We start from the raw sequence: 54599 nt of genomic DNA on the forward strand, positions 1-54599 counted from the left end.
AGTTTTACTTAATCCTTTACCATCAACTTTAAAATTAGCAAGTGTGTTATTGTCCACAAAAGAGACATCATCACCACTTACGTAAGTGAACCCATTAAAATTTTGACTATAAAAAGTTACAGGTGTATTAGTATTTGCACCTGCCTTCGTTACTTCTAATAGAGTAGGTACTTTTGGTTCTTCCGAAAATTCACTTCGAGGAACATGTTTTAAAATTTTGTTAGACCAAACAACAACGCTGTCTGATTTCGAAGTACTAACCGGAACAGCGTTTAGTTCTAACGGTTTTGCAAAATAGGTAGTACTTTGCGCTGACAAATTCAATGTGATAGCCAACAATGCAAGTAAAAAAGCTTTTTTCATTTTATTTTTTGTCTTTAATGATTAATTCAATATTTTCCTTTGATTCAGTAGTCACTTTTTGAATTGTAAAGTCACCATCTTTTAAGCTTAGCGTAACTTTGCAATTGGGGTTACTTGAATCAACCAGTGTAATACTGTCGGTTTGAAGCGGTTTTTTAAGACCTGCTATTTCGGCTTTTAACGCTTTGATTTTCTTTTTTAATTTCATGTTTTTAGATAAGATTTTATTCATAAGATGATTTTAATTGATCGTTGTCACCATTCCAATTACCACTAATAAAAGAGTCTTCGACTATTCCCATGCAGTAATCACCTCGTTCTTTTTCGGCTTCATTCTCGTTTGGTGCAACCTTAAAAACCAGTAATCCTCCAATTGGAATTATCCTGGCTTTTAAAATTAAGTTCGGGTGAGCATTCGGGTCTATTTTATGCGCATCAAATTGATCTTTTTCAACTTTTGCACCAAGCGTGTTGACAAGCTGATTAATATTGCCCTGAGGGATCATTTCATCTTTATGCCAAAAGCTAGCCCAAGAAGCCCAAAATTGAGCCTCTGTAGGTTGTAAACCAGTCTTAAACCAGTTTAATATTGTATTTATTGGAGTAGCCATTAAAGTGGTATTAGTACATAATAAAATTTCAAGTCCTGAGTATTGGCAACAATTTCTCGAAGGAAAATTTCAAAAGAAGTTGATTGTTCGTTTCCATAAGTCCAAAACACATCATTATCATCATTCCAAAACGCTGATCTTCCTCTAAGAGCACCTAATACCATATAGTTTGAAGTGCCTACGGAAGGGAAACTAACGGTCATTTTTGTGTCATTTACATTACCGGAACTTCCAACATTTCCAATATTGAAAACAGATTTGCGTAAAAATGGACTGCTTAAATCAATTTTGTTTTTAATGTATGCCGGTGATAGAATGTCAGTAACACTCCAATCGCTTTGAACGTTAACTTCTGCTCCTTCAGCAATTGTTGATAATTTTTGCTCAATAGGGGATAATTTGTTTTGCAAGTCATTTACTTGTTTTTCCAAATTATTCACAAGAGTTGTGAATGAATTAAATGTATTTTGAATTAACTTCGTTTCAAAAGGGCGTATAAAAGAACTCCAGAGCCAAGATATTTCAGCCGTTCCAAAAGTTGCATGTCGATAGGTATATACTGGCTTTTGAATAGTAATGTTTTCAAACTGGCGAATTATTTGTGTTTCAACAATGACAACAGTCGATGTCGGTGTAACGACCGCGGATTTAAACTCAAGCAGTTCTCCATCTATAAAAATGAAACCATCTTTTACTGTATTTCCAACAAGTTCACAACCTGAAATAATGGTGTAGTTACCCGCAATACTACCAAATGCGTTAAAAATTTTATATCCAGTCACAAGTTCTTGTAAACGCTCTGTTGTTAATGGATAACCTCCGGTTTGATTAAAATTTGAATTATTCATCTATTAATATGTTATAGCGTTTACCGCCTGCTTTGTAAAATTTTATATGAGCGTGTAATCCAAAAAAATCTGAATCATAAACTTCCTGAGGAACAAAAACAATAAAGTCTAATCCTGTACTTGCAGTCTCTGCCTCACTTCTGATCCAAATAATTTGACTTTCATTTTCTGTATGTAAGAATGCATTTTGCAATTCTACTTCTGTGTAGATATAAGTTACTTCATGAATATTTCCATCTCCAATCCGAATTCTTCTTTGTAAAGGGTCGAACTTATCATTTAGTGATTTTCTTAAATAACAAACTTGACCAGAATACTCGATTTTGAAAATATTTTCAATTCGCCAGTTAGACCATTTATAGTGTAGTGAACCAATGGGAGTAACTAATGCCTGAACATATTTTACTAGGTTTTGTTTTCTCAAAAATGTAGGTAGCAATAATATGCTTAGTCTATTGAAATCAATTTTAAACCACATACTCAATATTTTCAAATGTTACAACATCAAAGTATCCCGATACAGGAATTTTTGAGATAGAAAAAGGTTGTGGCAAATCATAATCATTTATGAGAGGATTAATCCATGCACTTTGAGCGCTTATAATTGTTGCGTCCAAGACACCTGCTACTTTCTGTAATTTGTCGACTAATGCTGATAATCTTAAATCACCATCAAACGGGAGTTCTTTCATATATTCTGATATGGCTTCAATAACAGGATAATTGGCATTTCTTATGCTCATACCGTTTTTATCCAATACCAACACATCTCTTTTAATTTGTATGTTTAAATACAATTTATCAGGTCTGTAATTGACAACTGTTGTAGACACGCCTGCCCATTTGATCTCCTTTATGTAAGCTTCAAAAGTTTCCTTTTGCTCTGGTCTTATTGGTGACAGTTTACCTGATGTTTCACCTGCAATTTTAATAATTACACGACTGTCATTTTCAGATTCTCCAACAGCTGCGTACTTAATTATTTTGGAAATTTCTATTTCTTCAGGCTTCGCCATTGAGTTATCAAAATAATCACGGTCTTTAACTAAATCGAAACCATCTTGATATTTTAATGCCATTGTACGATACCACGGTAATGTACCCGATTTTTGATTTGCTAATTTTTCGTCAACTTCCTTATTGTGAAGATCAAATAAGGCTTCCAAAGCCCAAATTGAAAAGGAAACAACATATACCAATAATCTAAAAATTGCGGTTTTACTTGTTGAATTTAAACCTTTAAGATTTTCGTCAGAGGCTATTTTATCCAACATTTCTTTTTGTATTACTTCTATTTGTCTTGCCATTTTTATATAACTATAAAGTCATTTCCAATTATCATTGCCCCAATTCCAGAAGGACGGACTAACAAGTTGTCTGAGCTGCCTGTAGCAACTATTTGTTGTTTATTTATAAAATAGTCAACCAATTCCTGAACTATTAAAGTGCTTTTTACGACTTCTATTTTTTGAGAAGGTTTAGTATTATCAGTTATTGAAATACCGTTTAAAACAGCCAATTCAATAACAGTTAAAACGTTCCCGTTTTCCTGTATCGCTATGTCAAACAGGTTTTGATTATGTTGAGCGATTGATTGCATTTTTTTTAAGTATTCGGTTTTCTTTTTTTAATTCGCTTATCTCAGCTTGTTGAAGTTTAATTTTCCTGTCTTTCAATTTCAATTCTTCTTCCAACATGGAAATTTTTCGACATAATATATTTTCAAATTCCTTATAACGGTCTTCATATCTCGTTTTCAGGTCGTCCAAAATTTGTTTGTAATGACTTGAAAGTTTTATGTCGTTATCAATTGAGGTAGTCTCAGCGGTGTTTTTTGCTTGAAGTATTTCGACTTTCAATCTTTCTATTTCCTGTTTGTTTTTGCTCCTTGCAAAAAGAAATGTAAAATATCCAGTACCTCCGATTACTGTAATTAATGTCGATATAATTGAAATTGTTTGATTCATTTAAACATCATTTAAAAACTGATTAAACCTCTTTTTAACACTTAAAAATTGCTGCGCATTCACTAATGTGGTTGTGTTCCCAGTTCCGCTTGTTGTAGTAACCAAAAAACTCATTTCTCCTATAGCAGTTAATAAATCAGAGATCAGCCCTTTTAAGGTTTCGTTTTCCTTTTTAAGTAAAAAGCCGGATTCACTTATTTTAAATTCGACTTCATTGATTTTAAGATCTAAACTTTCAATTTCTGAGTAAGCTTCAACATATAATCTTTTCAAGTCTTCATTTATAGGACTTACAAGGACTGAACTGCCAATAGCCGGAAATAGGAAAAACTTATTCTTGTTTCCATCAATTACTGATGATAATTGTACGTCGGCATATTTAATTTGATCATCCGACACTGTACAAGTTCCTTGTTTCTTGTCAACCGATATAACTTCGACAGGAAAAGTATCGACATCTCTTTTTTGAAGCTTTCTGAAAGCATCTTGAAGTTTTTTATCCATTACAAACGATTACCTATTGTTACTTTTCTTCTAGCTCCTCCAGTTCCAAAAGTGGTAACTACTTTTTTTATAAAGTAATTACCCTCACGATTTGGATGTTCACTATCGATAAATTTCGCCTTCATTCCTCTAGTTGCGAACGGAATTAAAAAACTCGTCACATCACCATCAAAACCATCATATTTTAGCTTTTCGATTTCAGCTTTTGCCATTTCCTCAAGCTTTTTCATGTCTGAAATTACAGATGTATGGTATTCTCTTTGTTCGCCATCAGGGTCGCCAACCTCTATACTTTGCCTTTTATTTTTGGCATCGATATATGTGTATTTAATTTTAATTTTCCTGTCTTCCTTGCTCTTAAACTCAAGGCTGTTTTCGACAAGATTAAAATTCAAATCATAAAGTACAGTTTGACCTATATTGGTAAGTTGTTGTAAACCACAATAGAGTTTGCCATCATCTGTAATAAAAACAGACATTAATAAATCCTTTTTTAGACTTTCTAAAACTTGAGCTCCATTAGCATTTCTTATAATCCACTTATCCAACTGAATACTTGGAATTCGATCAGCTAATTCGACTGGAGTATCTTTCACAACCTCTTGAAGAATTTCCTTCATTGTTGTTTTTTCCCATGTTCTGGTAATATTTTTTCGCCTGAGCAACCAAATGGCATCTTCGCAATGTATTTCTAGTGGGGTCTTAGGACTAATTTTCTTCACATAACCAGTAAACTCAACACCTGAATATTTACCTTCATAGCCTAAAGTAATTGTAACCGGATCACCAACTTTAATTGCATTTTCAGTGTATTTTTGCTCGCCATTTTGTTTTACTTTAAATCGAGTGGGGAGCTTAATAATGGCGGTATCACCCATATCTTCGACCGATTTTGTTATTTCAATATCATTTACAGCATTGAATATAAAATCGCCTATTTCAACCTTTCCTTCGAGTATAAACATTATGTCAATAGATTAATTTTGGTTTTGTCCTTTTCGTTTAAATCAGCGAAGAAATCAGTATCGCTAATTGCTTTAATTGAGTATTTCTGTAATCCGGATTCTCCTATCATTTCATCAAATTGGATATCTTCAATTACTAAACTTCTAATCCCGAAAAGCTCAAAAAAGGCATTTTCCTCGACTTGTAGCGCATCATTAATATCTACTAATTCATTTAACGATTTCACTTGATCAGAAGGATATAACTCCGGATCATATTTGTCGACACAAACACCTTTAATTGATATTACATAATCATCTGTATTGATATATTCTTTTACAGTTCCCTTTTTGTATTTTCCAACGGTGACAGTTTTTACAATTGTTTTTGTCAATCCTATTGAGACAAGAGGCTCGTTTGGTAACATAAATATTTGACCTTTATAGGAAAGTTTCAATTGCATGAAATACTTCGCTCCCAAAAGTTGTTTTGAGTTTATACTGCTCAAATCTGGTAAACTATACTTTTTTTTATTTTTTTTCCACCAAATGGGGAAATGAGGTCCAACATAGTCAACGGCAGCCCTTACAAGTATTTCTTTTATATTAAACTGAGCCATTAGTCTGTTTGCATTTGATTTACACTATTTACTGCTCGCAAAAGCATTTCTTGAACTTTTTCACCTAAACTTTCAATACCCTTTTCAGTGCTTTCAACAAAGATTTTAGTGTCGTCTTGAAGCTTTTGTATATTGATCGTTATGTGAGTCATCTTTGATCCTCCGGAAACAATCGTATCTTTTTTTGCTTTTGAATCCTGATCTTTTCGTGCTCCGGCAGCAAGACCTTTGTTTTTTGTCAGATAGTCGTCGTAAGCAGAGGTTCCTCCTTTTTTTTGAGCCCCCGCATTACTAAATCTGTCTTTTAAGGCTTGAAAATCTTTTTTTATTCCGTTGGTATCAACCTTAATTCCAACCTGACTAAATTCATTTTTTGCTTTTGATGCGCTATCAACCATTTTTTTATAACCGTCTGTAATAGCTCTTTTTCTGGCTTCAACATCTCCATTAATCTGAGCAATCATTTTTTGATTATCTGTTGAATCACCCATTCCCACAGCTTCCTTGAATTTATACCAGCCAAGTTTTATTTTATCGATTCCGATCATTAGGTTATTTACAACTGATGTAAATTGATATTTTGCCGAATCTGTGAATGTTTGCCAAAGAAATTTTGCTCCGTTCACAGTATGTTTCCAACTTTCGCCCCAACCACTAGTATATTTTGTGACCATCCCAATGACCATAATCAAAGCCATAATTCCCAATACAATCCAAGTAACCGGATTTACAAGCATTAAGGCATTAAAAATACCAATGGCATTGTTCCATAACCACCACGCTGCAGTTAATACCATAATTTCTCTGGCAAAAGGACTTAAAATATCAATTATAGTTGTCAGTCCTACAGTTAACCAATTAACAACAACCAAAACACCGATCATTACATTTCCAAAAATTCCCAGAGCATTACTTGCATCGTTTACTCCAAAAGCCACCCTTAAAAATTCACTTAATGCTATAACGACTGGTTTGATCATTTCAAAAAGTATTGAAAACCATTCGGAGATATAGGATAAATTGTCACTTAAAAAAGCTAAACCAAAACTCAGAATTGTAAGCGCTCCCGTAAATATTTCACCGGATTCGCCACCAACGGCTACTAAAAAAGTATTCCATTGATCGCCAAGATTTGATATTTTACCACCTAAAGTTTGGGATATAGCTTCCATCGATCCTGCGACGCCTTTCATTTGTCCGTATTGTAATAATGCGTCAGTAATGGCATCTGAATTATTTTTTACTTCTTTTGTTACTCCTTTAAAAGAGAGCTTAACCATATCTCCACTTTTAGACGCTTTAATACCAAACTCTTTTAAACGTTCAAATTCGCCTGTTTGAGCATCTAGCATTGCTTCAGTTAATTGATCAAAGCCTTTTCCTTGTGACGATGCTAAATCTCCCAGCTTTGTCAGTTCGTCTTGTGTGGGCAGAACACCCCGATTGACGAGCTTAACAAAAGATCCGGTTAACTCATTTAAGGCAAATGGAGTTTTCGCAGCAAAATCATTCAGCATTGTTAATGCCGCAGCTCCGACCTTATCAGATTGAAACGTATTGATTAAAACAGCATTAAATTTTTCATATTCACTCCGGGCTTCTATTACTTTGTTGGTAAATGACCAGACGGCAGTTAGAGCAAAAACACTGGCTATTACACTTTTTAGTTTTGTTAACGTGTTAGAAAGACTGGAGGAAGTAGCTTGAACCTGATTAAGGTTATTATTTAAACCTCGTACATTATTTGCAGTTTGCCCGACTGATGCTGCGATCTGATTAAGCGCATTACTTGCATAATTTTTTAAGTTTACAATAAATGTGTAGGCGTTCATAATTGGGATGATTCTTTTTCTTTTGTCCTTATATAATGCAGATTTTGAACTTCTTCACACCATGATTTATCATTTAGTTTATGAGGATTTCTGATGTGCATGTAGTACTTCAAATAGGCATCTAAGAGCCTAATGTCAATAAATATTACTCCTTCTGAATTAGTTCTTACCAATTCAAAAGATGAGGCATCATTTCTATCAATGACTGCCTCATCTAAAGCTTTTTTAGCGAAGCAACTTTTTTGTTTTGTAATTTTTCAATTGCTTGATATAGTGGCATTCTTACTGAAGCGTCATCTCTATCATTAAAAACTTCATCTTTTTCAAGACAGATTGCTTCAAACAGCTTTTCTTGCGTTACAAAAGCTTTCCCACTTGGGTTTTTCTTTTCTGCAATTTTGATATCATTACGTGTAATCATTCTAACTTTGCACTTAAAATCCCCAACAGTAATAATTGAATTATTTCCCTCTGATTTAATTTCGGGATCGTCATAATTGAAAAAGTCTTTAATCTCATTTCTCGCTGGTAAGAAATACTCGTCGTTAGTCTTGATTTCTTCATCTCCTCCAATGAATAAAACATTAATCAATTCTTCGCCAAAAGCAAGATTCCCATTGGACATTGCATTAAATGCACGTTTGTAATCTTTCATTTTAGGCTCTCTTAGATAAGCTGTTTTATCTTCAACTGGCAGCTCATAAACACCTCCGTATTTAGCTTTCCAATCGTTAATCTGTTTATCGTCAATGACGATTTTTGCATCTTTTGTGTTCATAGCTTTTGTTTGTTTAAAAAAAACCATTCTTTCGAAAAAGAATGGTTTTTGAATGTTTGAGTTTGTTTAATTTATTGTTGATGCTTAATATCCAAGAAAATGATAGGTAATTCTACAAGCATGTTTTGATCTCCCTGTTTCATTCCTTTTTTGTATTCTTTAACCTCACAACTTCTTAGTACATCTGTGACAGTTGCACCTCCGTCATTTGGTGTAAAACTCCAAATCACATCGAAGTTTAAGGCTAGAATATCATTGTTAGGGGCATCCTTGATCATTGCTTCAACCTCACTTTGCCATAAGACAATTTTACCTTCAAAGTCTTTATTACCTCTAACAATTTTATGACCTACAGTTCCACGACCACGTAAAACTGTTTTTTCTTGTTTAGCGGTGTATTCAATTTCATCAACACCTTCAATAATTCTGCCACCAACAGCGATAGAAATATCATTCCAAGAGTAATTTTTACTAGTATATTCTGCCATTATTCAAGTGTTGTTGTGAATCCTATGTTCACAGTTATGAAATCACTATAACCAACAGGCAATAACTGAAGCTGAACATCCATATTGTTGCTTGTTAAAACATCTTGATTTTCATCTATGAATGCCTTAACTCCTGACAGTTCTCCAGTTTCAACCATAAGACCTCCAATTTGGCGTTCTATAGAGTTTTGCCAACCTTTTAGAATTGCCGGATGTACAGTTCCTGATTCCGTTACCGGAATTTCATCCGAAAGCTCTTCTACAAGAGTGGTATAAGCGATTAAAATTGCTTTGTCCATTACTAAACCACGTGCAAGACTATTGAAATCGTCAGTCGATTTTGTTAATGTTTTATCTCCAGTGAAGAAAAATCCGGACTTATTTGCAAAGCTTCGTAAGAATGTATAATTCTTATTATCGATCGCATCCCAAGCGGTGTCTAATGTCGAAATTGGTTCGCCATTTGTAAAATATGCTGCGAAAGGTTCTACAGCTCCATCTTTGACACGGGAAATTTTTCTTTGAGCTGGAATGCTTGCCAGTCTCCCTAAAGCCAAACCTATTGATGCTTCCTTAGATCCATCATTGTTCGCAATTACAATTGAAACTTTATTGTAATCAGTTGTCGAATAATCCTTAAGGCTTGAAACGTCACCGTCAAATTTATTTCCTGAGATCAGAATACGTACTGGAAAATAACGATCACTAAAGTCCTGTGCTAATGCCTGAGCTTTAACAACAGCTAAATGAACATCACTATCAAGTCCGTTAGTAATTGTTTCAGTTGTTCCGGATTTCTTTAAAAGACCTAAGATTCTGATTTTTCCTTTTGCATCAGAAAGTAACTTCTTTGCATAATTTTCTGTTAAATCAGCCTGATTTTCTAGTGTGATTGTCGACGGAACTAACATGAACCAAAGTTCAGCGCCTTTTTTAGCTTCATCATAAAAGCCTTTAATCTGATTGTATGCAAAGGCGTTTGTTCCAGTTTCTGAAATACCCAAATTTTGAGCTTCTTCAAGCGAAAAAATTTGATAAGAATTTCCGATAGTAACTTTGTTTGATCCGGTTACAGTTGCACCAGTCAAAACGAATCCTGGTATTTTTTGTACATCAGATTGTAATTGCCCTAAACCGCTGTTAGAGATATTAAATTTTATATTTGGTAAACTCATACTATTTTAAAAAATTTAAGTGCTAAGCCAATTATAAAACCAACCAATAAAGCTACAAACAAATCAAAAAGGGTATAGCCTGTTTTGATGTCCGTTTTAGATTGATCGGCTTTTTCTTTTAACCGGTATTCCTTTTCGAGCTTACTTTTTATTTTCGCAGCAATTGCGAGACTATCGCACGTTGCGGTGATAACAATACCATCAGGAACAATTTCGATTTTAGCGGTAGCATTACCGTTTTTCTGAGTAAAGACTTTTGGCTTTTGAAGGTTATTTAAATCAGGTTTAAACGATAAGTCCGAAACAGGAATCTTTAAACTTGTCTCTGATTTTGGAGCGTAAACAATTGTGTCTTTGTAGCTCACAATGCTTTCTTTTGTCGTTTCGATTGTTGTGTCAACTTTTTGAGATTCCTGCCGTTTAGAACGACAGGAAGTCAAAAAACAAAAACAAACGAACGCTATTAACAGTGTTGTTTTATACATCTTTGTATTCTTTAATTGCATCAAAACTTGGACATGCTTTGTGAACATTTGGAAAATCTCTATGTCCTTGAATCTTTGCGAGTGGAAATTTTAATTTTAGTTCTTTTAATTTCTTTAAAAGAGTAGCTTTCTGCGCTAACGTTCTGTTATCCGTCGGAATGTTTTTTTGATCAACTCCTCCGATATAAGAAATATTAATAGATTGACTATTGAAGCCTTGAACACCGTTTGAAACTTGTTCAATGGGTAACAATTGGACTAATTCGCCATCAGGTTTAATAATAAAGTGATAGCCGGGCATTTTCCAGCCTAATTGATTTTTCCAATAGCTTTGAATTGCGCTAATGCTCGTATTTTGAGAAGTCGCTGTACAGTGCACGACTATAAACTTTATATTTCTGGGCATAATTATTTTTTAATATTTTGAGTTGCTGCTACCCCTGAAGGTGATGCTGGATCTTCGTCAGAATCTTCGTCGAGATCAACTTCTATTAAATTTGAATTTTTTACTGTTTTCACTTCTTTGTCTTCTAAAGTTTCTCCATGATTTGAAGCAAACTTTTTAACGTCAAAAAGAAAACCATCTGAAGTAAGATGTATTTTTTTCTTCTTAGGGTTTTCAATAAAGTGATTTTCGACTTTTTCAAGAAATGCTTCATCAATATGAGAAGCATTCGTTTGTATGTTTTTTTTAGGCATCTTAGTTTAAAATTGCTCCTAGATATTTAGGATTGGTTGCACGAATGTTTCCTACCAAAGCTCTTTGAGCAAAAGAGATTTCATCTGCCTGAGTTGCTGCCGTCGCCAAAGTTTCATAAACTTCAGTATCTCCAAAACATCTGAAAACTTCGTCGGAGCACCATGTAAATGAGCACATCTTATCACCAGCTTCTAAAACAGAACCAAAAGGTTTTTTAACTCCGGCAGATGTATAAATTGCATTTTTGTTGTAGCGATGAACTTTGAAACCATACATGGTATTCGTATTCAAAATTTCTTTATGCAGAGCTTTATCTTCTTTCTTAATTTTTGCCATGTGTTCGGCAGTTAGGCAGATATTTAGATTATCGTAAATATCTAATGCATTATAGAAAGCTTCTAAGTCAATAATTGCATCAAGGACAGATCCAGCACCAACGGTTTTTATTTTATTAAAAGAATTGTCTGAAGCTGGCGCCCATGCAAAAGCAGCTCTTAATCCAATGTTTTTTGCTAAAGCCGTTTTATGACGCACTAACACAGATTGACGTTTATTATAAGACAACTCAATTTCTTGAAGTTTTCTGTGTCTGGTTCTTTCTGTTGAATATGTTCTTAATAAAACCTCGTTTGGAATATCAGTGATAGTTGCCAACGGCAAATCATCTTCATTACCCGCAAAATAATCTTCATGAACACCCGGCTCAATACCTGCTTCAGCAAGATGCAATTTATTGTTTTCTACATGCTCTGATTTATCAGTAGATGCAAAAACAAAACTATTATTTGGGATTGGATTCTCTTGGATACCTGCTACCCATACTTCTTTTTGTAAACCTGCCATTTATATTTTTTTATATGATTATTATTTGTTTTTACTATTTAGCTTCAGGATGCCTCACTCCGGCAGCATAATCTTTTGCTAACTGTGTGTATTTTGCTGCATCTTCATCTCTGATTTTACCAAGTTTAACGGGATCATGTTTTTGCAGGTAATCAAATGATTCTTTTGAATCGCCCACAACACCAGTACCATTTTTAGCATTTAAAACGACTTCTTTGATTTTTGAATGATCTCCTGACTGAGTGTTTTGTGCTTCCTTGTCCGCAATAAGTTTACTAAGAATAACTTTTTGACCTGCTGGATCTTTTTCATAAGCGGATAGCTGAACAGCTTTTAATCCGTCAGGCAATAAACCTAATTCAATGACCTTTTCAATCAATTGAGTACCTTCTTCTTTTGCGGCATCAGAAATTTGCTTTTCAAGTTTAGCAACCTTATTGTCAGATGTCTCTTTGTCAAGTTTGATTTTCTTAATCTCGTTTAATAAAGATGATTCATCAGCATCATGACTTAATGATAATGCAAGCGCAATAGTTTTTAAATGTGACATATTTTCGTTTTTATTAGAATTTACTTTGTTTAATTTGACAGGGTCAAATCCATATTTAGAAAGCTTTAGGGCATCATCATTTCCGCCAATTGGAACGATCGAAATTTCTACGAGTTTAGATTTGGTTACAGTTGCATAAAGCTGACCTTCTAAAATCAGTTCAGGATCCATTGATGTCTCAATTACATCGGCATATATTGATGACATTCTCAAATAACCTCTTTGAACTTTCCCTGCTATTTTTTTTGCAAATGGATCTTCTTCGTCAAATTCAATTGTTGCTATTAACTCAGTTCCTTTTACAATTAAAGCAATACATCTTCCAACAACTTCGCTTCCTCTGCTTTCATCATCCTTATTTTCTCTTGTATGTATGTATAAAACAACTGGATTTCGCAAATACTGTTTATAGTCGATACCGCTTGTTAGAACCCTGAATTTATATTCATTTACATTTTCTGTATTAACTACAAAGTCGTGTGTCATTGGCAATAATTTTATGTATTTCTTAATGTTTGATGAGGCAAAATTGGAGCGTTTTTGAAGTAAAACAAAATAGCGAATCAATGGTTGTACAAAATCAAAACAACCATTGTATCAAAACTTTACAGCCATTGGAGAGTGAATTTTTATAGCCTTATTATATATCGAAATTTGCTCTATGACAGATCTAATTTTAAACAAAACAGGCGATTTAGATATTCAAAATGGGGATATCATGATTGGTTATTCTGACAACCAACATCAGGAGCATATTTTATTGGCAAACAAAGGAGATTTTAAAGAGTTTCCTGAATTAGGCGTTGGCATCAACAATATGTTGAATGAAGATGATTTTATGCCTTTTTTGATTGATGCTAAAAAGAATCTTGAGTATGACGGAATGAAAATTAATAATATAAAGTTTGAGGAAAACGGAAACCTAAACATTGATGGCTACTACAAATAAAACTAAGGGTAGAATGACCGCTGCCGAAAGTGATTACAAAAAAAGTCAAGCAAAAGACCTGTTTGTCAAAGGTTTTTCTTTGACAAACATTTCTGAAATACTTGGAGTGGGCGTAAAAACACTATCCAACTGGCGTGAATTACATGACTGGGATAATGAGAAAGAATTAAATAGTATTCGTCCAAGCGAAATCAAAAAACTGATTTTACAATACGTGCTAGATATCCGTGATGGTAAAAAGCCAGCTCATAAAGCGGATGATTTAGCAAAAATATCTGCTGCGTGGGATCGAATGGATGACGATCGAAAAAAAGCAGTTCATACAATGGAGAGCTTTGACGGTTTTAGTCAGTTTATGATTGTTTTGGCAGGAACAAATACAGGTAAAAAGCGAGATGAAATCCTAGAATTATTGCAAGCTATCAGAGTGTTTTTTGATAAGTACGTAAACGAACTTGTAAGCAATGACTAAGACAGAACTAAAAGAGGCATTAGAAAAGTACAATAGAGAGTCGAAAAGAATTCAGTTACTTTCTGCTCATTCTCTATTTAAAGAAACGAGTGCTGAGCAAGAAGCAAGAATTAAACACCTTTTAAAGCCTGAAAACTATCTAGAGTTTTTTGAATATTACTACGGTGTTAACTCCGGTTTAGCTTTGGCAGATGCACCATCTGCCAAATTTCATCTATCAAGCTATTTAGAACTGTTTAGAAACCCTTTAATCAAGCAACAACGTCGTTGGTTTCGTGGAGCTGCAAAATCTATTCATACCAATGTTGGAAACCTTACACATCTTAAAGAAAACAATGAAGTTAATTTTGGATTAATCATAGGACGTACACTTGATGCAGGAAAGTTGTTGCTTTCTGATGTTCAGATGCACCTAGAAAGTAATGAACGGTACATTAAAGATTTTGGTATGCAAATGCAATATGGCTCTTGGGCAGATGGACAATTTGAAACCAATGATAAAAAAATGTTTAAGGCTTTAGGTTTGAATCAACCTTTTAGGGGATTACGTAACAATGCAAGTCGACCGGACTTTGCTTCTATGGACGATTTGGAAGATAGAAAGCAAGCCAAAAACGTTGAGATAACGAAAGAAAACGTTCAAAAATTAACTGGTGATTTAGGGAAGGCAGGTCAAAAAGGTCGTTTTCGTCAGGTCATGGCAAACAATTATATTGTTAAAAACGGAATAGTCGATGGATACGCAGAAAAGAACAAGAAATCGCCAAACTTTAAGATTAGTACGGTAAATCTTTGTGATACCAATTTTAAACCAAGTTGGGGAGAAAGATACACGGTACAGGACTGTAAAGACATTGTAAACGACACCGATTACCACACAAGTCAAAGAGAAGATTTTAACAACCCTGTTGAAGAAGGAAAACGAATTAAAGCAGAATGGATTCGATATAAAAAAACTCATGGCAATCAAATTTTTAACGGTCTCATTGAATTTTGGGATTTGTCATATAAAGATGGTGGCGACTTTAAGGCAGGCGGAGTTGTGTCTTTAGAAAAAGGTAGAGCCCATGTTTTAGAAATATTTAATCAACAAATAGACCGACCTACAGCCATGAATATGCATTATGAGTGGCAACAAAAATACAATGCTAAAGGAATGTCTATTATATCTTATTACGACGCAACTGCTGCACAGGAAATTGTTTATGAAACTGATTGGCTTATTGCATGTGAAGAAAACAATGCCTGTGATATTCCAATTCCGGATCACGCTTCAGGAGATAAACATGATCGGATTGATGCTACATTAACGAGCACATTTATGAGAGGTTTAATCACATTTGATGAGCGGTTAAAAGACACCCTTGACATGGAAAAAGCTGTCGAACATATTACCGCTTTTGAAAAAGGTTGTAAAACTCCGGATGATATACTTGATGTACTCGAACAATGCGTAAGAAAAGGGAGATTACTTTTTGGCTATTCTCAAAAAGAGGAAAACACTACAAAACCACTAATAGGCAAAAGAAAAACTACAAGACGAGTATGACACCACGTAAAGAATTATTCATAAAAGTAAAAGAAGCATTGGCAAAACTGCCTGAGCTAGAATTGATCGATTTACAGCGAAAACAATTCGCTAATGGAAAAGAAAATTACCCGAGTTATTTCACTGCTGCTTTAATTGAAATAAAGTCAATTACATGGGCAATGATGGTCGAACAGAAGCAAGAAGGGAAATGTACTCTTGATGTTACTTTTTATTGTAAAGACGGATGGATGGATCAATATAACAATACCGCAGATCCTGAACATGGACTAATTGAAATTGATATTATTGACAAAATTGTCGAGATACTTCAGGAGTTTCAAGGGGATCAATTTAAACCATTGAATCTTATTAATGAAGAACCTGTAGAAGAGGGGGACGAAATCATGAGTTATAAATTATCATTTGAAACCTCAATTTATAGGTCTGTAAATCCAAAATATATCTTTAAAAAACTCAAAATAACTAAATAATGTTTTTAGAAAAAACCGAATTAAAAACCGTAGGTGTTGATCAGATCATTAATACAATTATCAACAATGATGATTCTATAGTCGTTGAAATTATTGACGAAAATATTGATTTGATGGCAAACTACTTATACCAATATTATGATACTGAGCTAATCTTTAAGGCTACAGGCGAAGAAAGAAGTAAAACGTTACTAAAGCATTTAAAGGGATTGGTTATTCATGATATATATATCCGTCGAACAAAAGACGTGAATGAAGCTGCGAAAGTTCGTGCTGATGAAGCGCTGCTTTGGCTCGAAAAGGTTGCCAGCGGAAAAATAAAACCAAAGCTTCCAATTAGAAATGAGGATACTGATGGAGATGGAGTACCAGATAAGCCAGCAACCTTCTTAAAACTTGGTAGCCGTAAAAATTATCCTAATGGCTGGTAGTTTAGAAGAATTGCAAATTTTATTGAATAAAGCGGCAAAGGAAATACCTGATAAAGCTTTAAGAATAATTGGCGTTGAAGGCATCAAGTTTATAAAGAAAAACTTTCGTGATCAAGGCTTTAACGATACAGGCGTCACGAAGTGGCAAAAAAGAAAAACCACCAACAAAGACGGTAGGGATTTAACGAGATACACAACCAATAGGCGTGGTAGTGCCGGAAGTGCAACCAAGTTTGGAATGAGAAATGCTGATAGAGCAATTTTAGTTGGACATGACACCGGAGGAGATAAACTAATAAACTCTTTTAAATACAATGTCATAAAAGCAAGTAACCAAGTACACTTTCAAACCAGTAAAAAATATGCTGCTCGTCATAACGAAGGTCTCGATGGAATGCCTAAACGTCAATTTATGGGAAAGTCAAGATATTTAGATAATCAAATAAGTCTAAAAATAAAAAATGAATTAGACAAACTCTTAAGATAATATGAAGTCAATTTTTAATAAAATACAACAGACAGCGAAAAAGGCTGTAATAAATAGCAGGGTAAACTTTTCAGGAAATGCATTAGGCAAAAAGGTAAGTTTATCAAGTAATGATTCTGAAAATATAAATAAAATCACCAATTTAATGGTTGACGTTATTAGACGTCAACGTCGCTTATGGCGAAAAGAAATTAATGATTGGCAAGCGGCACGTTATGCATTTTATCAAGCAGAAATCCCGAGATTTTATCAAATGCAGGAAGTATATGATGATATAATGCTGGATGGGCACTTAACTGCGGTTACAGAGGATAGAACCTTAAGAACAACAAATAAAGACTTTGCCTTTGCTATTAACGGAATAAAAGACGATAAATTAACAGAGTACATCAAAGATCAAGAATGGTTTGATGTTGTATTAGAACAGGCTCATATGTCTACATATCGAGGAGAAACTTTTATTTGGATTAAAGACTTTTTAAAGGGGCAAATTAATGAAGTTGAAACGATTGATCGCGGTTTAATTATTCCTGGACAAAAGATACTTTTAAGTGATATCAATGGTAATTCCGGTTTGGATATTTCAGAAGTTGACGACGTTTTATTATATGCTAATTTCTACAGCAATATTGGAATACTTGAAAAAGCAGCAGTATACACAATCTTAAAACGCCATAGCTGGGGAAGTTGGGATGAGTTCGAGGAATTATTTGGTGTACCGATTAGAATTGCTAAGATAGCCTCCCAAAGTGAAACTGTAAAAAATGAAGTAGCTGGTTGGCTTGAAGAAATGGGTAGTGCACCTTACGGAGTTTTCCCAATTGGTACTGAAGTTGAAATTAAAGAAAATTCCAAGACTGATTCGTTTAATGTCTTTTACATGAAAATACAGGCTTTAGATAAAGAACTTTCTAAGTTGATCTTGCACCAAACAATGACAACTGAAAATGGTTCTAGTAGGTCGCAAGGAGAGGTTCATGAAAATACACTTGGAGAAGTTATAAGTTCAGATAGAAAAAAAATGTTGTCATTCTTAAATAAAAGAGTTGTTCCGGCAATGCGGAAGTTAGGTTATAAAATTCCTGACAATGCAAAAATTATCATCGAAAAAACGATCGTAGCAAAAGATCAAATTGACATTGATGGACAACTAATGTCAAATGGATATGTACTTAAGCAAAGCTATATTGAAAAAATTTATGGTGTCGAAATTGAGAGAATGCCTTCAGAAAACTTTACGAAAGAGACGTTAAATTCGGGAAAGGCTTAAGCCTGCTAAAATTGCACTATCGTTCAAAATGTTGTGATTCTGATCACAAAGCAGTAGAATTAAAGAATGATGGTATTTTTAGTAGGCTTATCGAAAGTTATATTCGCGAAATATTTAATAGTGTGTCTGGAGGAGGAAGTAAAGGAGCTATAAACCAATTGTTAAAACACTATTTTGATCATTTAAGTGAAGGTTTAAATGTGGGATATAACTCCAGTTCTGTTTTTTATGATGAAGATCTTGCACTTGCTTTAAAAAATGATATAGCATTATTTTCTGCTTTTAAAGAATCCAGCTTCAGAAAACTATTAGAATCCTTTTTGACCGAAAATAATGAAGTCGTTCCGTGGTCAAAATTCAAAAAGAAAGCTTTAGAATTAAATATCGAATACAACGAAAGATATTTAAAAACTGAATATCATCACACCGTTGCAACAGCAAATAATGTCGAAAAATGGAAGAGTTTTGTAGCTGATTCAGATTTATATCCAAACTTAAAGTATAACGCAATACATGATTCCAGAACCCGTGAAAAGCATCGTGTCTTAGATGGCTTAATTTTACCAATTAATCACCCGTTTTGGAAAGATCATATGACGCCAATTGACTGGGGCTGTCGATGCGATGTCGAGCAAACAGATGAAGATCCTAGTGATGTTATACCGGATTTTGAAGCTAAAGCCAGATTTAAAAACAATGCCGCTTTAAGCCAAAAGATATTTGGCGAAATAGTCTATAAAGAGGTTTTAAATAGTAACGAAATCAAAGATGCCGAAAAAATGGCTTCTAAGTTAATTGAAGATATTTCTTAAAGAAACTGAAATAATGTTGGTTGTGTAGATTCTGCAGGTTTAGAATTATCATTGTAAATCCCTTCGTATTTCACTATTGCTTCAACAGTTCTGTTTGCTAAAAAGGATTTATTGCCAACTTCTTCAATGATCGCATCAATACGCCATTTCGGATTTTTTGCCTGTAGATCGTAGAAAAGTTTTCTTACTTGGTTGTTTCTTTCGGTAAGTCGTTCTTTGCGTGTCATAATGGCAAAGATAAATAAGTTAATTATAATTTTCACATAAAAGAAGCCACTTTTTACAGTGGCTTCTTTTATGATTTTGATTTAAGATTTTGAAAGTAAACCTTGAATTCATCTAACGATTTATAGGTGTTATTTGTGACCGTTATATATGGTTTTCCTTTATTGAAATAAAATTTTGCTACGTCCTGACCTGTCAATAGTGAAATGTCTGAGTTACCAGAAGGACTGGTAAAGTTTTTGCTTGTTTGCCAAAATTCGACAAAAAACGAAATCAATCTTTCTTTTGATCCTGTAATTTTCAAAGATTTTATCGTATAAACATTATCGACAATGCCAATAGTATAATTGAAAACAAGGTTTGCATTTCCTGATTGAGCTATTTTATCGCCATAAATAATGGTATAAGAACCACCATCATGGAGTAATTTACTATTATCCGTTTTGGTAACAGTCATATTCATTCTATAAGTAAGGAACTCACTAATGTTGTTAGTGATATAGTTCATGTCAAAATATGTGATTTGACTTGTGAAATCGTATGGATCATTGACAACATTCTTCGCTGGATAATATGGTGATACTTCTTGAGCATTAACAAATGATACTATTAATAGGCAACTGAATATTATTATTTTCATTTTAAGTTGTTGTTTCAAGTTTTGAAAAATCATCACTGAAGTGAGTTAAAATAGCTGCTGTAAACATTCCCATAACAATTGCAAATAGTGCATCAGTTGGTTCGTCTTTTCCTTCCCAATAATGTGGTGTAACTCGTAATCTATCATTATTATCATTAACTTCAAAATGTAAAATAACGACATCAGCATATTGCTGGGCAATTGGGGTTATAAACCTTTTACCTGTGTGTGCTACATTTCTAGCTTCCCAAGTTTCTAATTCCTTCCCTACAGCTTTAAAGATTTTATCATTTAATACTTTTGCGTTTGTGGTAACAATATCAATTTTCATAAATTTTATTTTATTGGTTTAAGATAATTCGGTTATATTGAGCTTTGTAAGTTTTTAAGGTACTTTAATCCTTTAGATGTGATTTTTAGTGAGTTGCTATTCTGATCTAAGACACCCACTGCTATTAAATCATTTATAAGTGAATTAGGGTAATCCTTTGATCTGATAATTATCCTGTCTTTTTCATCTATTTGGAAAGAAAGTAATATTCTTTTTTCTTCCTCAGAAAGTATTCCACTCTCAAGTCTTTCTAATCTAGATGTTAAAGATCCATCAATCTTGTTGAGGTCTTGATATGCTTTGTTCATCTCATTAGCTTCCTTGAGTTTTTGATTTAATTGTACAACTGTGTTTTGATTAGTAATAGTCATTTCTTGGTTGCTAATCTGTAAAGATTCAATTTGATCTAATAATTCTTGTTTTTCTTTATTACCTGATTCAGCATTTTTTAGCTCTAGAACTTTTGATGCCATGTCAATTTTTTCTTGAAGAGTATTTCTTTTATCAACGTAAATATTTGCGATTCTTTGTTTTTTAGCGTAGACAAGTATTGCATCAATAACAATCATAATAAACGGAATGAAAACAGTATAAATCAGGGCTATTATTACGGGTGACCAAAAGGCACTTTTATTACAATATTCATTATTAATTACAATAATTTTATCTTCAATAGATGCATTAGAGAACATCAATATCAAAATGGGTCTCCAATTGTAAACAATAAAGGAACAAATAAAAGCCCCAACGATTGGTGTTTTTATTCGTTCCTTTGAAGAATCTATTACGCTTTTTATTAAATCTGCTATTGTCATCATTGGTTTAGTCTTAGGTCAAGCAAACATAATAAAAATAAGTAATTACTGCTAAAATTATTAACAGTGTTAAAATCAAATTACGTATTATTCTGCTGTACTTACGGTCAATTTCTTGATGTTTTAAAAGCATTTCAGCATAATGTTTGTCAATTATTTTTTGATATTGATCTATCATTTTTTCAAAGGTATTACGTTGCTTTTTATATTTTTTACGGATTTCCGTAATAGTTATTAATAATTTTAAAGTTTACTGTTTAAGATTATTTGCTATGTTTGTATCATGGATGAACCACTTTTGAAAATTTTTGATCTTGTCGTAAATTTAATTGCTAATGTAATGACCATCATTACAGCAGGTTTAGCTATTTATATATTTATTTCAAATAAAGACAAGATCAAAACGGCATTCAACTTCATTTTATCTTATTCCATTCAAATGACTTTAGCTGACTTAAGACATAAGATCGAAAAGCTAAACGATTACAAAACGACAATTCCTGAACAAAATGAAGAGATCATTAATGTCTTGCATGAAATTGAAGGTCATATTTTAGGAAATGAATATTTAAAGGATAAATTAGCTGTCCAACTCAAAAAAATCAATAATTTTACTCGTATCCGTAATCCGGTAGTTTTACTGGAGCCACAAAAAAGAAGTTTAGTAAGCGAGCTGAAAGAAAGTGTGCGAAATTTAGATCTATCAAACTTTACAGATACAATTACTTAATATATAGGAATATGAAAATAGTTTTAGTCATTAATTCAATAATTTCTCATCAGGAAAAGATTAGCAATATAATTGCGAATGGAGATGAAATCTTTTTTCTATATGATGGAAAACATAAATGGTCTGTTGATAAAATTGCTGAAGAGTACATCGATACTTATATTGTTAATTTTTACCCACAGGACGGTAATGAAAATAAAGTTCAAACACTAGAACAAATCATAGATCTAAAAATGTTTGGAAGTCCTGTTCGTATGGCAACATATACTACGAGACAATATTCAACAACTGAAGCTTATGAAACTTTTAAAGATTTATATGAAATAGTGTTTAATAAGGTTTATGGAATTGATGATATTTTCGATTCTATAATATCAGAGTTATAAAATATTTTTTTATCTTGTTAGCGGCTCTTTTTGAGCCGCTTTATTTTTACCTAGAGTTTTTTATTGATCCCACCAACCCTGATTAATGTAAACTTCGGCATATGGAAAAGCTGAGTTTTGTTTATTTTTCTCTTTTATAAATTCAGGCGTTTTTAGAAAGATCCTTATTTTTTGTGCTTCTGTCAATTTGCTAAATCTAGTCAATGAAAGTTTTTTCTTTGATAAAGGATTGTATGGGTATATTTTCCAAAATGCCGTAAATGAAAGATCGGGTTCTCCAACTTCCACAGTTGTCGTTTTAAACAATTTAGACCAAGACTTAATATGCTCTTCCTTCCACGGGAATTTACCATCGAGATAAAGAAATTTTTCCTGTTTTGGTTTTAAATCTCCTTCTAAAACATTAAAGAAGATTAAAACACCGTTTAAATTGTATTTAAACTGCCATATATCGCCTGATTGCATTTTTACAGTGTATGTTCTAACGAGACTCATTTTTTATATTATTTCTTCTAATTTGTAATACACTTGTATTCCCATTTCTTTAGCCTTTTTAAGGTGTATTTTTGATCCTTTACTATCTAGGTAGCATGGGAGCATAAAAATTGCATCACATGATTCTAAGGCATCTAAACATATTCCTATAGCTGTGTACCAATTCTCATTTGAGTTGTCTACTACTTCAATTGGATTTACAACATCAAAGCCTTTTTCTTCAAGCTCGATTTGCATATTTTTAAATTTTTCAGCTGTTGGTTCTGGCAACTCTCCGGTTACTTTGCCTGCTATATATATTGTCTGATTTATCACACTAACTTTTGATTTAAAAGATTAATTGTTTTTTGAATTTGCATTTTTATATAATCGTCTTCGACGTATTTCATTTGATCAATTAATAAGAGTTCCAATATGTCAGCCTCATGATGTTTGAACGATATTTTCATTGTCTTTTTCTGATCAAACAAAGTAGATTGTTTATTGATTGATCCCGTTTTAGACTCTATTTTAGTGACAACATCTAAAGCTATTGACAGTGTCGATTTTTCTTTTCGGGTATGTGGTGTCGAATTATAGACCGGTTGTAATGTCGTGGCAATAATGACAAATGTTTGCTGTGGTAATTTTATATCTATTTTCATCTAGCATTCGGTTTTTGATTCTGATAATTGTTTGTTACATTCTGTACAGAAAAGGGCAGTTGTTTCACAAGTTCCAACACTTTCTAAAACTCGTAAGATTGGTATATGATCAAAGCATTCTACTGGAATATCCATTTTATTGATTCATTTAGTGCATGTATTACTTTGCTTACTTCTGTTGGTGTCATTTTCTTTAATGGCTTTTTTACGGGAGATTTCGTTTTCAAAAAATGATCTAAGATGTCCAAGTCGGCAACCTCTTTACTGTTAACTTTTTTTACCCATTGTGCAGTTCGCATAATGGCTAAAATTGACATGTGTTGAGCATTATTTTTATCAAACGTTGACCATAGATTTTTTATGTGTTCTTTTTGACCAAGTTGTTTCAAAATCATATTCGCCTGGTCGAATGTCAAATCATTTGTAGACGTTTTTTTCACGTCTGCCGTAGCCCATTGTACCCATTCTTCTTTGATGTCTTTAGTAGGTGTATTGATGGCGATCATTCTTTTTTGATCTCCGGTTGCCATTGTATTTGACGGTATTGCAAATTCTTTCATAATGAGCTTTTATTACTGTTTTGAGACTGCTTGAGTAATGTTCTAATTCTGAATATTAGCCACTCAGTATAAGTGGCTATTGATCTCTTATTTGTTATTATCAGCAGAATAGCTAATAAAACGCTACAACTATAATCCGGATGGCTCATTGTAGAAATTGAATTTGTATCCTGCTGCAAAATCAACAGCACTTAATGAAAGAGGAACTGGTGTTTTAGTACTGTCATCGTTGGTTATAGACGCTTCGCAAAACCAAACTGATTTTTTAGGTTTATATGCTTTCGAAATGATGTCAACACCATCTGTAAATTCTTCATCGTTGAAGTCCTTTGTTAGTTTTTGAAGTTCTAATACGCGACTTCCTTTTAAATTACCTTTTGAATCCTTTTTTAATAGATTAAAGACCATGCTTACTAATGCAGCCGTTGCTTTGTCTCTCGCCAGCGATGCAATAAACTTCTCAACTTTATTTATTCCGGCATTCACAGTATCGTCCCAACCATCATTTACTCTGTAGCCGATTGTGATTTCTCCATGCTCACAAGAAAACGTATGTGTCATTTGCTTTTCTTTGATGCCATAAACGTCAGATTTTAGTTTTAAAACATCTTCAAAATATTGAAAAGCTTGCGTTTTTGCTTTTGAAAGTATTTCTGAGGCTAATGATAATTCGCTAATTGCTTTTGGCACTGTTTGTTCTACTAGTTCTTTATACGCCAAACGATCTTCTTCTTTTTCAGCCTCTTTTTTTGCTAATGCCGCTCTCAGTTCTGCCGGAGTAAATTTTAATAAATCAGGGGCTATCTTTGTGGTCTGTGTATTCATATTTTTATATTTTTGATTAGTTATATTGATTTTTATAGGTTGTAAGCCAATTAGTTTGTTTTATAATTATTACACAGGCATTTATTTTTCCTTCTATTTTTTCTGAAACCTTGTATTGTCGTACTTGCTTTTTGTCAATCTCTCCATTTTTATAAGAGATAAAGTCTCGTATTGCAGCTCTTTCCTGAGATAAGCAAATTTTTTCGCCATCTGTTAGTATGTCACGTTTTCGATATTTGGTTTCATCTTTAATAAGCACCGGAATATCTTCAAACAAAAAAGAGTTTATTACATCTAAAAATTCTAAACGATTTTGGGCTTCTTGTTCGGTTATGTTTGAGTTTATCATTTCTTTGTTTTTTCTAAAAGTTGATCAATTACATTTCTTAAATCGCTTTGAATTTCTATTTGATTTGTATGATTTGGATTGTCAATTAGCCATTGCTCCAGCTCGGCTTTTTTATTTCTTAATTGTTGTTGAGTCATGGTTAGTTTTGTTTTTCGATTGGCATTATTAATACTTTTAAGTGTGGTCTTTTTTGCTCTTTCTTTTTTACTGATTCTAATAATGCTTTAGGAAATCGACACATTAATTTGCTGATACATTTACAATAGATCCAGTCTTTTTCTCTTCCTTTTATTCGTGGGCTTTTTGCAATTAGATTTTTGAATTCTATTTCTTCTTTTCGCAACTCAACCAGAAACCACTTGTTGACTGAGGAATTTGACAAGACCTTCTGAAAATCTATCGAATTGGTCACTACGCTTTCGACCCAGTAAAACCAAAAAGCAAGTATTAAATCTTCTTTTGTTTTGCAGATTTCTAATTGACTCATTAGATAATCTTCGGTTGCTTCTTTTTTGATTGTTGTTTTCATCATATGATTTTTAAATAATTTCTTTCCAATAATTTGCTGCTCTTTTCGGAAATATGACGAATGGTTCGCCACCACCGTTTAATCTTCCGTCAGGGAATAATTTAAATCCCTCTACCCATAATTTCAAATCAACGTCATAACGTATGTCATCAGCTAGTGCACCTTTAGGCTCTTTTCCTTTTGCTTGTGAAATCCAAATAATTCCTTTTCCTTTTTTAAGCATCAATTCTTTTAATTGATAATACTGGGTTCGATTGATTCTTGTGTATTGCACAGAATCGATAAAAAGAAAATCCGGTGATTTTGGTTTGCTCATTCGAATAATCAAATCGTCAAATGGTTCGCGATCCAATAGAATAAAAGAATTGCCAAGATTTTCCATGTGGTTTCTTATTAGGGCACTTTGAATTGTAGCAGAAAGCCCCTGTTCTAAAGAATCGTAAGCCACTTTCCCGAAATTGGTCAGATACTTAGCGAATTGAATTGCAGCCTCAGTTTTACCTTGACCAGAGCCACCGAAAATAATGGCTGAAAAAGCTTTGTCAGGAGTTCCTAGTGTTGTTTCCCAATCACCTGAAAAACTAAGTGGATTAAATTTTTTTGAAAGAACGTTTGATACAGAGTAAGCTCTATTAATCTTCTTAGACATATTTTTTTTTAATTCTGTTTATTGTCGCATTGTGTACACCATACATGTGGGCGATTTCGTTATTTGATTTATTACTTTTTAGTAATTTTATAATGTTGTCGATATCTTCAAGTTTTATCTTTTGTCTGAATACTCCAACACCGTTTGAAGATCCTTCTTTCCATTCTAAATTTGAATAGTGATAATCAGATAAGTCATTGATCTTACTAACTCTTTGGTCAGAATGTTCTCTTAAACCGTTCCAAGCTTCACAAATTAGCTTTGCGACTGAATGAGCCTTATTAATAAAATTTACTTTTAGCGTTGGGTTTTTACGTGTTTTGTCGTTTTCAAAGGGCTTTAGTAAAACATCGTTAAAGTAAATTTCAGAGCCATTTTCATTTACTCGAAGTCCTTCGATTAGTGGGTGATAACGAAAATCCATTATGACGCTCTTTTATGTGAGAAAATCAATCTTCGTACACGTCTAACATCGCCATCACATTCTTTTGATATTGTTCTGATTATGGCTTTGTCTTCCACACCATTTGCTATGCATATATTTTCAACATCACTATAACTGGTACTTTCAAGTTCAATGAATCGAAGTCCTACACGACTGTAAATTTCTCTGTAGCCTTTCTTTTCCATTGCTACACCTCGTTTAATTCTTTTTTCAAGGAAGTGGGTTGCCATAAGAACAATACCACAATGATTTTCAAGTTCGTTGAAAAGAGTGATGAAAAATAAAAGCACATTATCAGCAAGTTTGTCGGCTTCGTCTAAAATGATAATCGGTGATTCTAAAGATTTTAGAAGTAGAACTGCTTTGTGCATCATTTCCGGTAATGTTAAGCCAGCGTGATCTTTACCCATTTTTGCCAGCAATTCACGTAAAAACCAACGTTTATCCCAATATTCATTACAAGACAATAAGAAAGCATTTTTGTTGTCTACTTCGTATTTTTTTGCCGTTTCTGATTTACCTGATCCGGCTTTCCCAGTAATAGCCAGTACCAAAGAGAATTGTTGACTATCATTAAAAAACTGTAGCAAATCTTTGGAATTTCGAGTTTCTGCATAACTCCAGCCATTTGCAGTAACGCCAACATATTTAGCAACTCTACGCCACATATCGTCGCCAATTTGATCCCATTTATGATTTCGCATTTGTGATAGTGTTGCAGCTGATACTCCAGCCATTCCAGCGGCAACTTGGTTTTGAGAACCTTTTTGTATAATAAATCTTTCTAGTGCTTCTACAGCTTGAATTTTGTCTTGATGTGTCATTTTTATAGGTTTAATAAGGGTTTAAATAATATTTAAAGCGTTTAAAATCGAGAATAAAAACCTCCTGAATCAGCTGCCATCTGTTCTTCTTTAGGTAGATTTCCTTGAAACTTGACCATGAGTTCCTGTTCTTCAATTAGGCTTTCTCTGCTAATACCGGTTCGTTGTATCAATCGTTCGTAGGCTTCCTGATCTCGCTTTAATTCAGCATCTCGAACAGCAATGTCCTGAAGTAATAAAGCTTTTGAGTTATCTTTCATTAATACCGGAATAGATTCGTGCATTCGTTTAGATTGTGCGTAGGCAACAAATCTCTTTTCTCCTGATGGTGTTAATTCGTAGAGTCCGACAAATTCATCTAATCGCTCAGGATCATATCGTACTATTAGACTTTCTCCAACATATTTTCTTCTAAAATTTAAGTCCACATTATTGGTTTCGTCATATACTTCGTAGATATAGTCCTTTCCTTCAACTGTGAGTGGCATACCATGAGCGTAGTATTTTTTAACCTTGGTTTCATCTAACCAAAACATAGAAAGTTGATCCATGATGTCAATTTCTTCGCGATGTTCAGTTTCTTGGTTATACATTTCTATCCTGCTAAACTCCCAATCTTCCTGTTTTCCAGCGTTCCATTTATTTACTAAGGCTGTGAATATTTTATTAAATTCATCAACAGTAGGCAGGGCAGTTTTATACTCAACAATAAAGTCGGTATTAGGCTTGTTATTTACGCTTCTAACCTTAATACTTTGCTTATCTGAGAACCACATTTTAGAAATCACTTGCTGTTGTAGTCGATTAAATATCTGCTCTGCCGGACTTGACTTTCTTCCTACTTTATGGCTGTAATGTGTTCCGCCTTTTGCCGGAAGCTTATCGTATAAATCCTGCATGCGGTTTGAAGTGTGACCAGATTGTTTATCATAAGTAAATAGAAATGGACGACAGCCTGATTCATTAACAGCCATTTTAACGGCTCTAAAATGTGATGCGTGGTTTTCAGAGTAAGCAATATCCCAACCAATGATTTTTTCGCTGTAAACATCAAAAACGACGTTAATTTTAAGTTCGGCAGCCATTTTTTGTTTATTGTTTGAAAAGTGTACCAAATCCAATTTAGTACCATCAATAGCCCACCAAGCATTAGGAAACCATTCTGAGCGCTTTCTTGTCACCGTATGACCAAAGTGTTTCATATATTCATCACGTCCATCACGAGCTAACTTCCAAATTCGTTTCTGTTCAGTCTTGTCAAGCCATGCGCCAATTGATCGCTCTGTTAAGCTTTTCCATCCTTTTGCTTCACGTACAGATTCATAAATTTTCAAAACTTCTGAAATTGTGTATTTTACAGGAAGGCAATATTGAGCCATTATAAAATCTGCTACATCATCTACAATTTTAGACGGATTGCTGTTCATCCACTTACCTGAAACAACTGAGCTATAACCTTCATCTTCGTATTTTTGAATGGCACGTTTGAATGAAACCACATTTTTGTAACGTGTGTGCATCCATGTTTCCGGAAGATTGCCAATCGCTTCGAGCATCCTGTCCCACATTTGCTTCTTTCCGCCAAAACGCTTTTGTACGACAACGTTGGTAGCAATATGCTTTACTGCATTGAACATTACAGACTGATGTGTATACTCTTTTTGTTTTTCTTCCGGCAAATGAGTGCCGTTTTCTAAAAGATAATCCCGGAAGTATTGCTCCGCTTTATGATCCCATTCCATATAGTCGCCAAAGACAATGTTTTTGACGCTGGCGTAAGGATCAATACCTTTTTCGCGAATTATTTTCTTGAAGCGGTCAGGGATAGATTCATAAGCGACAAGTGCTTTGCGACCGTTACCACCAATCGTTACTTTTTTAATTTTACCGTTAGAGCATAAATACTTATAATTAGCTTCGGACATTATTCCGGTGCCATAAAGCCAAGTACTGGCTACGCATAGTGTGTTTTGCTGATACTCAAACATAGTATTGAGAATTAAATATTATTTTGAAGATCTTTTACTAATTCTTCTCTATTGGTGATAATTCTATCCAGAGCATTAAATGCTTCGACATTCCCTCGAACAAATCTTTTTTTAGCAGCGTCCGGAGAGCAACTAAGTGCAGCTCCGAGAGTTGTGTAATCTCCATACTGTAATCTTTGTTCTAGACTGTCGATTTCTTTTTTACATTTTAGTCCGTTTGTTAGGACATTGTTATTTTTCTCCATAGTTTTGTCTTGTTGTCGTGACAAAGATAGATAAAATAATATCCTAAAAACAAATTATGGATAAAAATATATCCTGCATCAAAGAAAGGATTATGCAATACGCTGAATTCAAAGGACTTGTAAAAGATAAGTTTATTGAAGATCTCGGCATGACTATAGGTAGTTTCAAGGGAAAGCAAAAATTAAGTTCGGTAAATTCTGATTTTTTAGATAGTCTTTTATCTAAATATCCCGAGATTAATATGGAGTGGTTATTATCGGGAAGTGGTAGTATGCAAAAGGAAACCACAATCAAAAAAGATAATGATATAGACACAGTTGTAAAGCTGAATTCTAATAGTTTAGTTGATGAAATCCTGATAGAAGCAAAGCTTTTCGATGATAGTCAGGATCCGGAAATTCTTAAAAACTCTAACGGAAATAAATATTTCGTATACCCTGATGGCACAATAAGAATTGAAGTTATTAAAATCCCATTTAGTGCACATGCTTCTTATGTAGAGTGTTACAATGATGAAATTGCATTAAAAGAAGAATTTTCAAGTATGGTTTTTAAGGTTGATCACATAGGTCGTGGTAATTATGTAGGTTTTGAATCCATAGGTGAAAGCATGTGGAACGGTGGTGGATATGATACACCCTCAGGAGCAGAAATGCTAGGACGAGAAGTTGGCAAGCATTTATGGACTAATGGGTTTCATAAAACAAAATATGGCTTCGTGATTATCTCAAAAGAAGGAATTTGGCATAAAGATATAACCGATTTAAAAGAGAATGGAGAAATCACTTTATCATCACGAAATCCCGAGTCAGTACCTTTTGACTATCCATTGAATAACATCATGCAGATATTTCATGTCATTAAGCGCTCTTTTTAAGTTAAGATACTCATAAACAGCCTGATAATTTTATTTTAACCCCTGTAGCAATAGTATTATCCCTGCCTTGATAGATATAATTTTATCTATTAAGGCTTTTTTTTGTGTATTTACGATTATGTAAAGGATATTATATTATCTATTTTTCTAACTGCAACACTAACCCCAAAGCTAACCGCAAGTTATAATATGTATCTTTTTCGAAAGAGTTTATATTTAACAACGCTAGGTATAAAAAAACCGTTTAAACGATGTTTTAAACGGTTATTAAAGAGTATTAAATTGCTGTTTTTAAGGGGCTTCAGGGTTTTTATAAGTAATATTGAGATAATGCCGTACTTAATCCGTTTAAACTGTTTAATAATGGCAATTAACAGGTAGATAATAGGCTATTAATATACTTTTTGTTTTAAGTTGCTTTTACGGGGTTTTGTAGCTTAAGTGTTGATTTTAAAGGAGATTTCAGGGGTTTTTATATTTAATATATTAATACTTTTGGTTATACCCCTTATAGTCGGGCTATCCGGTCCGCCGCGGCGGATTCCTCCTATCCCTCACGCAAAAAGAAAGAGTATAGAATAAAGAGTATAGAATAAAGAGTATAGAATAAAGAGTATAGAATAAAGAGTATAGAGGAAAGAGTATAGAGGAAAGAGTATAGAAGAAAGAGTATAGAATAAAGAGTATAGAATAAAGAGTATAGAATAAAGAGTAAAGAGAAGGGATTAAAGAAAAAGTAGCCATAGAGTATGTCATTTCGACCGGAGGGAGAAATCACACAAGAAACTCCGCAAAGAAAAGGTCAATCTTTGTCGATGAGTGCGATTTCTCCCTGCGGTTTAAATGACAAACTACACGAATAAAACATAAAAAAAAAGGCTTTCTGAAAATCATCAGAAAGCCTTTTTTTATGATTATCACAATTAGTGTGAATCAGTAAATTTGTGTTTTTAATCCAGGCTAAAATTATAAATAATCTTACCAACTTGTTTAGCAGGTGCATCAGCATCAGCGTCCCATTTGGTATTCATGGCCGCAATTTTTGCCTGATCCAGCAAACATCTTGCAGTGTTTGTCGTTCCTTTTATTCCAGGGGTTGCGCTGATTGTTTTTCCGTTTTGATCTACTGTAACTTCAACAACTACTTTTCCGGCTTCTTCACAAGTATATTTTGGTGCAGGTTTAGATAATGCTTTTCGTGTTCCTAGAGAGTATCCTGATCCGCCGCCAGAACCTCCGCCGCTTCCGGCTCCGTATCCGCTTCCTGTGCCAATGCCATTTCCGGTTCCGTTTCCGCCACCAGTTCCGCCACCGGAACCTCCGGTGCCATAATATCCGTTCGAGCTTAGACTTCCGCCTGCTTTTCCTTTATTTCCTGCTGCCTTATCATCTCCATCACCGCCTTTGTTAGATCCTTTTAAGATGCTTGATAAAGCATCGTTTGTAGAGTTCGAAACTTTAGGCTTTTCAGGAACAGGTTTAGCCTCAGGTTTTACGACAGGTGTTGCTTTTTTAGGTTTTTCTTTCGTCGGAATAACAACATCGTTATTATCGTCTGCTGTATTTTCCTGAGTTATAATAGCTTCGTCCGGAGTCGATTTTGCAGGAGCTTGTTTAGTTTCGTTTTTCACATTCAAAACTTCGCTTTTATAGTTTGCTCCAGAGCCTAAATCGCTGTCTCCAAAGTTTACCGTTACGCCACCACCGCCACCGCCAGAAGCAAGTGCAGCATTGTTTTCCGGATTATATGGAGGCCAAAAACGGATAAAAAATAAAAGCAATAATAAGACAGCATATATTGCTGTAGATATTAATAAAGATTTCTTTTTATCTGAAGAATCTGTAAAAGTCATTTTGATTCTGAGTTTTGTAATAGTATTTAATAAAAACGTTTAAAAGTAGTAAAAATTGTTTAGAAACAAAGAGGTAATTTAACCGCAAAGCCCGCAAAGAGTTTACGCAAGGGGCGCTAATTTATTTGTCGCAAAGCCGCGAAGTCGTAAAGTTTTCCTTTTTTAAGTTTTTCTTTGCGACTTCACGGCTTTTCGTGATTAAAAAAAAGCTTTGCGAACCTTGCGTAAACCCTTGCTTCCTTTGCGGTTAAACAAAAAAACGAGCCAAATAATTTAGCTCGTTTTAGAATAAAAGTATAAAGAAAATTATACTAATTGTTTCAATGCAATCTCAAAAGCTGTTGCACTGATATTTGTTTTTGATGGATTTAAAGCGTGAGCTTTTACAATCGCATTTTTTATAGTTTCTGACGTATCATTAAAAATAGCCTCATCGGTCATTTGAACTTTTTTCTCCATAAAATAAGCAAAAACCCTTGCCATTCCGCAATTTGAAATAAAATCCGGAATCAAACTTACCTTATGATCTACTTCTTCCATGATCGAACCAAAGAAAATTTCCTTGTCAGCAAAAGGAACATTCGCACCACAAGAAATTACTTCTAGTCCGTTTGCGATTAAACTATCGATTTGAGTTTGTTGTACCAATCTTGAAGCCGCACAAGGTGTGAAAATTTCAGCACCAATAGTCCATATTTTTGAGTTGATTTCTTCAAAAGGAATCATGTTATCGGCAACTAATTTGTTTCCGTCCTTATTAAGGAATAAAGTTTTAATTTCTTCAAAAGAAAAACCTTCTTCCTTGATTAATCCACCATCACGATCGATAATCCCGATCACTTTTGCACCCATTTCGGCTAAGTAAAAAGCAGCTGCAGAACCTACGTTTCCAAAACCTTGTACGATAGCTTTTTTACCTTTGATGTCACCGCCGTATGTTGCATAAAAATGACGAACCGCTTCGGCAACGCCATAACCGGTAATCATATCGGCAACAGTATATTTTCTGGTTACATCAGGAGAGAATTTAGGGTTTTCGATTACCTTGATAACACCTTGGCGTAACTGACCAATTCTATTGATTTTGTCTGCTTCAGTTGGTTTAAAGTGTCCGTTGAAAACACCTTCCTGCGGATGCCATACACCACATTCTTCTGTCATTGGAATAACTTCGTGAATTTCATCAACATTCAAATCCCCACCAGTTCCGTAGTAACTTTTTAATAATGGCGAAACCGCTTTGTACCAACGTTGTAAAACTCCTTTTTTACGAGGATCATTCGGATCAAAATTAATTCCGGATTTTGCACCTCCAATTGCAGGTCCCGAAACTGAAAATTTTACTTCCATAGTTTTGGCCAATGATAAAACTTCATTCATATCCAAGCCTTTTCTCATTCTTGTTCCTCCACCTGCAGCTCCTCCACGAAGTGAATTAATAACAGTCCAACCTTCAGCTTCTGTCTCAGAATCTTTCCAGTTAAAAACAATTTCAGGTGGTTTATTTTCAAATTGCTGTAATAAATCTTTCATTTTAATGAGATATGTTTAGTTTGTGTAAAAGTATGAAATAGAATAATGCGAATAATGTATTTCAGCTCAATTTTTATTAAACAAAAAAAGAAAGCCGAAAACAGTGCGTTTTCGGCTTTAAATATATTTTTTAAGACTGAGAATTTATATCCCCAGTAAATGTTTTTTCAAAGTTTCATCTACCGGTTTGTTGGAAAGCCAGATTCCGAATAATGCTTTTTTGAAATCAAATCCGGGAATTTTTCCTTTTAAAACTTCATTTTTATAAACATTGATAGTTTGATCAAGTGGATTGTATCCTAAAATAAACACATCTTTTTCTGTAATAGGATCGCTCAAAAATGTTTTAAACTCTTCTATTCTGGGTCTTAATTCCTGGAGATTGCTTCCTGCTGATTTTTCGAAACCACTATTCATTGCTTTGGTTAATTTATTTGATGAAACCATCGATGATGTGATTTCAATTCTAATCGCCATTTCGGTATCGCTATCAATAATAAATTCCGGATCCTGACTTAATTGAGATAAATATAATGCCTGCACATAAACTTCAAGCCACATTTTAGATCTTCCTCCGGCTCCGTTAAGCTGTAAAGTTTTGTTTTGAAATTCAATTTTTCTTGGAACTGTAACTCCGTTTACATCCAATTGGGTTTGGGCAAAAGTAGTAGAAAATTGCAAGCTTAAAAGTAGAGTGAGTAAAAGTGTAATTTTTTTCATGTTCTGTTAATTTTGTAATTTTTAGGTAAAAATAATAGTAAATTATCAATTTATCTTTCAAATTAAACATGTTTTTTTACTCTGTGCCTTGTTTTTTTAGAACGTATTGTATTAACAATCAATTTAGTAAGAGTTGGTTTACGTAGTTTTACCTGTTTTGCGATTTATTTACTTCTTTTTAGGCTACAGACCTGCTGTACTTTAAGTTTTGAGTCACTTTTACCTGTATTTATATTCTTAAATTTTACAGAAAACATTGCAAACTTATCGTCACTATTGCTAAATTTCATAATAATTACGAAAACGATATCGCAATTGTTGCTGATCCCTTAAAATTATATGCATGCATTGTTAATTTCACATTTAAAAATTATCTTTGAGAGCCTTTTTCAAGGAAATAAAAACAATTCAAAAAACAAAAACAACCATCGTCTAAACAGGAATATTCTGAAATTTGGTTTAGAGGAATAATTAAATAATATAACTATGGATTTCAATCTTACCGAAGAACATTTAATGATTCAACAAGCCGCGAGAGATTTTGCTCAAAACGAATTGTTACCAGGTGTTATTGAACGTGACGAAAAACAAATTTTTCCGACTGAGCAAGTAAAAAAAATGGGACAATTAGGTTTCATGGGAATGATGGTTGATCCTAAATACGGAGGTAGTGGTTTAGATGCGATTTCGTACGTAATTGCTATGGAAGAAATTTCTAAAGTAGATGCATCTGCTTCTGTAGTGATGTCTGTAAACAACTCATTAGTTTGTTGGGGTTTACAGGAATTTGGAACTGAAGAACAAAAACAAAAATATTTACCGGGTTTAGCCTCCGGTGAAATTCACGGAGCATTTTGCTTAAGTGAGCCGGAAGCAGGTAGTGATGCAACTTCTCAAAAAACTACTGCGGTAGACATGGGAGATCACTATATTGTAAACGGAACAAAAAACTGGATTACCAACGGAAATACAGCGTCAGTTTATTTGGTGATTGCTCAAACGCATCCGGAATTAAAGCATAAAGGAATCAATGCTTTGATCATGACCAAAGATATGCCGGGTTTTGCTATTGGACCAAAAGAGCAAAAAATGGGAATTCGTGGTTCTGATACGCACTCTTTAATGTTTAGTGATGTAAAGGTTCCTAAAGAAAACAGAATTGGAGAAGATGGTTTCGGATTCAAGTTTGCAATGAAAACACTTGCAGGCGGACGTATCGGGATTGCATCTCAGGCTTTAGGAATTGCTTCCGGAGCTTATGAGTTAGCTTTAAAATATTCAAAAGAGCGTAAATCTTTTGGAACTGAAATCTGTAACCATCAGGCGATTGCTTTTAAATTGGCTGATATGGCAGTAAATATCGAAGCAGCGCGTCATTTGTGTATGAAAGCGGCCTGGGATAAAGACCAACATAAAAACTATGATGTAAGTGGTGCAATGGCAAAATTGTTTGCTTCACAAGTAGCAATGGACACCTCTATTGAAGCGGTTCAGATTCATGGAGGAAATGGTTATGTAAAAGAATATCATGTAGAACGTTTTATGCGTGATGCAAAAATTACTCAGATCTACGAAGGAACTTCTGAAATTCAGAAAATAGTAATTTCCAGATCAGTTATTGCAGGATAAATTTCCTTACAAAATATATTTTTTAAACCCTTTCAGGCCTTTAGCTTTGAAAGGGTTTATTGTTTAGAGGCTAAAATTGCTACATTTACATATAGAAAATTTACTTTATGTACGAAGATTTAAAATACTGGTACTTGCGGGATCATAAATTGTTCAGAACTTTGAGTTATTCTCAGATCAAACAATTGTGCATTATTACAGGTTTTAAAAAAGCTTCGAAAGGTGAGATTATTTATTTCTCTACTTCAGATGTGCCTCGTATATTTTTACTTAAAAAAGGCAATATCAAGATTGTTGCAATTGATGATGATGGAAACGAAACCATAAAAGATATTATCCAGAAGGGAGATTTGTTTGGCGAACTAACTTTAGAATCTGACAATAAAAATGAAGAGTACGCAAAAGTACTTTCAGATGATGTTGCAATCTGTAGTTTTCTAATGTCTGATTTTGAAGATTTATTGCTTAGAAACCCAACTTTGGCGCTTTCGTATACCAAGTTTGTGGGTTTAAAAATGAAACGCATCAAAAACAGTTATGCTAACTTAATCTCTAAAGATGCCAAAACCAGACTCTGTCAATTTCTAAAAGATTGGGCAGAGCAAGAAGGTGTTCGAGATGGAAATGCAGTTACCATAGAAAACTATTTGACCCAAAATGATATTGCTCAAATTATTTGCACCTCAAGACAAACCGCTACGCAATTGTTGAATGAAATGGAAACTAAAAATCTTTTAAGCTATAACAGAAAAGAAATCATGATTCCGGATATTACCAAAATTTAATTATTTTGAGCTAAGTGTAACTTAGCCGACATTTTGCTTTTTCATAGTGCAATAATTTTACATCATCAAAAAGATGTAAAATATTAAATTATGAAAAAATTACTTTTTATTGTTTTAGCAGCAATAACTTCCGTTGCTAATTCTCAGAACGCGATTGCTAAATCTGCGACTGATATCGCTCCTTTATTGATAGGAGAGAAGATTCCAAGCCTTACTTTAAAATCATCTGAAAACACAGCTGTAAATATTTCAGATTTACTTAAAAAGAAAAAGACAGTTCTTGTTTTTTATCGTGGTGGCTGGTGTCCGTATTGTAATGCCCATTTGCAAGCTTTGGCCGAAGCCGAAAAAGAAATCCTTGATCTGGGATATCAAATTATTGGCATAAGTCCTGATGCTCCCGAGAACTTAAAAATTACAGGAGAAAAGGATAAGGTAAACTATACCTTGCTTTCTGACTCAAAAGGAGAATTAATAAAAGCTTTAGGTATTGCTTTTGAAGCCCCTGAAAACTATAAATCCGTAATTAACGTACATTCTAATGGAGTCAATACGAGTTTGTTACCTGTTCCTTCAGTTTTTGTAGTAAACCCTGAAAGTGAGATTTTATTCGAATATATTTCTCCTGATTTTAAGCATCGTATTACAAACGAATTACTTGTTTCTGTATTAAAAACCTTCAAATAAAATAAGATGAAAATGCTAGTATTATTTGTATTGATTTTGATTTCAGCTATTTCATTTGCCCAGAACGATGCAAAACGACTTGATCAATACAATCTGGAAAATAAAGTTGCAATTCAGTGTTATGACCCGGTTGGGTATTTTAACAAAGGAAAAGCAATTAAAGGAAAAAAAGATTTATCTACATCTTATCAAGGCGTGGTTTATAAATTTTCATCAAGCCAAAATAAAGAGACATTCTTAAAAAATCCTTCAAAATATGAACCTCAATACGGAGGATGGTGCGCTTATGCAATGGGAAGTGCAGGAGAAAAAGTCGAGATAAATCCGGAGACTTTCAAGATTATCGACGGTAAACTTTATCTGTTTTACAATGCTTATTTCAATAACACGCTAAAAAGCTGGAATAAAGACGAAACCAATTTGAAGTTTAAAGCAGATAATAACTGGAAAAAAACATATAAATAAAGGTGCCATGAAAACTGAAAAAATAGCATGGGTTTTAAGAATCACAGCTGCAGCAATTTTATTGCAAACATTATTTTTTAAATTCAGCGGAGCACCGGAAAGTATTTATATTTTTTCGACTCTCGGGATAGAACCTTACGGAAGAATTGGTTCCGGAATAGCCGAGCTTATTGCGGCGATTTTAATTTTGATTCCCAGAACAACCTGGATCGGTGCTTTGGGCGGATCCGGAATAATGACCGGAGCTATTTTATCGCATTTGTTTGTGTTAGGAATACAGGTCAAAAATGACGGAGGACTTTTATTCTCCCTGGCGGTTATTACCTTATCATGCTGCTTAGGATTGCTTTACTTCAATAAAAATAAATTATTTAATCTTCTAAAATTCAAATAGCCATGTTACTAAAATCAATACGTTACAGTTTAGATGAATTAATTTATCTTCTGGATCAGTTGTCTGATAAAGAGTATTCGAAATCTTGCGAAGCTTTAAGCGGTGCAACGATTGGAGAGCACACAAGACATATTCTTGAAATGTTTCAATGTCTTGAAAACGGTTATGAAAATGGTATTTTAAATTATGATAATCGAGAAAGAAACATACAAATTCAAACAGAAACCGAGTTTGCAAAACAATGCATAATTCAAGTAAAAACGGGATTAAAAAGCGAAAACAAAACTATTTATTTAGAACAAATAATAGACGGACTTGCCATCAGGATTCAAAGTAGTTACTATAGAGAATTATTGTATAATCTGGAGCATTGCATTCATCATCAGGCTTTGATAAAAGTGGCCGTTTTGCAATTTGGCAATATTTCGATTAATGAGAATTTTGGCGTAGCGCGCTCTACAATAGAATATAGAAAACAATGTGTACAGTAAGTTATATCAATACTAACGGAGTTGTAATTATGACTTCAAACCGGGATGAAAAAGTAATTCGTCCGGCGGCAATTGCACCAAGAAATTATTATCTAAACGGTAAAAATATTACCTATCCCAAAGATCCAAAAGCAGGAGGAACCTGGTTTGCGATAGACGAGTTTGGAAATGCTCTGGTTCTTTTGAATGGTGGAATTGTAAAGCACAATCCGCAGTTTTCTTATCGAAAAAGTCGTGGGTTAATTGCTTTAGACATTATTTCGGATCCTTCGCCAAAAGATTTTTGGCAACAGATTAATTTAGATAACATTGAGCCTTTTACATTGGTTTTGTATCAAAAATTAAAATTGTATGAATTGATTTGGGATGGTTCCGAAAAAAGAACAACACAATTAGATGAAAGTAAAAACCATATTTGGTCATCAGTTACTTTATATTCAGAAAAAGTTCGAAAAGAAAGGGCTTCCTGGTTTGTTGATTTTTTGCAGGATCGAAATGAAGTTTCAGCTTTAGAAATGTTGAGTTTTCATCAGAACACCAAACAGGAAGATACTGAAAACGGTTTGGTTATTAATCGCGAAAATACATTAAAAACGTTAAGTGTCACACAGGTTATAATTGAACAAAATAAAGGAACAATGCAGTATTATGATTTGGTAAAGGCGCAAGATTTTTCGACCTCTTTTATTAGTATTTAAATAAAATTAAGATGAAACTACTTTTTCATAAAATCACCAATTGGGAGTATTGGCCGTTTCAGGTTTTGTATGTTCCTATTTATTTTCTTTGGGCGTATTATGCCTGCAAAGCGAGATCTGTTTTTTTCTTTAATGCATCTAATCCAAAAATTAAAAACGGAGGATTTCTTATGGAAAGTAAAAAGCAGATTTATGATTTGCTTCCTAAAAAACATTATCCCAAAACTATTTTGATTAAAGAGAATACAGGTTTAAAAAAGATAGTAAATAGTATAATCGAAAATAATATTTATTTTCCCTTAATCGCAAAGCCGGATATTGGTTTGCGTGGTTCTGGCGTGAAAAAGATTAAAACTGTTTCTGAATTAAAAGAGTATGCTAAAAAAGCAAACTTTGATTTTTTGATACAAGATTTAATACCGTTTAAAAAAGAAGTTGGTGTTTTTTATGTGCGTCATCCGCTTGAGAAAGAAGGAAAAATTACAGGAATTGTTTCTAAAGAATTTCTAAATGTTATTGGTGACGGAATCTCCACTATTGAAGATTTAATCTATAAAACTCCCCGATTTCAGTTTCAGCTTGAATCCTTAAAAGAAGAATACGGAGACCAATTGTATCAGATCTTAAGAAAAGGCGAAGTGGTTAATTTAGTTCCGTTTGGGAATCATGCCCGCGGTGCAAAATTTCTGGATGGCAGTGATTTGATAACGCCAAAACTAACTGCAATGATTAATGAAATCGCAACTCAAATTCCTGAATTTTACTTTGGGCGTTTTGATATCATGTACAATTCTTTTGAAGAATTAGAACGTGGAGAAAATTTTCAAATCGTAGAACTTAACGGAGCGGCAAGCGAACCCACACATATTTATGATCCTAAACATTCTGTTTGGTTTGCCTGGAAAGAGTTGGCACGACACATTACTTATATGTATGAAATTAGTGTGCAAAATCATAAAATGGGCGTTCCGTATTTAAATTATAAAGTTGGAATGCGTGAATGCAGATTGCATTTGGTTCAAAATAGTAAAATCATCAATTTTTAAAAATGAAAAGAATAAAAAATATCTCTGTGGGATTTCTGGTAAGCTTTCTGGGATCAATTCCTCTAGGATATTTAAACTTAGTAGGTTTGGAAATCTATACAAAATCAGGGCTTCATAATTTAATCTTCTTTTTATTTGGAGTTGTTTTTGTTGAAACCTTTGTCATTTATTTCACTTTGATTTTTGCTAAACGGCTGATACAAAGTAAGCGATTAATGAAGATAATTGATTTTTTTTCCATTGTTTTTATGTTTGGTTTGGCACTCTTTTTTTATTTTAATTTCAGGCAAACCACAAAATCAAATAATTATTTACAAGAGTATTTCATGTATTCGCCATTTGTAATTGGTGTGGTTTTAAATTGTTTTAATTTTTTGCAACTCCCTTTCTGGACCAGTTGGAATCTATATTTACTTAACGGAAAGTATATTGCAATAGAAAGAAAGTTAAAATATTATTATATTGCAGGAACTTTGATAGGTGTTTTTTTAGGGATGTTCAGTCTGATTGTTCTTTTGCAGACTCTTTTTCAAAAAACAAATCATTTTTCAAAGTATTTAATGCCTGTTTTTATTCCGTTAGTTTTTATTATTTTAGGAAGTTTTCAGGTATTTAAAGTATATAAAAAGTATTTTAAACCATCAGCTTTAGCCATTTAAGATCTGAAGTTGGACTAAAATTTCATTTATGAAAAAAATTCTCTTTCTACTTCCTTTTGTTTTGTTAGCTTGTAAATCGAATCCGTTAGCAGTTACTGAAAAAGATTCAAAAGCAATTTCAAAACCACTCGAAATCACCTATAAAGTAAATGAAACGGAGGTTTCGGATTTCTTGAAGTATCTTTCTTCAGATGAATTAGAAGGGCGTGAAACCGGAACGAAAGGAATTGAAAAAGCAGCGGTGTTTTTGGAGGATTTCTTTAAAAATAACAAAGTGAAGCCATATTTTACTTCGTATCGCGATACGTTGACTAATTTTAAATCGCCGGCATATAATATTGTTGGAGTTTTAGAGGGAACTGATCCTGTGCTGAAAAAAGAATTTGTGGTTTTAAGTGCGCATTACGATCATATTGGTGTGGAGAAAAAACAGCAGGCTGATATTATTAATAATGGCGCAAATGATGATGCATCCGGAGTTACGGCTGTTGCGCAAATAGCAAAATATTTTAGTGAGACTAAAGCAAATAAAAGAAGTATTCTTTTTGTGTTTTTTGCCGGAGAAGAAAAAGGTCTTTTAGGATCTAAAAGTTTGGTGCAAAAACTAAAAAAACAAAATTTCAATTTATATACACAGTTAAATATCGAAATGATTGGTGTGCCAATGAAACGTGATTATCTTGCCTATATTACAGGTTTTGACAAATCGAATATGGCTGAAAAAATAAATGAATATACAGGTAAAAAGACTATTGGGTTCTTGCCAAAAGAAGCAGAATATCAACTATTTTTCAGATCTGATAATTATCCGTTTTTTGAAGTTTTTGGAAAACCATGCCAATCTGTAAGTACTTTTGATTTTGAGAATTTTGATTTTTATCATCATGTTTCGGATGAATTTAAACTGATGGACATTCCGCATATGACTTCTTTTATTCAGGAATTTTTACCGGCTGTAACAAAAATTGCTGTTTCGCCAACACAAGAAATTACAATGAATAAATAATTTATCATTTTATTTGATTTGCTTATTTTTGCTTTATGAAAAATATTATTGTTACGGGAACCAGTAGGGGAATTGGTTACGAATTGGCTTTGCAATTTGCTAATGCCGGAAATCAGGTTTTAGCCATTTCCAGAAAAATACCTCAAACTCTTTTAGAGCATCCAAACGTCACTTGCCTTTCGGTTGATTTATCAGATGAAGCTGCTTTGACGGAAGTCGCTAATTTTTTATCTTCAACCTGGAAAAAAGTGGATGCTGTAGTGCATAATGCCGGTGCTTTATTATTAAAACCTTTTGCCGAAACCACTCAGGCTGATTTTGAAAGTATTTATAAAGTGAATGTTTTTGCTGTAGCAAATCTTACGAGAATTTGTTTGCCCTATCTTCAAAAAGGAAGTCATGTGGTAACGATCAGTTCAATTGGAGGCGTAAGAGGAAGTCTTAAATTTGCAGGATTGGCAGCTTATAGTTCAAGTAAAGGTGCTGTAATTACGTTAACCGAGTTATTAGCTGAAGAATACAAGGAGCAAGGAATTTCGTTTAATGTTTTAGCCCTTGGCTCAGTCCAAACAGAAATGTTACGAGAAGCTTTCCCGGGTTATCAGGCACCTATTTCTGCTGAAGGAATGGCTAATTATATTTATGATTTTACGCTTAACGGAAATAAATACTTTAATGGGAAGGTGTTGGAAGTTTCGTCAACAAATCCTTAGATTTTTTAAATTTCAAAAAATAAATTCCAAATTCCAATTTTAAAACTTTTGACATCTAACATATAACTTTTAACGTAAAAGAAATTGATCGAAACTTTAGCCAGATATATACCGGAACATGCCGTAAAGCCTGTCTTTGAATTGATTGTTGACAATCAGGTTCATCTTAAAATCGTCAATGAACGCCAAACGCGTCATGGAGATTATAGGAGAGGGCCGAGTGGTAAACATGAAATCACGGTGAACGCCAGTTTAAATAAATATCGTTTTTTGATTACGCTGATTCATGAGATTTCACATTTAGTGGCTTTTGAAAAATATGGACGTAATATAAAGCCACACGGAATTGAGTGGAAACTTACTTTTCAGCGCACGATGGTTCCTTATATTCGTCCGGAGATTTTCCCCGGGCAATTATTACCCTTGTTAGCGAGGCATTTTAAGAGCCCGTCTGCGAGTAGTGATACCGATACTACTTTGTCTTTGGCTTTAAAGCAATACGATGCGAAAAACGATAAAAACTATGTTTTTGAAATTCCTTACGGAAGCGTATTCAGAATTAAAAACGGAAAAGTATTCAAGAAATTAGCTGTTAGAACCAAACGATTCGAATGTATCGAAATAAGCTCTGGAAGAACTTATCTTTTTAATCCTAATGCTGAAGTGGAATTGATTAATTCGAATTAAAAAATAATAAAAATTCCAATAAAAAAATTCCAAATTCCAATTGCTCATCAGCTTTGGAATTTGGAATTTTTTTATTGAGTTTTATCCAGTTTTGGAATTTAAAAAAGGTTTTAACCTTTTAAATAAGCTTCTCTTACTTTTTTAAACAGGTTCGAAGAGTAAACAAACTTCACAATATCTTTATTGTCTGTTCTAAAAATTTCTTCTTTAGTTCCCTGCCACGCTTTTACTCCTTTTTTTAAGAAAACAATATTCTCGCCAATTTCCATTACCGAGTTCATATCGTGCGTATTGATTACGGTTGTGATATTGTATTCTTCTGTAATTTCCTTAATCAAGTTATCAATCAAAGTTGAGGTGTTCGGGTCTAAACCTGAGTTAGGTTCATCGCAAAACAAATATTTTGGATTATTTACAATCGCACGGGCAATCGCCACACGTTTTTGCATACCTCCGGAGATTTCAGAAGGTAGTTTTTTATGAGCATCAACAAGATTTACTCTTTCTAAGACGAAATCAACACGTTCTTTAATCTTAGCATTGTTGTCGTTAGTGAACATTTTTAATGGGAACGCTACATTTTCTTCAACAGTCATCGAATCAAATAAAGCACTTCCCTGAAAAACCATTCCAATTTCAGTTCTTAATTCTCTTTTTTCGTCCGGATTTAATTCAGAATACACTCTTCCGTCAAATTCAATTGTTCCTGAATCAGGGGTGTGAATCCCTAATAACGTTTTTAATAAAACCGTTTTTCCTGATCCACTTTGTCCAATAATCAAGTTGGTTTTTCCAGTTTCAAAAACCGTCGAAACGCCTTTTAAAACTTTACTGTCACCAAATGATTTTTCTATGTTTTTTACTTCGATCATTATCCTAATAATAATTGAGTTAATATATAATTAAAAAGAATAATACAAACAGATGTCCATACAAAGGATACCGTACTTGCTTTACCCACTTCTAATGCGCCACCTTTCATGTAATATCCGTGAAAAGATGGAATTGTAGCTAATAACATTGCAAAAATTAAAGTCTTAATGAACGCATATGTAATGTGAAAAGGGATAAATTCCATTTGAGCACCCTGAATAAAATCTTCACTAGTCGAAAATCCTCCATATGCACAAGCAAGCCATCCGCCAAAAATACCCAGGAACATACTAATTCCAATTACAAAAGGATACATTAAAAGGGCTACTATTTTTGGAAAAACAAGATAGTTTAATGAATTAACACCCATAACTTCAAGAGCATCAATTTGCTCTGTAACACGCATTGTACCAATACTGGAAGTGATGTAAGATCCCATTTTTCCGGCCATAATCACCGAAATAAAAGTAGGGGCAAACTCCAGAATTACAGATTGACGTGTAGCAAAACCAATTAAATATTTTGGAATTAAAGGATTAGTTAGATTTAGTGCAGTTTGAATGGCCACAACTCCTCCAATAAAAAAGGAGATAAAGCAAACAATGCCAAGAGAGTCGATTATTAAATCATCTATTTCTTTGAAAATCAATTTTTTCATAACAGGCCATTTGGTCTGTTTGTTAAAAATTTCTTTCAGCATTAAAAAATATCTTCCTATTTGAGATATATAACGAATTAGCATCATAAGTTTTGAAATATTGGCTAAGTTAAAAAGAAGTTATGAGTTTTGGGTTATGAGTGAAGCGATTTCGGTACTTTTCCGGATCAAATTAACTTTTGTTTCATTTTCTTAAATCTATAGTTTCTAATAAATTTAGCTTGTTCTGTGGTGACTAACAGTGGTGTTTTAGCTTTTTTAGCTTTCCAGAAACCTCTAATATAGTCAAAAAATAAAAAAGGTTTTTTCTTCATCATCGCCAGTTTTGCTGATGCAATTGCGGTAATCCAAAAACCGTATCCTAATGTGTAAAAAGCTTCTCCTTGTTTATAACGTGCTGTTTTATTGTAGTTTGCGCCTGTTGGTTTAAGGTGTTTTACGTGTAAAGAAGGATTAGTAACTATTTTCCAATCATAATATTTGCAAAGTAATTCATCTACGGTATCCCAACCCATAGCAGGTTTTAAGCCTCCAATTTGCTTAAAAGTTGCTGCACGATACGCTTTCAGTGCTCCGCGAATATGATCTTTATCGGTTAGGTTTTCTAAGATCCACTCGCCATTTTTTTCGATGTAACAAAATCCGCCTGCCATTCCAATTTTCGGGTCCGATTGAAAATGTTTGATGATAGTTTCAAAATAATTAGCTGGAAAAATTAAATCACCGTCTATTTTTACAATAATGTCATAATCGGAATCCAGTGTTTCAAAACCTTTCTGAAAAGCTTGAATTACTTTGCTTCCTGGCATATGAATGGCATCTGAAGTTTTGTTTACAACAGAAATAAACGGATGTTCCATTGCGAATCCCAAAACAATTTCTTCTGTTTTATCAGTCGAATTATCATTTACAACAACAACTTTTGATGGTAAAATAGTTTGAGAAACTAGAGATTGCAGCGTGAGACCAATAAGATCTTGTTCGTTGTGCGCAGGAATGACAATGTAATATTTCATAAATTTTAAATTAAATACCAATTTTCTAAAATTCCAAATTCCAATCTTACCGTTAAGGTTAAAATTGGAATTTGGAATTTGAATATTGGAATTTCTTTATTGTTTTATTTTCTCAGCCACAACAATATAATATCTGGGTGTAAAATATCTTAATAATGGTCTGAAACCAAACTTTTTTACCGGATGTGTAAATTTTTGACGATCCGTTATTTTCCAGCCTGCTTTTTCTAAAAGCCAATCTAACTGCCAATCTTCAAATTCATGATAATGTCTGTCCCACATATCCGTTTTAGAACGATATGCCGGAGAAAACCACAAACGTAACGGAATTGAAATTAACAATTTGTCACATTTTACGTTTTGCAAAATTGTGTATGGATTTAGCAGGTGTTCGAAAATTTCAAATGCAGTAAAAACAGTATAGTCTTGGGTTTGTAAAGCAGTCTGATCGTTGTCCAGATCTTCGCCTTTTGTGTTTTTTACGGTAAAGCCATTTTCTTCCATTATCTTAGAGAATGGATTTGGTACACCAAAATCAAAAATAACTTCAGATGTTTTAACGTGTTTTTGTAAAAACTCTAAAGTAAGTTTGAATCTTTTATTCGGAAACGTTTTTTCGTACATAGTCGTTGCGAAGAACGAAACAATCTTTCGTTCTTGATTTATAATTAGGTCGCAAATATACTAAAAAGTCCGCATTTTAAAATGCGGACTTTTTTTTAAGTTTTCAGTCTCAGTTTACAGTCACAGTATTCAGAAGCTGAAAACTGTGACTGCGACTGTATACTAATTTTAGTATCTATAAACAAATGCATTAACATTCATTCCTGCTCCAACAGAAGCAAAAATAACAACATCGCCTTTGTTGATTTCATGATTTTCTAATTTGCCCTGAATTAATAAGTCATATAGAGTAGGAACTGTTGCAACACTTGAGTTTCCTAAATCATGAATACTCATTGGCATAATGTTTTCAGGTGGCGTTTTATCGTACAGTTTATAAAAACGGGCGATAATTGCTTCGTCCATTTTTTCATTAGCCTGGTGAATCAGGATTTTCTTTACGTCATCAATTGCGATTCCGCTTTTATCAAGACAGCTTTTCATTGCGCAAGGAACCTGGCTTAATGCAAATTCGTAAATCTTACGGCCATACATTTTAATGTATTTGATATCCGGATCTAAATCTGGATTGTATGATTTTCCAAAGTATAGATAATTAGCTTCATCATTTGCATAAGTAGCACTTTCGTAAGATAATAATCCAGCTTCGTCATCAGAAGCTTCTAAAATTGAAGCACCGGCACCATCAGAGTAAATCATTGAATCGCGATCGTGATCATCAACAACTCTTGATAAAGTTTCGGCCCCAATGACCAAAACGCGTTTTGCCATGCCTGATTTTATAAATGCATTGGCTTGCAAAACACCTTCTATCCAGCCCGGACATCCAAAAAGAATATCATAAGCGACACACTTAGGATTTTTAATGTCTAATTTGTTTTTTACGCGAGTAGCTAAACTTGGTAAAATATCAGATTGATTCGTTCCGGATTTTACATCGCCAAAATTGTGGGCGAAAATAATATAATCTAATGTTTCACGATCGATGTTAGCATTTGCAAGTGCTCTTTCGGCAGCGAAAAAAGCTAAATCAGATGAGGTATGTTGGTCTTCGGCATAACGGCGATTTTCGATTCCGGTAATACCTTTAAATTTTTTAATAACAACTTCGTTAGGATAAGCAAAAGGAGTTCCGTCTTCATTTAAAAAAACATGATCACCAAAGTCAGTGTTGCTTACTTCTTTATTTGGAATATAACTTCCTATACCTATTATTTTTATTTTCATTATTCCTTAATTAGCCAATAAATTTATGGCTAAATTATAAATAAATTTATGATAACTATCATAAAAAATACTATGCATGCATATAATTATGAAATAATAATTATTTGTGGGATTTATTGTTAATTTTCTAACGAATTTTAGGTTTTACCGAGATTTCAAACGTTTGAGTTTTGTTTTTTGATTTATTTTTTTTTGAAAAAATTGTAAAGTTTTTTTGTGTTTTGTTACAAATAAAACCGAAGTTTCAAAAAGTGTTAAAAAACAGAAAACTTTATAATTGTTTCAAGTTTCACGTTACGCTTGAACCTGAAACCTGAAACTTGAAAGAAAAAAACAAACCCGACAAGTTTTAAGACCTGTCGGGTTTGAATATTTATTAAAGAAAACTTATTTCTTAGTTCTCCATATAAGCTTCGATAGGAGCACAGCTGCAAACTAAGTTTCTGTCACCATAAGCATCATCTACACGACGAACTGATGGCCAGAATTTATTTTCAGCAATATACTCCAATGGATAAGCGGCTTTTTCTCTAGTATAAGGGAAACTCCAAGTATCTGTAGTTAACATTGCTAATGTGTGCGGTGCATTTTTTAATACATTGTTTTTATCATCTGCTGTTGCAGCTTCGATCTCTTTTCTGATTGAAATAAGAGCGTCACAAAAACGATCTAACTCTGCTAAATCTTCAGATTCAGTAGGTTCAATCATTAAAGTTCCTGCTACCGGGAAAGAAACCGTTGGAGCGTGGAAACCGTAATCCATCAAACGCTTCGCGATATCACCAACTTCAATTCCGTTTTCTTTAAACGAACGACAATCTAAAATCATTTCGTGAGCCGCTCTTCCGCATTCTCCTGTATAAAGAATTGGGTAGTGCCCTTCGAAACGGGATTTCATGTAGTTAGCATTCAGGATAGCATGTTCTGTAGCACTTTTTAATCCTTCGGCACCCATCATTGTGATGTAACCGTAAGAAATTAAGCATACCAAAGCAGATCCGTAAGGTGCAGATGAAATTGCTGTAATAGCCTGCTCACCACCTACTTTTAAGATTGGGTTTGTTGGTAAAAAAGGAACCAGTTTTTCGTTTACACAAATTGGTCCAACACCAGGTCCGCCACCACCATGAGGAATAGCGAAAGTTTTGTGTAAGTTTAAGTGACAAACGTCAGCGCCAATTGTAGCAGGATTTGTTAATCCAACTTGCGCGTTCATGTTTGCACCATCCATATATACTAATCCGCCATTGTCGTGGATTAATTTAGTGATTTCAATAATCGAAGATTCAAAAACTCCGTGAGTAGAAGGATACGTTACCATTAAACAAGATAAATCATCTTTATGTTCAATCGCTTTTTCTCTTAAATCTTCTACGTCAATGTTTCCTTCAGGAGTAGTTTTAGTAACGATAATTTTCATTCCTGCCATAGCTGCAGAAGCAGGATTGGTTCCGTGAGCAGATGAAGGAATTAAACATACATTACGGTGACTTTCGTTTCTCGATAAATGGTAAGCACGAATAGCCATTAAACCGGCATATTCTCCCTGAGCTCCTGAGTTAGGCTGTAATGTAGTTCCGGCAAATCCCGTAATTACATTTAATTGCTGCTCTAATTTTTTAAGCATCGTGATATAACCTTCCGCTTGTTCTACTGGTGCAAAAGGGTGAATGCTGTTCCAGTTTGGCATTGATAAAGGCAACATTTCTGAAGCTGCGTTTAATTTCATTGTACAAGAACCTAATGAAATCATCGAATGATTCAACGATAAATCTTTACGCTCTAATTTTTTGATGTAACGCATGATCTGACTTTCTGAATGATGATTGTTGAATACATCATGCGTTAAGAAAGAAGATGTTCTTTCTAATGAAGCAGGTAATTGGCTTGTAGCAGCTAATTCAGCAACAGTAAAAGTTTCTTTTCCTAAAGCTTCAGCAAAAATGGCAATAATTTGGTTGATGTCAGTAATTGAAGTTGTTTCGTTGAACGAAATAGAAATCGTATCGGCATTAACATAGTAGAAGTTTACTTCGTTTTTCTCTGCTATAGCTTTTACTTTTTGAGCATCTGCTTTTACTAAAATAGTATCAAAGTAAGCCGTATTGGTTTGAAAAACGCCTAGTTTATTTAAAGCTTCAGCAGCAGTAACCGCTGATGCGTGAACTTTACCTGCAATATATTGTAATCCTTTTGGTCCGTGGTAAACTGCATACATTCCGGCCATAACCGCTAATAAAACCTGAGCGGTACAAATATTTGAAGTTGCTTTTTCACGTTTAATGTGCTGCTCACGAGTTCCTAACGCCATACGTAAAGCGCGATTACCGTTTACATCAATCGAAACTCCAATAATACGACCTGGCATAGATCGTTTATATTCATCTTTGGTAGCAAAAAAAGCAGCGTGAGGACCACCATAACCCATTGGTACACCAAAACGTTGTGAAGTTCCAACAACTACTGCCGCTCCCATTTCTCCCGGAGAAGTTAAGGCAACTAGTGATAAAATATCAGCAGCAAAAGCTACTTTAATTTCGTTTTCTTTTGCTTTAGCAACAAAAGCACTGTAATCGTTTACCTGACCATATTTTCCCGGATATTGTAAAATGGCTCCGAAGAACTCATTCGAAAAATCAAAGGTTTCATGGTTTCCAACAACTAACTCAATCCCGATAGGAGTTGAACGTGTTTGCAGGATTGATAAAGTTTGAGGTAAAATTTCTTCAGAAACGAAGAATTTATTGATGTTGTTTTTCTTTTGGTCACGTGTACGAACGTCAAATAATAACGCCATAGCTTCGGCAGCAGCAGTTCCTTCATCAAGCAAAGAAGCGTTTGCAATTTCCATTCCTGTCAGTTCAATAACAGTAGTCTGGAAATTTAAAATAGCTTCAAGACGACCTTGAGCAATTTCTGCCTGATAAGGTGTATACGCCGTATACCATCCGGGATTTTCGAAGATGTTTCTTTGAATTGGAGCCGGAACGATTGTGGGATGATACCCCAAACCAATATAGGATTTGAATACTTTATTTTTCTTTCCTAATTCCTGAATATGATTTGCAAATTCGTATTCCGTCATTGCAGGATCCAACTTCAAAGGTGCTTTTAAACGAATGTCATCCGGAAGGGTTTCGTAAACAAGTTGTTCGATCGATTCAACTCCAATAGTTTGTAACATGTGTTGAAGATCTGTTTCTCTTGGGCCAATGTGTCTTAAAGCAAAAGCATCTGTTTTCATTTGTAGCTATCTAATTTTTTAAGGGCAATGCAATTCGCGATGTATCTTCTTTGACGTAATCAGGTGTTACACAAGGTTTATTACATTTTATAGTAAATGTGTTGTTTTTTTGTCGCGCAAAATTAAGTATTATTAATAATTTAATAGGTATTTTTAACTTCAATTTTTATGAAATTTACAACTAAAGAGTTGATTTGTTAATAATTGATTAGATTTAAAGAATGAAACTACTAAAACAGATATTCGATTTTTACCTCAATAGCAGTATTCATGTGGCTTTATCTTGTTATGCATTGGTACGAATTACATTTCATGTGTTTCATATTCAATATGATGAACCCATGGCGTTGTTCGTTTTTTTTGGAACAATTGTGGGATATAATTTTGTTAAATATGATGCATTGGTTCGGGTCAAGAGGAAACCAGTGGGAAATCAATTGAAAATTATCGCAATTTTAAGTTTAGTTTCACTCGTTTTAGTAGGCTATTATTTTTTTCATCTCAAACGAATTACACAGATTGTTTCCGTTATAATTTTTGCCATAACCGCACTTTATACTTTGCCTTTTTTTCCTAATCGAAAGAATGCCAGAAATTGGGCCGGAGTAAAAATATATATCGTAGCACTTTGTTGGGTAGGAGCGACATTAGTTTTGCCTTATATCAATGCTGAAATTCCGTTTATACCTGACTTCTTTATCAAATGTATTCAACGATTTGTATTGGTTTTTGTATTAATTCTTGTTTTCGAGATTTTAGATTTGGCCAATGATGATCCGCATTTAAAGACTGTTCCTCAGACAATAGGAGTTAAGCGTACTAAAATTTTGGGATTTTCACTTTTAGTACCTTTTTGGATCGTTGGGATATTGAGTTTTAGTTTTCATGAACTTATTATAAATCTTATAATGGTGGTCATGTTAATGTTGTTTATTTTGTTCGCGAATCCCAATCGGTCAAAATATTATACTTCTTTTTGGGTCGAAAGCGTTCCTATATTTTGGTGGTTGATGATTGTATTTTTATAAAAATAAGCTTAATTATTTAGGCATGTCATTAAGGTTAAGCTTTTTTAGAATTATGAATATTGGGATCAAGAGTTTAAATGTGCCGTTAGGCACTAAATATCGGTAGTAATTAAAATAGATTAGAAATACATTGGGGTGCCGTAGGTACGCAACAAAATGATAATTATTGCGTACCTACGGCACGCTACATTTATTCCGATTCCTATTAACTACTACCGATATTTAGTGCCTAACGGCACAAATTGTATGCTTTCAAATCTTAATGGGCATAAATAATAGGATTGTCGATTTTATGCTGTTTCAAACATTTGAAATCAAAATTCGTTAGTCAAAAACAGTAAATATTTTATCTTTTTTTCCTTAATTTAATGACATTGGCCTCAATCCCTCACGCAAACCGTAAAATGAGAGATTTTATTCAAAAGAAAGTGAATGAAACAGTTTAATTATTGAATTGCCTCCAGCTTTAGCTGGGGAGAAAATGTTATAGAATATTTCCGGCTTTAGCCAAATGATAAAGTTTGGCTAAAGCCAGATTAGATAATCATCCTTATCTCCAGCTAAAGCAGGAGGCTATTCAAAAAAAAAGATATTTTAAAATCTGCCGAATCTGCGAGAAAAAATCCATCACATTTTCTGTCAACTTAAAAAAAAAAATTTATTTTGTCTTTTTTTCTGCCAGTGCTTTATTCAAATCAGCTTTTGCCTCATCGAGTTTTTTTCTTTTCTTAGCAATTTTTTCTTTGCTTTCGTTGTCTTTGATCGCTTTGTTCAGATCGTCTGTTTTTTCCTTAACCTTTTGTTGTTTTTCTTTTACTTTTTTGTCAAGATCAGTAGTAACTGTTTTTGTCGTGCAATTCTTTTTAGTTTTAGATATGGCATCTTCAACTCCTTTAATCTGACTTTGATTGCCGGCTTTTTTTGCTGCAACTAATTTTGTGTTCAACTCACATAATTTTCTTTCGCAACCTTTTAAAGTGGCACAATTACTTTGTGCAAATCCTATGAAAGAAATAGTAAAAAATGCTATCGATAAAATTTTAGTTTTTAAAGTCATAAGTTTATTTTTAGTGATTTACAATTGTTACAATATTTAAATAAAAGTAAGAAAAATATTTTAAGTCTGTTTTTCAGATACTTCTTTAAGGATTTTATTTCTTTCTAAAAGGAATTTAGTTAAATGTCTTTTTAAAAATAAAACATCAAACAATTTTCCAAAGATCCCAAACGGAGTTTCATATTGCAATTTATCTTTCATGGTAGTAAGATCATTTTCTTCTTCAAAAAAATGTTCGTGCCTGAAGGATTTGAATTTGCCGCGTTCCATTTCATCTACAAAATAATCAAAAAAAGTCATCGCTGTAATCCGGCTTTTATGAGTAAGATAAAATCCGAAATGTTTTCCTCGCCAGGTTACCGTTTCGTCTAAATTTATTAATCCGGATGTTATTCCGGCAATTGCTTTTTCATTAGTTTTACTGGCAGATTGTTGGTGAATATCTATATTTCTTGAAGCGTCGAAAACGGTTTGTTTTGATGCTTTTATTTTTGTTGTAAGTTGAATTGTAGTCATGATTAGGGAGTTTATTTCAAATCCCGGAGGGATGTTATATTTATAGAATTATAATTATACAGTGTTTGAACCCCATCGGGGTGATATAAAAATCGTAATAAAAAATATGTCGCTCCGCCGGAGCTAATGAAAGAATGTATGGTATGTCTTCTATAAATATGTTGCTCCGCTGGAGCTTAATAGAGTAGGGTTGATTATTAATTTCTATAAATATCTCAATCCGCAGGAGCTTTGCAAAAGAATTTATTATGCATTTTCCTCTTCCTCTTTAAAGTTCAACT

The 54599-nt window shown here is 33.7% G+C and carries 72 protein-coding genes; 24 read left to right on the top strand and 48 right to left on the bottom strand.

The genetic code is table 11. The annotated features are described in order from the left end of the window. From NJT12_RS03260 to NJT12_RS03355, 20 genes are all read right to left on the bottom strand, one after another. The coding region (locus NJT12_RS03260; protein WP_271334496.1) for a cupredoxin domain-containing protein at positions 1-363 on the bottom strand (363 nt) is incomplete at its 3' end. Between the two features lies 1 nt (position 364). Continuing rightward, positions 365-595 carry a hypothetical protein gene (locus NJT12_RS03265; RefSeq protein WP_271334497.1) on the bottom strand — a complete coding sequence of 77 codons (231 nt, stop codon included), beginning with the start codon at positions 593-595 and terminating at the stop codon, positions 365-367. Next, the gene (locus NJT12_RS03270) at positions 588-974 is read right to left on the bottom strand and encodes a hypothetical protein (protein WP_271334498.1); all 387 of its coding nucleotides are present in this window, start codon (positions 972-974) and stop codon (positions 588-590) included. The genes NJT12_RS03265 and NJT12_RS03270 overlap by 8 nt, the downstream gene beginning before the upstream one ends. Next, positions 974-1822 carry a hypothetical protein gene (locus NJT12_RS03275; RefSeq protein ID WP_271334499.1) on the bottom strand — a complete coding sequence of 283 codons (849 nt, stop codon included), beginning with the start codon at positions 1820-1822 and terminating at the stop codon, positions 974-976. The genes NJT12_RS03270 and NJT12_RS03275 overlap by 1 nt, the downstream gene beginning before the upstream one ends. Beyond that, positions 1815-2300, bottom strand: a complete 486-nt coding sequence (locus NJT12_RS03280) for a hypothetical protein (RefSeq protein ID WP_271334500.1) — start codon at positions 2298-2300, stop codon at positions 1815-1817. The genes NJT12_RS03275 and NJT12_RS03280 overlap by 8 nt, the downstream gene beginning before the upstream one ends. After that, the gene (locus NJT12_RS03285) at positions 2290-3129 is read right to left on the bottom strand and encodes a nucleotidyltransferase (protein ID WP_271334501.1); all 840 of its coding nucleotides are present in this window, start codon (positions 3127-3129) and stop codon (positions 2290-2292) included. Before NJT12_RS03285 ends, NJT12_RS03280 begins: the two co-directional genes overlap by 11 nt. 2 nt (positions 3130-3131) lie before the next feature. After that, positions 3132-3422: a hypothetical protein gene (locus NJT12_RS03290; protein WP_271334502.1), complete on the bottom strand. Its 291-nt coding sequence runs from the start codon at positions 3420-3422 to the stop codon at positions 3132-3134. Beyond that, positions 3400-3789: a hypothetical protein gene (locus tag NJT12_RS03295; protein ID WP_271334503.1), complete on the bottom strand. Its 390-nt coding sequence runs from the start codon at positions 3787-3789 to the stop codon at positions 3400-3402. Before NJT12_RS03295 ends, NJT12_RS03290 begins: the two co-directional genes overlap by 23 nt. Beyond that, entirely contained in the window at positions 3790-4293 is a 504-nt protein-coding gene (locus tag NJT12_RS03300; protein ID WP_271334504.1) for a hypothetical protein, read from the bottom strand. Next, a complete protein-coding gene (locus tag NJT12_RS03305) occupies positions 4293-5258 on the bottom strand; it encodes a late control protein (protein ID WP_271334505.1) in 966 nt (321 codons plus the stop codon). The genes NJT12_RS03300 and NJT12_RS03305 overlap by 1 nt, the downstream gene beginning before the upstream one ends. Further along, entirely contained in the window at positions 5258-5857 is a 600-nt protein-coding gene (locus NJT12_RS03310) for a DUF6046 domain-containing protein (RefSeq protein ID WP_271334506.1), read from the bottom strand. Before NJT12_RS03310 ends, NJT12_RS03305 begins: the two co-directional genes overlap by 1 nt. Then, positions 5857-7689 (bottom strand): hypothetical protein, encoded by a 1833-nt coding sequence (locus NJT12_RS03315; protein WP_271334507.1) that lies wholly within the window; start codon positions 7687-7689, stop codon positions 5857-5859. Before NJT12_RS03315 ends, NJT12_RS03310 begins: the two co-directional genes overlap by 1 nt. A gap of 214 nt (positions 7690-7903) precedes the next feature. Next, positions 7904-8467: a hypothetical protein gene (locus tag NJT12_RS03320; protein ID WP_271334508.1), complete on the bottom strand. Its 564-nt coding sequence runs from the start codon at positions 8465-8467 to the stop codon at positions 7904-7906. Positions 8468-8538: 71 nt separating this feature from the next. After that, positions 8539-8955 carry a hypothetical protein gene (locus tag NJT12_RS03325; protein WP_271334509.1) on the bottom strand — a complete coding sequence of 139 codons (417 nt, stop codon included), beginning with the start codon at positions 8953-8955 and terminating at the stop codon, positions 8539-8541. Continuing rightward, positions 8955-10130 (bottom strand): DUF2586 family protein, encoded by a 1176-nt coding sequence (locus NJT12_RS03330; protein ID WP_271334510.1) that lies wholly within the window; start codon positions 10128-10130, stop codon positions 8955-8957. Before NJT12_RS03330 ends, NJT12_RS03325 begins: the two co-directional genes overlap by 1 nt. Further along, positions 10127-10615 carry a hypothetical protein gene (locus NJT12_RS03335; protein ID WP_271334511.1) on the bottom strand — a complete coding sequence of 163 codons (489 nt, stop codon included), beginning with the start codon at positions 10613-10615 and terminating at the stop codon, positions 10127-10129. The genes NJT12_RS03330 and NJT12_RS03335 overlap by 4 nt, the downstream gene beginning before the upstream one ends. Then, complete coding sequence (locus NJT12_RS03340; protein WP_271334512.1) at positions 10608-11021, bottom strand: N-acetylmuramoyl-L-alanine amidase; 414 nt, start codon at positions 11019-11021, stop codon at positions 10608-10610. Before NJT12_RS03340 ends, NJT12_RS03335 begins: the two co-directional genes overlap by 8 nt. 2 nt (positions 11022-11023) lie before the next feature. After that, on the bottom strand, positions 11024-11314 hold the full coding sequence (locus NJT12_RS03345) for a hypothetical protein (protein WP_271334513.1): 291 nt from the start codon (positions 11312-11314) through the stop codon (positions 11024-11026). Between the two features lies 1 nt (position 11315). Continuing rightward, positions 11316-12158 (bottom strand): hypothetical protein, encoded by an 843-nt coding sequence (locus NJT12_RS03350; protein WP_271334514.1) that lies wholly within the window; start codon positions 12156-12158, stop codon positions 11316-11318. Positions 12159-12192: 34 nt separating this feature from the next. Then, positions 12193-13194 (bottom strand): HK97 family phage prohead protease, encoded by a 1002-nt coding sequence (locus NJT12_RS03355; protein WP_271334515.1) that lies wholly within the window; start codon positions 13192-13194, stop codon positions 12193-12195. Between the two features lie 175 nt (positions 13195-13369). Here NJT12_RS03355 and NJT12_RS03360 point away from each other — a divergent pair, with 175 nt between their 5' ends. Genes NJT12_RS03360 through NJT12_RS03395 form a run of 8 tightly spaced genes read left to right on the top strand, consistent with a single transcriptional unit; the run spans position 13370 to position 19151 of the window. Further along, positions 13370-13657: an oxidase gene (locus NJT12_RS03360; protein WP_271334516.1), complete on the top strand. Its 288-nt coding sequence runs from the start codon at positions 13370-13372 to the stop codon at positions 13655-13657. Next, positions 13641-14129, top strand: a complete 489-nt coding sequence (locus tag NJT12_RS03365) for a terminase gpP N-terminus-related DNA-binding protein (protein ID WP_271334517.1) — start codon at positions 13641-13643, stop codon at positions 14127-14129. The genes NJT12_RS03360 and NJT12_RS03365 overlap by 17 nt, the downstream gene beginning before the upstream one ends. Then, a complete protein-coding gene (locus NJT12_RS03370) occupies positions 14122-15678 on the top strand; it encodes a hypothetical protein (RefSeq protein WP_271334518.1) in 1557 nt (518 codons plus the stop codon). The genes NJT12_RS03365 and NJT12_RS03370 overlap by 8 nt, the downstream gene beginning before the upstream one ends. Beyond that, positions 15675-16151: a hypothetical protein gene (locus NJT12_RS03375; RefSeq protein WP_271334519.1), complete on the top strand. Its 477-nt coding sequence runs from the start codon at positions 15675-15677 to the stop codon at positions 16149-16151. The genes NJT12_RS03370 and NJT12_RS03375 overlap by 4 nt, the downstream gene beginning before the upstream one ends. Further along, positions 16151-16582, top strand: a complete 432-nt coding sequence (locus tag NJT12_RS03380; RefSeq protein WP_271334520.1) for a phage protein Gp36 family protein — start codon at positions 16151-16153, stop codon at positions 16580-16582. Before NJT12_RS03375 ends, NJT12_RS03380 begins: the two co-directional genes overlap by 1 nt. Next, positions 16572-17069: a phage morphogenesis protein gene (locus NJT12_RS03385; RefSeq protein ID WP_271334521.1), complete on the top strand. Its 498-nt coding sequence runs from the start codon at positions 16572-16574 to the stop codon at positions 17067-17069. The genes NJT12_RS03380 and NJT12_RS03385 overlap by 11 nt, the downstream gene beginning before the upstream one ends. 1 nt (position 17070) lies before the next feature. Further along, positions 17071-18339, top strand: coding sequence for a phage portal protein family protein (locus tag NJT12_RS03390; RefSeq protein ID WP_271334522.1), 1269 nt, complete (start codon positions 17071-17073; stop codon positions 18337-18339). An 11-nt stretch (positions 18340-18350) separates the two neighbouring features. Further along, entirely contained in the window at positions 18351-19151 is an 801-nt protein-coding gene (locus NJT12_RS03395; RefSeq protein ID WP_271334523.1) for a phage head morphogenesis protein, read from the top strand. On the opposite strand, the gene NJT12_RS03400 is transcribed toward NJT12_RS03395, so the two are convergent. The 4 genes from NJT12_RS03400 to NJT12_RS03415 all read right to left on the bottom strand — a co-directional run bounded on the left by NJT12_RS03400 (position 19148) and on the right by NJT12_RS03415 (position 21165). Then, complete coding sequence (locus NJT12_RS03400; protein WP_271334524.1) at positions 19148-19378, bottom strand: hypothetical protein; 231 nt, start codon at positions 19376-19378, stop codon at positions 19148-19150. The genes NJT12_RS03395 and NJT12_RS03400 overlap by 4 nt on opposite strands. 68 nt (positions 19379-19446) lie before the next feature. Further along, the gene (locus NJT12_RS03405; protein WP_271334525.1) at positions 19447-20016 is read right to left on the bottom strand and encodes a hypothetical protein; all 570 of its coding nucleotides are present in this window, start codon (positions 20014-20016) and stop codon (positions 19447-19449) included. Between the two features lies 1 nt (position 20017). Then, complete coding sequence (locus tag NJT12_RS03410; RefSeq protein ID WP_271334526.1) at positions 20018-20347, bottom strand: hypothetical protein; 330 nt, start codon at positions 20345-20347, stop codon at positions 20018-20020. Positions 20348-20379: 32 nt separating this feature from the next. Beyond that, a complete protein-coding gene (locus NJT12_RS03415; protein ID WP_271334527.1) occupies positions 20380-21165 on the bottom strand; it encodes a hypothetical protein in 786 nt (261 codons plus the stop codon). Between the two features lie 280 nt (positions 21166-21445). Here NJT12_RS03415 and NJT12_RS03420 point away from each other — a divergent pair, with 280 nt between their 5' ends. Together NJT12_RS03420 and NJT12_RS03425 are read left to right on the top strand one after the other, a co-directional pair. Then, the gene (locus NJT12_RS03420; protein ID WP_271334528.1) at positions 21446-21892 is read left to right on the top strand and encodes a hypothetical protein; all 447 of its coding nucleotides are present in this window, start codon (positions 21446-21448) and stop codon (positions 21890-21892) included. An 11-nt stretch (positions 21893-21903) separates the two neighbouring features. After that, entirely contained in the window at positions 21904-22278 is a 375-nt protein-coding gene (locus NJT12_RS03425) for a hypothetical protein (protein ID WP_271334529.1), read from the top strand. 60 nt (positions 22279-22338) lie between these two features. Here the strand turns inward: NJT12_RS03425 and NJT12_RS03430 are convergent, their stop codons facing one another. The 13 genes from NJT12_RS03430 to NJT12_RS03490 form a co-directional block, all read right to left on the bottom strand. Next, on the bottom strand, positions 22339-22773 hold the full coding sequence (locus NJT12_RS03430; protein ID WP_271334530.1) for a hypothetical protein: 435 nt from the start codon (positions 22771-22773) through the stop codon (positions 22339-22341). 3 nt (positions 22774-22776) lie between these two features. Continuing rightward, positions 22777-23088 (bottom strand): DUF4406 domain-containing protein, encoded by a 312-nt coding sequence (locus NJT12_RS03435; RefSeq protein WP_271334531.1) that lies wholly within the window; start codon positions 23086-23088, stop codon positions 22777-22779. Beyond that, positions 23085-23417: a hypothetical protein gene (locus NJT12_RS03440; RefSeq protein WP_271334532.1), complete on the bottom strand. Its 333-nt coding sequence runs from the start codon at positions 23415-23417 to the stop codon at positions 23085-23087. The genes NJT12_RS03435 and NJT12_RS03440 overlap by 4 nt, the downstream gene beginning before the upstream one ends. Before the next feature lie 119 nt (positions 23418-23536). Continuing rightward, positions 23537-23977, bottom strand: a complete 441-nt coding sequence (locus tag NJT12_RS03445) for a hypothetical protein (protein WP_271334533.1) — start codon at positions 23975-23977, stop codon at positions 23537-23539. Positions 23978-24106: 129 nt separating this feature from the next. Further along, complete coding sequence (locus NJT12_RS03450) at positions 24107-24802, bottom strand: DUF3164 family protein (RefSeq protein ID WP_271334534.1); 696 nt, start codon at positions 24800-24802, stop codon at positions 24107-24109. A 16-nt stretch (positions 24803-24818) separates the two neighbouring features. Further along, positions 24819-25151 carry a hypothetical protein gene (locus NJT12_RS03455; protein WP_271334535.1) on the bottom strand — a complete coding sequence of 111 codons (333 nt, stop codon included), beginning with the start codon at positions 25149-25151 and terminating at the stop codon, positions 24819-24821. Then, a complete protein-coding gene (locus tag NJT12_RS03460; protein WP_271334536.1) occupies positions 25148-25288 on the bottom strand; it encodes a hypothetical protein in 141 nt (46 codons plus the stop codon). Before NJT12_RS03460 ends, NJT12_RS03455 begins: the two co-directional genes overlap by 4 nt. Positions 25289-25290: 2 nt before the next feature. Further along, positions 25291-25680, bottom strand: coding sequence for a hypothetical protein (locus tag NJT12_RS03465; RefSeq protein ID WP_271334537.1), 390 nt, complete (start codon positions 25678-25680; stop codon positions 25291-25293). A gap of 10 nt (positions 25681-25690) precedes the next feature. Beyond that, positions 25691-26329, bottom strand: a complete 639-nt coding sequence (locus NJT12_RS03470) for a P-loop NTPase family protein (protein WP_271334538.1) — start codon at positions 26327-26329, stop codon at positions 25691-25693. After that, positions 26322-26753, bottom strand: coding sequence for a hypothetical protein (locus tag NJT12_RS03475; protein WP_271334539.1), 432 nt, complete (start codon positions 26751-26753; stop codon positions 26322-26324). Before NJT12_RS03475 ends, NJT12_RS03470 begins: the two co-directional genes overlap by 8 nt. Then, on the bottom strand, positions 26753-27598 hold the full coding sequence (locus NJT12_RS03480) for an AAA family ATPase (RefSeq protein ID WP_271334540.1): 846 nt from the start codon (positions 27596-27598) through the stop codon (positions 26753-26755). The genes NJT12_RS03475 and NJT12_RS03480 overlap by 1 nt, the downstream gene beginning before the upstream one ends. Before the next feature lie 41 nt (positions 27599-27639). Continuing rightward, complete coding sequence (locus NJT12_RS03485) at positions 27640-29340, bottom strand: hypothetical protein (RefSeq protein ID WP_271334541.1); 1701 nt, start codon at positions 29338-29340, stop codon at positions 27640-27642. A gap of 257 nt (positions 29341-29597) precedes the next feature. Continuing rightward, entirely contained in the window at positions 29598-29831 is a 234-nt protein-coding gene (locus tag NJT12_RS03490) for a hypothetical protein (protein WP_271334542.1), read from the bottom strand. A 56-nt stretch (positions 29832-29887) separates the two neighbouring features. Here NJT12_RS03490 and NJT12_RS03495 point away from each other — a divergent pair, with 56 nt between their 5' ends. After that, the gene (locus NJT12_RS03495; protein ID WP_271334543.1) at positions 29888-30709 is read left to right on the top strand and encodes an XRE family transcriptional regulator; all 822 of its coding nucleotides are present in this window, start codon (positions 29888-29890) and stop codon (positions 30707-30709) included. Positions 30710-31659: 950 nt separating this feature from the next. On the opposite strand, the gene NJT12_RS03500 is transcribed toward NJT12_RS03495, so the two are convergent. From NJT12_RS03500 to NJT12_RS03510, 3 genes are all read right to left on the bottom strand, one after another. Then, positions 31660-32562 (bottom strand): energy transducer TonB, encoded by a 903-nt coding sequence (locus NJT12_RS03500; protein WP_271334544.1) that lies wholly within the window; start codon positions 32560-32562, stop codon positions 31660-31662. A 306-nt stretch (positions 32563-32868) separates the two neighbouring features. After that, positions 32869-34095 carry a Glu/Leu/Phe/Val dehydrogenase dimerization domain-containing protein gene (locus NJT12_RS03505; protein WP_271334545.1) on the bottom strand — a complete coding sequence of 409 codons (1227 nt, stop codon included), beginning with the start codon at positions 34093-34095 and terminating at the stop codon, positions 32869-32871. Positions 34096-34239: 144 nt separating this feature from the next. Next, positions 34240-34815 carry a chalcone isomerase family protein gene (locus NJT12_RS03510; protein ID WP_271334546.1) on the bottom strand — a complete coding sequence of 192 codons (576 nt, stop codon included), beginning with the start codon at positions 34813-34815 and terminating at the stop codon, positions 34240-34242. Between the two features lie 486 nt (positions 34816-35301). Here NJT12_RS03510 and NJT12_RS03515 point away from each other — a divergent pair, with 486 nt between their 5' ends. The 12 genes from NJT12_RS03515 (at position 35302) to NJT12_RS03570 (ending at position 44075) form a co-directional block, all read left to right on the top strand. Continuing rightward, entirely contained in the window at positions 35302-36444 is a 1143-nt protein-coding gene (locus NJT12_RS03515; protein ID WP_271334547.1) for an acyl-CoA dehydrogenase, read from the top strand. Between the two features lie 107 nt (positions 36445-36551). Next, positions 36552-37229, top strand: coding sequence for a Crp/Fnr family transcriptional regulator (locus NJT12_RS03520; RefSeq protein WP_271334548.1), 678 nt, complete (start codon positions 36552-36554; stop codon positions 37227-37229). Between the two features lie 90 nt (positions 37230-37319). After that, entirely contained in the window at positions 37320-37916 is a 597-nt protein-coding gene (locus NJT12_RS03525; protein ID WP_271334549.1) for a peroxiredoxin-like family protein, read from the top strand. 12 nt (positions 37917-37928) lie between these two features. Then, on the top strand, positions 37929-38381 hold the full coding sequence (locus NJT12_RS03530) for a YHS domain-containing (seleno)protein (RefSeq protein WP_271334550.1): 453 nt from the start codon (positions 37929-37931) through the stop codon (positions 38379-38381). Positions 38382-38388: 7 nt separating this feature from the next. Further along, positions 38389-38775: a DoxX family protein gene (locus NJT12_RS03535; protein ID WP_271334551.1), complete on the top strand. Its 387-nt coding sequence runs from the start codon at positions 38389-38391 to the stop codon at positions 38773-38775. A 2-nt stretch (positions 38776-38777) separates the two neighbouring features. After that, positions 38778-39266, top strand: a complete 489-nt coding sequence (locus NJT12_RS03540) for a DinB family protein (protein WP_271334552.1) — start codon at positions 38778-38780, stop codon at positions 39264-39266. Next, a complete protein-coding gene (locus NJT12_RS03545; RefSeq protein ID WP_271334553.1) occupies positions 39254-39964 on the top strand; it encodes an NRDE family protein in 711 nt (236 codons plus the stop codon). The genes NJT12_RS03540 and NJT12_RS03545 overlap by 13 nt, the downstream gene beginning before the upstream one ends. Before the next feature lie 11 nt (positions 39965-39975). Then, positions 39976-41010: a D-alanine--D-alanine ligase gene (locus tag NJT12_RS03550; RefSeq protein WP_271334554.1), complete on the top strand. Its 1035-nt coding sequence runs from the start codon at positions 39976-39978 to the stop codon at positions 41008-41010. A gap of 2 nt (positions 41011-41012) precedes the next feature. Continuing rightward, positions 41013-41669, top strand: coding sequence for a hypothetical protein (locus NJT12_RS03555; protein WP_271334555.1), 657 nt, complete (start codon positions 41013-41015; stop codon positions 41667-41669). Positions 41670-41697: 28 nt separating this feature from the next. After that, the gene (locus NJT12_RS03560) at positions 41698-42675 is read left to right on the top strand and encodes a M20/M25/M40 family metallo-hydrolase (protein ID WP_271334556.1); all 978 of its coding nucleotides are present in this window, start codon (positions 41698-41700) and stop codon (positions 42673-42675) included. A gap of 35 nt (positions 42676-42710) precedes the next feature. Continuing rightward, entirely contained in the window at positions 42711-43388 is a 678-nt protein-coding gene (locus NJT12_RS03565; protein ID WP_271334557.1) for an SDR family NAD(P)-dependent oxidoreductase, read from the top strand. An 84-nt stretch (positions 43389-43472) separates the two neighbouring features. Then, entirely contained in the window at positions 43473-44075 is a 603-nt protein-coding gene (locus NJT12_RS03570; RefSeq protein ID WP_271334558.1) for a SprT-like domain-containing protein, read from the top strand. 110 nt (positions 44076-44185) lie between these two features. Here the strand turns inward: NJT12_RS03570 and NJT12_RS03575 are convergent, their stop codons facing one another. From NJT12_RS03575 to gcvP, 6 genes are all read right to left on the bottom strand, one after another. Further along, entirely contained in the window at positions 44186-44947 is a 762-nt protein-coding gene (locus NJT12_RS03575; RefSeq protein ID WP_271334559.1) for an ABC transporter ATP-binding protein, read from the bottom strand. Further along, positions 44947-45693, bottom strand: coding sequence for an MlaE family ABC transporter permease (locus NJT12_RS03580; protein WP_089478327.1), 747 nt, complete (start codon positions 45691-45693; stop codon positions 44947-44949). The genes NJT12_RS03575 and NJT12_RS03580 overlap by 1 nt, the downstream gene beginning before the upstream one ends. Positions 45694-45773: 80 nt before the next feature. Continuing rightward, the gene (locus NJT12_RS03585; RefSeq protein WP_271334560.1) at positions 45774-46622 is read right to left on the bottom strand and encodes a glycosyltransferase family 2 protein; all 849 of its coding nucleotides are present in this window, start codon (positions 46620-46622) and stop codon (positions 45774-45776) included. A 96-nt stretch (positions 46623-46718) separates the two neighbouring features. Beyond that, complete coding sequence (locus tag NJT12_RS03590) at positions 46719-47246, bottom strand: methyltransferase (protein WP_271334561.1); 528 nt, start codon at positions 47244-47246, stop codon at positions 46719-46721. Positions 47247-47414: 168 nt separating this feature from the next. After that, positions 47415-48473 carry a 3-oxoacyl-ACP synthase III family protein gene (locus tag NJT12_RS03595; RefSeq protein ID WP_271334562.1) on the bottom strand — a complete coding sequence of 353 codons (1059 nt, stop codon included), beginning with the start codon at positions 48471-48473 and terminating at the stop codon, positions 47415-47417. Between the two features lie 394 nt (positions 48474-48867). Beyond that, positions 48868-51717 (bottom strand): aminomethyl-transferring glycine dehydrogenase, encoded by a 2850-nt coding sequence (gene gcvP / locus NJT12_RS03600; RefSeq protein WP_271334563.1) that lies wholly within the window; start codon positions 51715-51717, stop codon positions 48868-48870. Between the two features lie 221 nt (positions 51718-51938). Here gcvP and NJT12_RS03605 point away from each other — a divergent pair, with 221 nt between their 5' ends. Next, the gene (locus NJT12_RS03605) at positions 51939-52745 is read left to right on the top strand and encodes a UbiA prenyltransferase family protein (protein WP_271334564.1); all 807 of its coding nucleotides are present in this window, start codon (positions 51939-51941) and stop codon (positions 52743-52745) included. A gap of 658 nt (positions 52746-53403) precedes the next feature. Here the strand turns inward: NJT12_RS03605 and NJT12_RS03610 are convergent. Continuing rightward, a complete protein-coding gene (locus NJT12_RS03610; protein ID WP_271334565.1) occupies positions 53404-53802 on the bottom strand; it encodes a DUF1090 family protein in 399 nt (132 codons plus the stop codon). A 60-nt stretch (positions 53803-53862) separates the two neighbouring features. Further along, positions 53863-54318 carry an SRPBCC family protein gene (locus tag NJT12_RS03615; RefSeq protein ID WP_271334566.1) on the bottom strand — a complete coding sequence of 152 codons (456 nt, stop codon included), beginning with the start codon at positions 54316-54318 and terminating at the stop codon, positions 53863-53865. Between the last annotated feature and the right edge of the window lie 281 nt (positions 54319-54599).

The organism is Flavobacterium azizsancarii (assembly GCF_027980145.1).
In the GTDB taxonomy this organism is placed as follows: Bacteria; Bacteroidota; Bacteroidia; order Flavobacteriales; family Flavobacteriaceae; genus Flavobacterium; species Flavobacterium azizsancarii.

What these genes read in the sequence shown, in the direction of transcription:
- NJT12_RS03265 (WP_271334497.1), bottom strand. Translation starts at nt 595, where the DNA reads ATGAATAAAATCTTATCTAAAAACATGAAATTAAAAAAGAAAATCAAA.
- NJT12_RS03270 (WP_271334498.1), bottom strand. Translation starts at nt 974, where the DNA reads ATGGCTACTCCAATAAATACAATATTAAACTGGTTTAAGACTGGTTTA.
- NJT12_RS03275 (WP_271334499.1), bottom strand. Translation starts at nt 1,822, where the DNA reads ATGAATAATTCAAATTTTAATCAAACCGGAGGTTATCCATTAACAACA.
- NJT12_RS03280 (WP_271334500.1), bottom strand. Translation starts at nt 2,300, where the DNA reads ATGTGGTTTAAAATTGATTTCAATAGACTAAGCATATTATTGCTACCT.
- NJT12_RS03285 (WP_271334501.1), bottom strand. Translation starts at nt 3,129, where the DNA reads ATGGCAAGACAAATAGAAGTAATACAAAAAGAAATGTTGGATAAAATA.
- NJT12_RS03290 (WP_271334502.1), bottom strand. Translation starts at nt 3,422, where the DNA reads ATGCAATCAATCGCTCAACATAATCAAAACCTGTTTGACATAGCGATA.
- NJT12_RS03295 (WP_271334503.1), bottom strand. Translation starts at nt 3,789, where the DNA reads ATGAATCAAACAATTTCAATTATATCGACATTAATTACAGTAATCGGA.
- NJT12_RS03300 (WP_271334504.1), bottom strand. Translation starts at nt 4,293, where the DNA reads ATGGATAAAAAACTTCAAGATGCTTTCAGAAAGCTTCAAAAAAGAGAT.
- NJT12_RS03305 (WP_271334505.1), bottom strand. Translation starts at nt 5,258, where the DNA reads ATGTTTATACTCGAAGGAAAGGTTGAAATAGGCGATTTTATATTCAAT.
- NJT12_RS03310 (WP_271334506.1), bottom strand. Translation starts at nt 5,857, where the DNA reads ATGGCTCAGTTTAATATAAAAGAAATACTTGTAAGGGCTGCCGTTGAC.
- NJT12_RS03315 (WP_271334507.1), bottom strand. Translation starts at nt 7,689, where the DNA reads ATGAACGCCTACACATTTATTGTAAACTTAAAAAATTATGCAAGTAAT.
- NJT12_RS03320 (WP_271334508.1), bottom strand. Translation starts at nt 8,467, where the DNA reads ATGAACACAAAAGATGCAAAAATCGTCATTGACGATAAACAGATTAAC.
- NJT12_RS03325 (WP_271334509.1), bottom strand. Translation starts at nt 8,955, where the DNA reads ATGGCAGAATATACTAGTAAAAATTACTCTTGGAATGATATTTCTATC.
- NJT12_RS03330 (WP_271334510.1), bottom strand. Translation starts at nt 10,130, where the DNA reads ATGAGTTTACCAAATATAAAATTTAATATCTCTAACAGCGGTTTAGGG.
- NJT12_RS03335 (WP_271334511.1), bottom strand. Translation starts at nt 10,615, where the DNA reads ATGTATAAAACAACACTGTTAATAGCGTTCGTTTGTTTTTGTTTTTTG.
- NJT12_RS03340 (WP_271334512.1), bottom strand. Translation starts at nt 11,021, where the DNA reads ATGCCCAGAAATATAAAGTTTATAGTCGTGCACTGTACAGCGACTTCT.
- NJT12_RS03345 (WP_271334513.1), bottom strand. Translation starts at nt 11,314, where the DNA reads ATGCCTAAAAAAAACATACAAACGAATGCTTCTCATATTGATGAAGCA.
- NJT12_RS03350 (WP_271334514.1), bottom strand. Translation starts at nt 12,158, where the DNA reads ATGGCAGGTTTACAAAAAGAAGTATGGGTAGCAGGTATCCAAGAGAAT.
- NJT12_RS03355 (WP_271334515.1), bottom strand. Translation starts at nt 13,194, where the DNA reads ATGACACACGACTTTGTAGTTAATACAGAAAATGTAAATGAATATAAA.
- NJT12_RS03360 (WP_271334516.1), top strand. Translation starts at nt 13,370, where the DNA reads ATGACAGATCTAATTTTAAACAAAACAGGCGATTTAGATATTCAAAAT.
- NJT12_RS03365 (WP_271334517.1), top strand. Translation starts at nt 13,641, where the DNA reads ATGGCTACTACAAATAAAACTAAGGGTAGAATGACCGCTGCCGAAAGT.
- NJT12_RS03370 (WP_271334518.1), top strand. Translation starts at nt 14,122, where the DNA reads ATGACTAAGACAGAACTAAAAGAGGCATTAGAAAAGTACAATAGAGAG.
- NJT12_RS03375 (WP_271334519.1), top strand. Translation starts at nt 15,675, where the DNA reads ATGACACCACGTAAAGAATTATTCATAAAAGTAAAAGAAGCATTGGCA.
- NJT12_RS03380 (WP_271334520.1), top strand. Translation starts at nt 16,151, where the DNA reads ATGTTTTTAGAAAAAACCGAATTAAAAACCGTAGGTGTTGATCAGATC.
- NJT12_RS03385 (WP_271334521.1), top strand. Translation starts at nt 16,572, where the DNA reads ATGGCTGGTAGTTTAGAAGAATTGCAAATTTTATTGAATAAAGCGGCA.
- NJT12_RS03390 (WP_271334522.1), top strand. Translation starts at nt 17,071, where the DNA reads ATGAAGTCAATTTTTAATAAAATACAACAGACAGCGAAAAAGGCTGTA.
- NJT12_RS03400 (WP_271334524.1), bottom strand. Translation starts at nt 19,378, where the DNA reads ATGACACGCAAAGAACGACTTACCGAAAGAAACAACCAAGTAAGAAAA.
- NJT12_RS03405 (WP_271334525.1), bottom strand. Translation starts at nt 20,016, where the DNA reads ATGAAAATAATAATATTCAGTTGCCTATTAATAGTATCATTTGTTAAT.
- NJT12_RS03410 (WP_271334526.1), bottom strand. Translation starts at nt 20,347, where the DNA reads ATGAAAATTGATATTGTTACCACAAACGCAAAAGTATTAAATGATAAA.
- NJT12_RS03415 (WP_271334527.1), bottom strand. Translation starts at nt 21,165, where the DNA reads ATGATGACAATAGCAGATTTAATAAAAAGCGTAATAGATTCTTCAAAG.
- NJT12_RS03420 (WP_271334528.1), top strand. Translation starts at nt 21,446, where the DNA reads ATGGATGAACCACTTTTGAAAATTTTTGATCTTGTCGTAAATTTAATT.
- NJT12_RS03425 (WP_271334529.1), top strand. Translation starts at nt 21,904, where the DNA reads ATGAAAATAGTTTTAGTCATTAATTCAATAATTTCTCATCAGGAAAAG.
- NJT12_RS03430 (WP_271334530.1), bottom strand. Translation starts at nt 22,773, where the DNA reads ATGAGTCTCGTTAGAACATACACTGTAAAAATGCAATCAGGCGATATA.
- NJT12_RS03440 (WP_271334532.1), bottom strand. Translation starts at nt 23,417, where the DNA reads ATGAAAATAGATATAAAATTACCACAGCAAACATTTGTCATTATTGCC.
- NJT12_RS03445 (WP_271334533.1), bottom strand. Translation starts at nt 23,977, where the DNA reads ATGAAAGAATTTGCAATACCGTCAAATACAATGGCAACCGGAGATCAA.
- NJT12_RS03450 (WP_271334534.1), bottom strand. Translation starts at nt 24,802, where the DNA reads ATGAATACACAGACCACAAAGATAGCCCCTGATTTATTAAAATTTACT.
- NJT12_RS03455 (WP_271334535.1), bottom strand. Translation starts at nt 25,151, where the DNA reads ATGATAAACTCAAACATAACCGAACAAGAAGCCCAAAATCGTTTAGAA.
- NJT12_RS03460 (WP_271334536.1), bottom strand. Translation starts at nt 25,288, where the DNA reads ATGACTCAACAACAATTAAGAAATAAAAAAGCCGAGCTGGAGCAATGG.
- NJT12_RS03465 (WP_271334537.1), bottom strand. Translation starts at nt 25,680, where the DNA reads ATGAAAACAACAATCAAAAAAGAAGCAACCGAAGATTATCTAATGAGT.
- NJT12_RS03470 (WP_271334538.1), bottom strand. Translation starts at nt 26,329, where the DNA reads ATGTCTAAGAAGATTAATAGAGCTTACTCTGTATCAAACGTTCTTTCA.
- NJT12_RS03475 (WP_271334539.1), bottom strand. Translation starts at nt 26,753, where the DNA reads ATGGATTTTCGTTATCACCCACTAATCGAAGGACTTCGAGTAAATGAA.
- NJT12_RS03480 (WP_271334540.1), bottom strand. Translation starts at nt 27,598, where the DNA reads ATGACACATCAAGACAAAATTCAAGCTGTAGAAGCACTAGAAAGATTT.
- NJT12_RS03485 (WP_271334541.1), bottom strand. Translation starts at nt 29,340, where the DNA reads ATGGAATGGGATCATAAAGCGGAGCAATACTTCCGGGATTATCTTTTA.
- NJT12_RS03490 (WP_271334542.1), bottom strand. Translation starts at nt 29,831, where the DNA reads ATGGAGAAAAATAACAATGTCCTAACAAACGGACTAAAATGTAAAAAA.
- NJT12_RS03495 (WP_271334543.1), top strand. Translation starts at nt 29,888, where the DNA reads ATGGATAAAAATATATCCTGCATCAAAGAAAGGATTATGCAATACGCT.
- NJT12_RS03500 (WP_271334544.1), bottom strand. Translation starts at nt 32,562, where the DNA reads ATGACTTTTACAGATTCTTCAGATAAAAAGAAATCTTTATTAATATCT.
- NJT12_RS03505 (WP_271334545.1), bottom strand. Translation starts at nt 34,095, where the DNA reads ATGAAAGATTTATTACAGCAATTTGAAAATAAACCACCTGAAATTGTT.
- NJT12_RS03510 (WP_271334546.1), bottom strand. Translation starts at nt 34,815, where the DNA reads ATGAAAAAAATTACACTTTTACTCACTCTACTTTTAAGCTTGCAATTT.
- NJT12_RS03515 (WP_271334547.1), top strand. Translation starts at nt 35,302, where the DNA reads ATGGATTTCAATCTTACCGAAGAACATTTAATGATTCAACAAGCCGCG.
- NJT12_RS03520 (WP_271334548.1), top strand. Translation starts at nt 36,552, where the DNA reads ATGTACGAAGATTTAAAATACTGGTACTTGCGGGATCATAAATTGTTC.
- NJT12_RS03525 (WP_271334549.1), top strand. Translation starts at nt 37,320, where the DNA reads ATGAAAAAATTACTTTTTATTGTTTTAGCAGCAATAACTTCCGTTGCT.
- NJT12_RS03530 (WP_271334550.1), top strand. Translation starts at nt 37,929, where the DNA reads ATGCTAGTATTATTTGTATTGATTTTGATTTCAGCTATTTCATTTGCC.
- NJT12_RS03535 (WP_271334551.1), top strand. Translation starts at nt 38,389, where the DNA reads ATGAAAACTGAAAAAATAGCATGGGTTTTAAGAATCACAGCTGCAGCA.
- NJT12_RS03540 (WP_271334552.1), top strand. Translation starts at nt 38,778, where the DNA reads ATGTTACTAAAATCAATACGTTACAGTTTAGATGAATTAATTTATCTT.
- NJT12_RS03545 (WP_271334553.1), top strand. Translation starts at nt 39,254, where the DNA reads ATGTGTACAGTAAGTTATATCAATACTAACGGAGTTGTAATTATGACT.
- NJT12_RS03550 (WP_271334554.1), top strand. Translation starts at nt 39,976, where the DNA reads ATGAAACTACTTTTTCATAAAATCACCAATTGGGAGTATTGGCCGTTT.
- NJT12_RS03555 (WP_271334555.1), top strand. Translation starts at nt 41,013, where the DNA reads ATGAAAAGAATAAAAAATATCTCTGTGGGATTTCTGGTAAGCTTTCTG.
- NJT12_RS03560 (WP_271334556.1), top strand. Translation starts at nt 41,698, where the DNA reads ATGAAAAAAATTCTCTTTCTACTTCCTTTTGTTTTGTTAGCTTGTAAA.
- NJT12_RS03565 (WP_271334557.1), top strand. Translation starts at nt 42,711, where the DNA reads ATGAAAAATATTATTGTTACGGGAACCAGTAGGGGAATTGGTTACGAA.
- NJT12_RS03575 (WP_271334559.1), bottom strand. Translation starts at nt 44,947, where the DNA reads ATGATCGAAGTAAAAAACATAGAAAAATCATTTGGTGACAGTAAAGTT.
- NJT12_RS03580 (WP_089478327.1), bottom strand. Translation starts at nt 45,693, where the DNA reads ATGATGCTAATTCGTTATATATCTCAAATAGGAAGATATTTTTTAATG.
- NJT12_RS03585 (WP_271334560.1), bottom strand. Translation starts at nt 46,622, where the DNA reads ATGAAATATTACATTGTCATTCCTGCGCACAACGAACAAGATCTTATT.
- NJT12_RS03590 (WP_271334561.1), bottom strand. Translation starts at nt 47,246, where the DNA reads ATGTACGAAAAAACGTTTCCGAATAAAAGATTCAAACTTACTTTAGAG.
- NJT12_RS03595 (WP_271334562.1), bottom strand. Translation starts at nt 48,473, where the DNA reads ATGAAAATAAAAATAATAGGTATAGGAAGTTATATTCCAAATAAAGAA.
- gcvP (WP_271334563.1), bottom strand. Translation starts at nt 51,717, where the DNA reads ATGAAAACAGATGCTTTTGCTTTAAGACACATTGGCCCAAGAGAAACA.
- NJT12_RS03605 (WP_271334564.1), top strand. Translation starts at nt 51,939, where the DNA reads ATGAAACTACTAAAACAGATATTCGATTTTTACCTCAATAGCAGTATT.
- NJT12_RS03610 (WP_271334565.1), bottom strand. Translation starts at nt 53,802, where the DNA reads ATGACTTTAAAAACTAAAATTTTATCGATAGCATTTTTTACTATTTCT.
- NJT12_RS03615 (WP_271334566.1), bottom strand. Translation starts at nt 54,318, where the DNA reads ATGACTACAATTCAACTTACAACAAAAATAAAAGCATCAAAACAAACC.